Origin of the sequence: Zhengella mangrovi, assembly GCF_002727065.1 — a bacterium.
Taxonomy (GTDB): Bacteria; Pseudomonadota; Alphaproteobacteria; order Rhizobiales; family Rhizobiaceae; genus Zhengella; species Zhengella mangrovi.
The window spans coordinates 1-55,203 of sequence record NZ_PDVP01000007.1; the positions used below are offsets into that span (position 1 = coordinate 1).

The window sequence follows — 55,203 nt, forward strand, 5'->3', positions numbered from 1 at the left end:
AGCCCATCGGAAACGTCCCGCCAGCAGAGGCCGAAGCAAACTTCTATGCAGCTATGGAAACCTCAGAAATGGCCGCGTAGCTTATATCAACCAGCCTCCGGCAAACCCGGTGCGGTTCACTCTCCCCTCCGGCGGTCCAGAGAATGGTATCGGAGCATCTCCAAACGGATGGTCCAAAGTCGAGTCTCACACCAAATAGAGCCTGGACCCTCCAAACTGTTGAAGGGAAATCAAGGCTAAGGTCATGGGCTACGTGTTGGCGCCATCCGACGGTGTTTTTTCCTCGATTTGACCGGCTATCAAGTAGTGTTCCGGGAGGTTGACTGGTGCATAGCCTTTTGCCATGCGCTGTACCACCGAATTGTGCAGCGATGAGCCGTCCTCAATCTTTCGCCGCTCACCAAGTGGCAGATAGAGTCCAGCTGATTCGCTCTTTGCTGGAAAGCGCCGCCATTTGAGGCGCTTGGGTACAATTTCAAATGGCCACCAAAATGATGTCAGAGAGTTGTGCGTCGGCCCGGTCGGGTTCGGTTCAACATAATAGTGTTCGCTGCCCGCAAGCGGTTTGCCAAGCGCTAAATGTGCGAAGACGGATTGTCTAACCTCCAAGCCATGCGCCTCTGCCTCCCTTGTCATCCATATCAATGGGTACTTTGCAAGTTGGCTTTCCTTTTCGGCATAGCCCCCACCTACATCTGAGTGGTCACCTGCAAACCATACAGTGAGTTGGTCCTGCGGATCCTCTCCCTCTTGGAAAGGATCGGGCTTGAATAGTTGGCCATCTGTCCATTTGTAGAGCCGGAACATGCTACGCCGCTCATCAATCGCAGCAGCTTGACGAAAAACCCGGACACTGGGATTCTTTTTTGTGTATGGCAAATAAGCTAGACTTGGGAGTCGAAAGGCGCCGGAACGGGTGAACACGGACGCGACGGTATCCCAAACGCCGAGGAAGTGTATTGGTACTCGGCGTCCCCCGATTATACGCCTAAAGTGCCAAGCTATTTCCAATTCGTTTTCATAGTTTGCGCGCTTATAGGCCTTAAGAGCATACCGTGTCAGATTTGCTTGATCCGGTTCAATAAGGCCTATGAGATGGATCAGTCCGGCCAAAGCACGTGCAGTGTATGCACCACGGCTGAAGCCAAAAAGGAATATTCGGTCGCCTTCCTGGTAATTATTTACAAGATACTGGTATGCTTCGAGTATGTTTTCATCGAGTCCCCAACCGGTAGCCAACCCAAAAACAGACATCGTTCGCTGAGCGATCGGACTCCAATCACTAACCAGTGAAATTGTCCCGACGCCGGGGTGGTAAAAGACTCTCTGCTTCCGGGAATGATCACATATTCTGTATAACTTGAGAACGTTTGTGAGATCAGCTTTCACCTCATTGCTCGTACCATCGAGAAGCAGCACAAGATTTCTTGGCATATGCTTCTCTCTAAATAGAATTGTGTTTAAGTTTAAAGAAAAAGAGCATGTTAGTCGCTTGTTCCGCTTTTCGGGGATTTAATCGGAGCGTGCCGGCAATTGTTCATCGCGAGCCCGCAAATCGACAAAGGTGAAAAAAACAATTACATTAACTGCTCATGCGTGGACCTATCTTTCCGGAACGGAGCGATAAGATTTCGAGCCCTCCCTTTTGGCCGAAGCCGAGGGCAACGCCCGCTATGCAGTCCACTGCATCAATTTTCTCCTCCGATTGCAATCTCGATCCACGGCTGTGTTCTATTCGCCGGTAGCACGACATTGTAATTATAATTCTCTCTGAGAAGATGGTCGTTCCAGACGGCTGCCTCTTGATGTGCTGAATTGAAGAATAGGGTTATAGGAAGTCTATTGGGGCGTAGCTTCAGAATGCGTGCGATCGATTGAGGCGCGGGATGTTTGTGTCTGGCACCGGTCGTTGAGATCACCCATCGTTTAGATTCTATTAATTGTGCGAACCCCGGACTGGTGTTGCGGTCTGCACCGTGGTGCGGAAGGAAGGCTAGATCAAAGCGTTGGTTCTGGTCTCGGTTATCGACTCGGAGCGCCGTAACGATATCCTCTGCATGCGAATCCGCAGCGACCAAAATCCGAATTTCTCCGTGCTCGAGGACAAATGCGATACTTGAGCCATTCGTCGTGGACTCGTCTTCAGAGTGACTAGAAGACGCTAGCGTTTCGACATCTGGAACACTGCTGTCACCCATGACGACTGCCCCCATTGGCCTAACAGATGTCGTCAAATCATTAATCTCTTGCGTTGGCCAGTCGGAGGCAAGGCGTCGCAACCCTTCGATGGTAGGGCCAAGCAACCTCAATCGAGTGTTGGCGCCGAGAGCGACATCTACAGGTTGTTCCGAGCGCACCACCGCTTTGTTGGCAAATTTGGCGTTCCAAGCCCAGCCACTCTTTGCAATTAAGTTGGCAAAATCGTCTCCTTGTCTGGTTGAGAGGGGAACCGCATTTGGCGCGGCGCAACGTGAGGCGTCGTTGAACCATACTTCTCGTACGATCTCTCTGAGTTGCTCGTCTCGTGCGATCGCCAGTGCTCCCTCGATATGATCTGCATCAATGTGTGTAAGTATGAATAAATCGATCTTACGATCTTTTTCGGGCAGGGTGTTTAGGAAAGCCCTTAGATTCTCGACTGCTTCCCGGCGGCCACCATCGACGAGGATGTTGACGGAACCAAGGTAGTCTCGGCATTGTATGAGTATACAATCGCCGTCTCCAGCGCGCATCACGGCGATCTCAATGCGAAGCGAGTCTTCAACCTCGGGCTGGCCTGACTCAGCAGGCTTGTCAATTTCAACTATTCTGCTGCCCATGCGGCCTCTTATGTTAATGGGAGTTTGACCTCTACGTCGACACCGGCGGCCAATTCGAGCTTCATCAGAGCATCGACGGTCTGCGGGGTCGGGTCGACGATGTCGATGAGCCGCTTGTGAGTGCGGATTTCGAACTGCTCACGGCTCTTCTTGTCGATATGCGGACCGCGGTTCACGGTGAACTTCTCAATCCGAGTCGGCAGCGGAATGGGGCCGCTAACATTCGCGCCGGTACGCTTAGCAGTAGATACGATCTCGCGCGTGGAATCGTCCAGGATGCGGTGATCGTACGCCTTGAGGCGGATGCGGATAGTGTTGGAGGGAGTCCGATTGCCACGCCCACGGTTTCTGGTCTTCCGAGTAGGGTGTGACGACGAGCCGGACATTTGCGGTGAAGATAGCGCCGCCGTTCGGCGCAGCGCTGAAATCTGTTGTGTCTTAGCCAACAGGTTGTCTGCGAGAACGGCGCCTCGAAGAACTAGATGTTTAGTAATCAGTTCTTCAATGTTTTTTTTTTTGAAGCGACTACATTCCGCCAGGCTGCGCGATCCTCAAGTTTAGGGAACCCGAGATAAGTTGCGGACTGGCCGCCTATGTAGGAAGAGTGCAGCATATTATTGACAGCACTTACGTCGGAGGCGAGCGTAGGGTCTGAAGGGCCAGACCGCGCAATATCGACCAAAATGTTGAAATGATCGTTGAGGAGGCGCAAGGTTTCACCAAAAATAGGTCTTCGCAAAGCACTGATTTTTATCGCGGAACGGATCAAGTGGAAGAAGCTTGCTTTATCTTCGTGTTTCGTGCCTGCCTGAGCCATGTTGATAAAAGCCTTGAGCAGCGCAATGTCCGCAACTTGATCGTCCGCCATTTTGAGCGCTGCCAATACGGCTGAACTATACCCGCTCAACAACTGTCGATGGATGAGGATGGCATGGCCTGCTGCGACAGTTGTAATAAGTTTATGTGTACGGTTTCCCGCACCTGAAGGGAACTCCGATTCCAGGAGTCGCTTGGCAACCAGAAACGAGGCGGCTGGATTGCCGTGCTCGTTGAAGCCCCAAAAAGCGCCGGGGAGACCCGTATCCAGTATCGCGCGCGGAACGAAGCGTTGATTTGGACCGCTGTTGTCACGATCGAGGTACACAGTTGCGCCGTTTACTACATAGGCAGCAGGACCGTCATTATTCCTGACAACTGCATAGTAGCGGAAGGGGACCTCCTTGAACTCGGCTTCCGCCTCGATCAATAGGACTGCCCCCTCGTTTCGAACGCTAACCTTAGCTTCATAGGGTGCCCATACTTGAAAGTCAGGTGGCACCACAGTTTCGCTTGTAGGCGGACTCCACCCAAGTGTAGCGCCTATGTGATTTAAGCAGTCAACATAGGCCGTGTCTGCGCCTTCTTCGACTAGTAAATCGGCGAATGCCCCACTCGGCGCTGCGATACGGAGGCTCAGTTTACCTCTGAGCCAAACAGGCAACTTCCGATCTATTTCCAGGAGGCCTTCATGACGCTGGCCCTCAGGGGTGTATGCGACGACGAAAAGCGGAGGAGGTGGAAGATGTGGGCCGGCGTTTGGCATATGAGTGTGATGGGCCATTTCATCCTCCCGTATCTATAGTGTGATCTTCGGGTAAAAAATCTGTTTACGTATTTTTTTACTTCCTGGATCGAAACAAAAATCGTGACTCTTGCGGCTTAGCCGAAATTCGAAAGGCGCCGTTTCGGTTTCAGATGAGATCTGAGTCCCGCTTCCGTCCGCAACGGCATGGCAAATGTTTGCACTAGGTGGCACAATTTTATCGACATCGACCACGGACTGCGGATTGTCCGTCACCAGAATTGAGTCGGAATGAAGTCTTAGCGGTCCTTCCGTGGATCCGCCAGGAAGACGTTGGTGTTTCAGCCAACGATTTACCAAGGCTGCTGAGCTCTCAGTAATCTCCGCAGCGAGAATTGGATGCCCCCTGTCGCAATTATGATCATATCGAGCGCCGAACCCGCTAAGCGCGGCTAGAAAAGCGCGCGTCCCAACCGCATGACCTCTGCACCCAGCGTTGAGAAGCGATGGCTCCGGACGGTCGACCCAATAGGCTCTCTTGCCGGAGCTGGCGGAATAAAACACCAATGCATTGTCGCAAAAGCTGTATGATAAGCCAATACCATCAAAATCAACCGAGCTGTCCCCAAGTGTTCGGCAGGCGTCAATGAAGCAGTACACTGGAAATCCATCAGTGATCACATTGATTAGGTTTAGGGCTCGCGACCAGTCGAGGCCGTTTTGAGCTTGTTCATATCCGCGGGCAGCCCCGTCAACGTATAGATTTATAACTTTCCCATTTTTAGCGCGTTCGCAACCATGCCCGACCCAATGGAGCACGCCGGCCCCTTCGTCGACTTTTATGCGCTCAGCCCAATCGAGTAGTGCATTTTTACAGTTGTCGAAAGTTGGACGTGCAACTTTAAGAGAGCTTCCCGTACCGTCGGAAACGACCACCGTGCCTTGACTATCGGAAGCGAGGACAGTGATGGTCGAGAGGGCATAAGGCTCCGAGAACTGTTTTGGTTCATACCAAAACGCTGCCAACTCATCGGTAAATTTACCGGCTTCGACGAGATTATCGAATGATATATATGCTCCCACTACTATGATGAGCACGTGAACCGGTTTCTGGTCGGTTTGTAGATCGCGATTTACGACAGTGGTCATGAACAGTCTTGAACGTAACAGTTTGATAAACGGGCACCATTGATGAGCCGCAATGGTAGATATTATTGCGCTACTGAAGGTTGCGCGCAATGTGATTTCTCCTCCCGCGGCAATTCGACTTAAAAGTGCCGCAGAAAATGCGCGGTTGCAACAAAAAGGTGAAGACCTACGCTTCATTCTCGCTAAGATCTCGTGCGCTTTTGGGCTGAAACAACGTTTGAGATTCAAATTGGTAGAGGCTCTACTTCGAATGACAGTTGTCGACGGGAATTGAGTGCCAGAATCAAGACACGCGCGCTCCGCAATGAATTTTGGCCCTACTTTTCGGAGTTTCGGCGCATCAAAAACAACAAGATACCAATAGATGCGCCATTGATGGCCCGTGAATTGCAAGTTGAATGGATTGGCGAATGCCATTTCTATAGCACGGAAATTTGAGTTCAGATGAAATATGCCGGAGCGAAAAATTACGAGTTTCACCATGTTCGCAGACGTTGCATGCAATCGACCGATGAACACTTCGTCGCCAACGACGTCCAAAGGCTCCACAGTCGTCCGTCTTTGATAAATAAGCACGTAGGCTCCGAGAACTGCTTCGAAGTAGCTATTTCACGCAGTAATATGACCCGAACGCACTTTAAGGAGCGAATCGAACCGCTCAAACAATGCAAGACAAATCCTCTCAGAAAACCTGCAGCAGTCAACGATGTTCCGCTTGAACTCGACATTCGCCAGTGGACAACGAAATATGGGGGCATCTGTTAAGAATTTCGATGTTTTGTTTGTATTCCACGCAGAGGCATAAATGCCATATTCGAACATCTGCAGTTATTCGCTGAAGTAAAGTAAGTCGGACATTCAGCTTTCGCTCATCTTCGAAATGGTGTAGCGGAAATATTGGGGAGCCGCTGAATATTTGCTTCTGCTGTTGCCATATGCGTTTCAATGGATGTTCCCTTTTCAAATATCCACCCCTCGGCTCGGGCGATCTGCCCCAGGTCTGCCGTGGCGAGCTTGACGTAGCGTTGCCATTCCTGGCTCTTCCAGCCGCCCTCGTGCGCCAGCCGCACTACGTCCTGCGTCTGCGCGTAGAACCAGGTAGCCCAGGAGTGGCGGAAGATGTGCGGCGTGATGCGGGCGCCGTCCAGGCCGGCCGCTTCCACCGCCCGGCGCACCGCATATTTGATCTGCCCGCCGTAGCTGTCCGACATAGGGAAGTGGGAACCGTCCTTGCGTCGGAAGACCGGCCCGGGCTTGCCGACGGTGTCCAGCGTCGAGAGCGCAGCCGTTGTGCGTGAGATCAGCGTCACGCGCCGCTCCTCGCCATTCTTGGTATCCCGGAGGATCGCGAAGCGGCCATCGAGCGACACGTCCCGTCCGTCCAACGCCAGCGTCTCACCGACGCGACTACCCTGTCCAAGGAGGAAGGTCGCGATTACCGCCATGTGCGGATTCGGATCGGCCGCCAGCGCCTCGATGATCCGATTGCCCTCGTCCGGCATGATGAAGACGGTGCGCTTGGCACCGCCCGCTGGAGACTTGAACCGCGGCGGTTGGCAGAGCTCGTCCTGGGCAGAAAGGTTCATGATTGCCTTGACGGGTGTGTAAAGCTGGCGGCGGATCGTTGCGGGCGCTGCCTTTGGAAAGAGTATGGTCGCCGCCCGGCGCATTTCCGCGTTGCGGATGTCGGCTACCGGCGTGTCGCCGAAATACAGGATCAGGCGATCGACGAACCGCGCTTGCGGCTTGTGGTCGAGGTAAAGCGCGGCCGCTTGTGCGAAGGTGATCCCAGTTTCCGGATCGATGGTCGCCGCTGTGAGCTCGGCGATGATGCCGGTCAGCGCCCGTTTCGCCGCAGCCTTGTCACTTTCGCCAGTGCTTCGTTCGACGCGCTTACCGTCGATCGTCCCGCGCGCGATCCAGAATGGTGAGTTCTGCCTTTTGACGAGCTTGAGCATTTGTCCTCCGGGGCGAACAGTTTTTCGAGATCGGCCGGCGTAAAGAAGATCGCGCGACCAACTGCACGGTAGCAGCCGATGCGCCGAGCCTTGGCGCGCAATTCCCGCTCAGAGATCTGCACACCGATTTTCCCCATTGTTTCCACAACCGCAGCGGGGGTGAGGTAGTCGATCAGGACGCGGGACATCATCTTCCCTCAAGTTCGCTCATCATTGCTCGCAGGAACCGAAGCACGCGGGGCCGGTCGATCTTTGCGGCGGCGCGCAGGTATGCGCGGTAGGTGGTCAGGTTGCCGAGCTTCCGCTGCGCCTGGCGGAGACGGCTGTTCTCTAGATCCAGCACCATCTTCTCGGTAATCGGCGCTCCGCTCTCGGCCTCGATGCGTCGGGCGATGACGGCGGGTGTCTCGCCCTGGTCGAGTAGGGCCATGACGGCTTCGGTGCGCGACGGGTAGCCGAGGCAGGGTTTCCGAGCGCTCATAACGTCACCCCGCCGCCAGTAGCCGCACGGCATCCGGCAGGTCCTCGGGTTCGCCATATTGTTCAAGCAGGGCATCTTGCTTGCCCCGAAGCTCGTTGAGGAACTCCAGAATGTCGCGCTCCAGTTCGGCGATCATCGAGGGATCGCGCGGTATGCGTCGGCAGTGCATCTGCATGCGCTCGGGCAGCCGCGGGTCGAACGACACGAAATCGCACCAGGTGCGGCCCGCGCAGGCCATCTGCCACTGCATCTGTTTCATGTACCTGACGTCGATGTTTGCGCCGAGCAGGGTGTCGATATGCGTTGCTGTGTTGGGGCACTTGATCTCGACGAGCCCTTCATCGCCCACAAATCCATCCGGGCTGGCGCCGCTCCCGCCAATAGTGGGATGCAGCACAAAGCCAATTTCCTCGACCATCACGTCATTCATGAAGCTGTAGGCGGCTCGCGCTTCCGGCTCCATGTCGGTTCCCCACTGCATGGCGCCATTGGCGATGGTATCGCGCGGCGTTCCGGTCAGTCTTTCGGCCAGCAGTTCGGCCATGTAATTGGCGCGACTTGCCCCCCATCCAGTTCTTGTCCTTGCTGTTGCGTCCGCGATGCGGGATGCGGTCACCTTGCCAAGGCGGGCCTGTACCCATTCCTCGCTGCGCTGTTCGATGCTCGCAAGATGGTCAGTCATCGTTGCCGCCTTCCTGCGCCTGCTTGCGCTTCTTGGCCTGCAAGGATGCGACGGCACGGCGGAACATAATCGCCGGCATGGCCGGGATGCTTTCGATCTTCATGTATCCGCAGAAGGCCGCAATATCAGTGCCTGTTTCCTCGATCATAGTGCGCAGCACTTCGGCCTCGCCTTCGGAGATCGGGCCGGTATCCTCTGCCTTCTTCCCGTCATCATCCGGCGCGGCGGACAGACCGAGCGCAGCCTTGAGCGTGTACCGCTGAAGATAGGTGACGGTAGATCCGATGGCCTGGATGCTGTTCTTATTCCCGCTCTCGTCACGGCCGGCCATGAGGGTGTTTTCCTCGAAGTGGCCCATGCGGTGCGAAATGATGCAGGTCACGGAAATCGGTGCATTCGGCTCGGTCACGGTGCGGAACCGATAGGAAAGGCCGAACTTCGACAGGATCGGATTAACTACGCTGGCAATGGTCGCAAGGTCTTCGTAGTCGTAATTCGTGCGGCCCTTGTTCGTGGTGAAGTCGACCTTCCGGCTTTTCGTGATGGCCGGGATTTCAGCCTTGGCATTTGCCATTGCGTCATCGAATGCCCTACGAGCCTCATTCGCCTCGTAGCGCTCCTGCAGGAGTAGAAGCTTTTCAAGCGTCTCCGGGCTGGCATTCGTCTGCAAGGCGCGGTCGATCATCGCCATGGGCGTAACCGGGGCCAGTGCCTTCGGTTCTTCCATGGGGATCAATTCGGCCTGCTTTTCAGCGGTCGCGTTCATGGTCATTCCTTGTTGTCGGTCAGGTTGAGGTAGAGCCGGCGCGCGGTGCGCCGCGCATGCGGGCCGATGTCGCGTTGCATCTGCCGCTCGAGGTAGTTGAGCGCATGAGCGCGGGGCATGAAGAGGACTGCTTGGGCTATGGCCCTGGCGTCCAGTTCGTCCCATGCAAAGCTCGTCTGCGCCGTATCGGAGAGTGCGGCGCTCACGCCGCCACCTCGGAAACCTGTTCATCAGCCCATTCGCGGGCGTCGTAGAGCTCATCGGAAAGCGCTTCCCAAAGGCGCTCCTTGAAGCCGTCGAGCGCGGCGGGTGTAGCGTCGTGGTCACCGAGCGAGCAGGCGACAGAAACGGCATCCAGCAGGGTCGGCACGAAGGCGTCGAAGATTTCCTCGGCGTACCGGATGGCAAGCTGGGCGCTTTCGGCCTGGTCGAAGTTGCCGTTCACGGTGAGCGGCTGGATGTTGGCCTTCACGCGCGAAAGGCGGGCTTGGGTCCAGTCGATTGCGTTGGTCAGCTTCTGGCGATCGGCGGTCATGCGCTTGTCTCCCGTGTTCATGGGAATATAGTACAAAGCGTACTATTGATGGTCAAGTACAAAACGTACGATACCTGAATCCGTGATCTTTGCGAAAAAGTCCGGTGCTTGGCCGGGCGGAATCACTAGGTGAGTAGGGGGAAGCTATTCGCCTTTGTCGGCAGGGCCGGGCAACGGTGAAAAACGTCAGCCGAGGAGTCCGGCGCCGGTCATTTCAAGAAGCCAAAGGATCTCGCAACTCGCTCAATCTGGGTGCAGTGCGCTGTTTTCTGGCTTTGGGTAAATTGCTCTGTTTCGCGGACCGTTCCGCTAACAAATAGGTTCATGTTCGACATGAATTCCATATCGTCTGCTGCGACATTCGTTTCGATAAAAGCAGCAATTGCGCTTTGATCGAACGAAAACCCACAGGCTTCCTCTGAGCCAATCACAGTCCCCAAATTTTGCGCGACATCGAGGCTGCCGGCTGACGAGGGAAATGCCATCAGTACTCCTAGGACTGTGAAAGCTAGGTGAGTTCTGCAATTCACCTTCTATCCCCGCGGCTTAATCCAGTCGATTGGAGCTGCCCACTCAACCACAACGTCCAGAATGTCCGCATATTGTGCATTCACGCTCTGCAGCGTCCAGAAGCCAGGCCGAGATCCCGGTCTGATGATTTTGACGAACACCCTGCCGTCAGCAAGCTGAACAACAGCGCGTTGGTTCACCATGACGTCGGGTGGTAAGTGCCGAGAATAGTAGATCAGTGATCCATCCTCGATGGCCGGGAACATCGAAACGCCATCAACAACCACGGCAATTGTTCCTGGTCGAGCCTCAGGCGGCATCGGAGCCTCATCCCAATCGTCGTTATCGATGGCCTCTACTTGTTGGCCAGCTCCTACCTTTCCTTTGAGGGGGATGGTCCGCCGTTCTGCCGATGCTGCTTCGCCCTCCCCATAAAGTATCCAGCCAGCACTCACACCGAACGCATCAGCATAAACCTGTGCCATCTTCTTTGAGATCGGCCGGTTGCCGTTCTCGTTGCTCGTGATGGTGTTCTGGTTGATCCCGCGAACGCGGCGTGCCGCATCCGCAGGGGATTCATACCCGGCGGATGCTCTTGCTCGCCTCAATCTGTCCTTCGGCTCTTCCATGGGAAAACGCATAGCGTACGTTAATCGTTCATTGCGTACGATTTTTGTTTGACCGTGATTAGTACGTATTGTACGAATGATGCGATGAGCACGCCGCGCGACATTGAAGATCTGATTTCCAAATGGCCTTCGATTGGCGATTTCGCATCCGCCATCGGGTGCGGATACGAGGCGGCGCGACAAATGCGTATGCGCAACTCCATCGCGCCGAAGCACTGGACGAATGTAGTCAGCGCTTGCGCGGAAAATGGCGTTGATGGGGTCTCACTTGAATGGCTCGCAGACAATCGAGCTGTATCTGCAAAGGAGCCCGCCGAATGAAACGCCGCAGGCTCTCCGACGATACCACCACCGCGCGCGAGTTCCGCGACACGATGGAAGGGTGGGGCGATGAACGCCTGCCGCGGGCGAACCGTGCCGCCTTTCTGACCGATGGTGCGGCTCGGATCGGCTGCGGTGTCGTCATCCTCGGATTGATGTTGCTAGGTCTCAACGCTTTGCGCGCTGCGCTGGTTGGCTTGGGGCTAGTGCAATGATTTTCGACGGCCGCACACGACCTCCCAGTGCGGACGAAGCCGGTGGCGCTTTCTCCTTCCAAGCGTCACCGGCACTTCTTGCCTTTTCCGGGCCCACCTGTCCGGTGCCCGGTCGGGCGATGCGGCGGAGTGGAAGTCACCTGAACTCTGACCTGTTCGGCTCCCTTCTTCGCCGCATCGTTCCCAAGAGAAAACGGCTCAGGCCAAGTCCTGTTGTCGTTTGCGGCTCTGACCAGCCGCGCATTCCCTTCGGTCCGTCTGACCACGATCCGAAGCACTGTACCGAGTTTAACGAAAGTCATCCGTAGCGGCTCCTTCCAACCGTGGTTTCAGCAAACCACGGAAAGGTTGTCCGCGTGAGCAAACGTTTTGACGGATTGGACAAAATGAGTGTCGCAGTAATCAAACAGGCCAAGTGCATGGCTGAGTTCATTTTGCAGCGGGAACACCGCGGCCCAGGGGACACGATCGACGCGGCGATGCACCGCGTGGAACGGGCTCACGGCATTCCAGCAACTTGGCTTCACAGACTGCGATATCGCGAAATCAAGGACATGCCTGCCAGCACCTATGTCGCGCTGACCAAGGCATACGAGGCAGCATGCGCGCGGGCGGAGCGTGCATACGAATTGGAACGGGCAAAGCATGAGACTGATACGGCGGTGGTGCGGATGGCTGATCTTGTGGCTGGAAAGAAATAGGAGGCGCCGAAATGGCTGAAACCATCGCGGCTGGCCAGATCCGCGCCCTTGTCGAGCGCGTTGAGCGCATCGAGTCCGATGTGCGTGAGCTCAACGCCGACAAGTCCGAAATCTACAAGGAAGCCAAGTCGATGGGCTTCGACGTCGCGACATTGAAACGTGTCGTCCAGCGGCGCCGCAAAGACCCGACCGAGGCGGACGAGCAAGACGCCATCTTCGACATCTATTGGAGTGCTCTAACCGGTCGTCAAGGCGCCGAGCCTCGCGTGCGCGTGCACGTGCACGCGCACGAGGAAGTGCCCCAAGCTGCAGCCGAGCCGGATCCGGTCCCGGTGTTCTCGGCCAATCCCAAGCCGCTGCGCGAACACTGCCTGTCTCCAGAGAACTGCGCCGGATACGGCTCGCGGCATTGCCACCGGTGTCTCACGGCTGCGGCTGTCAGTGAGAAGGCGAACCCGGAGACAATCGATGGCTGATCTTTTTTCGCCCCACATGACCATGGAAGCGCAGATGCAACCGATCAAGGACACCTTCCTTGGTATGGCGCACATCGCAGGCACCGGTCCAAAACAAAGTACGTGCCGGGAATGCGCTTATTGGTTCCCGACCGATGCCACCAGGAACCGCGGGAAGTATCTGTATTCCGGCGATGGCGAGCAAATGCATCTGCAGCCGGCTCGGTGCAACAAGCCGATCGCCAACAAGGCCGATAGGCGCGTTCCGCCTTGTGCCAAGGCGTGCAGGCTATTCGAGCCGAATGAAGACGCTCCTGCGCTCGTCCGAGAATATCTGAGGAGCCGCAAGAATGGCTAAGCCTGTTCCTAGATCACAGTTGGCGTTGCTGCGCTGCCCGGAGCACTGACCATGATCCTGCCGCCATTTTCCAACGACAGACCACCACCGCCATTAGCGGATATCGTGGACGCGCTCGACACGCTCATTCGCGAGCAACGTACCTGGCTGCATGATTTTGGCCCGGGCGCAGCGAGGAACAAGCGCCATGGCGCCATGTCGGTCGAACAGCACCAGCACAAGCTGAACGCGCTCCTGTGGGCGCGCCGGGGCTATGCAACAGCATTGGAACGAAAGGCGGCGGCCGAATGACCCGCGTTCGCCGCACACCGGAAGGGCTCTTGCAACAGGCTGTGGTCGAATTCCTCGACCTGGCTCTGCCGGCGGGCTTTCGCGCGTTCCATATTCCCAACGAGGGGAAGCGGTCGAAGATCGCTGGCGCCATCGCCAGGAAGGAAGGCTTGCGGGCAGGGGTGCCGGATCTGTGCATCGTCCGGCATGGCGGATGGTGTGCATTCATCGAATTGAAGCACGGGCAGAAGAAGCCGACTGAAGAGCAGGTCGAATTCCTGGACTGGTGCGCCGAGCATGCCATCCCTGCGGCTGTCTGCCGGTCAGTGGAAGGCGTGCGCGACCAATGCCGCGAATGGGGCATTCCGCTCAAGGGAGTGGCGCGATGAAACTCTCCGCCGCTGTCATCGACGCCATGGTCGCATCCGGATGCACAGCCGAGCAGATTGCCGCGGCCGTCAAGGCATCGCTCATCGAAAATGAGGAGCGGGCGGCCGAGAAGCGTGAAGCGAGCAGGGTAGGGAACCGGGAGCGCCAGGCTCGTTACCGCGCGAGAAAAAACGCAGAAAAATCAACCGCCCGTAACGCAAATAACGCCGTTATGCAGCGTGACACGCGTGACACCCCTTCCTCCCCGGAGGTTTCCCCCCACACCCCCCTTCCTAACCCCTCTAACCCCATACCCCCTTCGCCCCCTAAAGGGGGCTCTTCCCCCACGGGATCGGGTCAGTTCGCCGATTTCTGGAGCATCTACCCGCACAAGGTCGGCAAGCGGGACGCCGAAAAGGCGTTCGTCAGGGCGCTTGGCCGTGCACCGTTCGAAACGATCATGGACGGGCTTCGCCGGTACGCTTCGAAAACCGATGACCGACCGTGGTGCAACCCGTCCACGTTCCTCAACCAGGACCGATGGGAAGACGCGCCGGCCGATGCTGCACCAAGGCACCAAGGCCGACCGCCGCCACGTCGTGAATCGCCCGACAGTTTCCGCGCCGCCCTCAAACGACACGCAGGCATGACCGATGAACCAGCTCACGACACCACGAGACACGACCACTCCGGCTACGGAGGCGCAGATCTCGCAGGCTCTGGCCCTGTTATCGACCTCCTTGCCGTATCGGGACGAGGGCGACGGTGAACTGCGCACACGGGCGTATCTCTCAGCCCTCCACGGAGTCACGCGCTATGGCTTGAGCCTCGCCACGCAGGCGGCGCTCAAGGGCGAGCACGGATCGAAATTCTTTCCATCCACGGCAGAAATGCGCGGGCTGTACGATACCGCCATGCGACCGGTCCACGAGCAGCAGAAAGCGGAACGCCGCGCTGCAGCCGACGCGCATGAACGTGAGACATATCAGTGGGCCATCAACGCGCCTCGCGCCTCAACCGATCAGATCACCCAGCGGTTCCGCGATGACAATCGCCGTTCGGAGCGTGTCCTCGAGGACACGCCGCTTGGCCGTTCCATCGCCAAAGCGCGTACCGCGCTCCTTGGCCGCCAGATCATCGCGGAAGGCGTCTCCATGGAAGGTTTCAAGCGCGGCGCAAAAGAACACCAATGGGGTGAGGGCGCGTCCTATTCGCCCCTCCTGAAAACTGTCTATCGGTGAGGTGATAAATTGCCCTGGTATGCCATTCGCATTTCTCCCGGTGCCGCTCGGCAGAACATGCGCTACCGTGGCCATGTTGGCCCGCGTGGCGGGTTTCGCCTTGAGCGGTATTCGGACGAGACAGAACGCACAGCGATTGAGGCGGCTTTGGACGATGCCGGCATCGAGCACTATCTGCCGACCGAAAAGCGGGAGATCCGGCAGCGCGCCCATACCAACAAGTTCAAGGACGTTCGCCATCCGTTGATCCCGGGCTACTGCTTCGTTCGCAACCCGCCAGACTTCATGTGTTTCGACAGCATCCCAGGCGTGATTGGTGTCCTTGGTATCCGCGGCGAACCATCCATCATTCACCCCCAGGCCATCGCCATGCTCAAGAATGCCGAGGCTGAAAATGCGGAGCTGCTCGAAAAGCAAAAGCAGAAGCGCCACGAAGCCCAGAAAAAGCTGACGCGGGCGAGGGCGTCACAGCTCTACCCCGTCGGCTCAAGGATCAAGGTACAGTCGGATCTGCTCGGGATCGTCGATGCCCGTATTACCAGCGTGACGGGACGGAAGACCGTCAAGGCCGTGGCCGAGTTCCTCAATGGACTGGTCGACATAGAGGTCAGGATTGACCAGATAAGCGACGTCGCCTAGATTCAACCCTCAATGGTGATTTGTGCGCGGTGGATTCGTCCCGGCACGTTGCGGAGCTTCACCGTCCGCGTAAGGCGAATTGCGCCTGAAGTTTCCTTCCAACATCCTGGGTCAAGCCAATGGCGCTCACCGCAAAGCAGCGCCGCTTTGTCGACGAGTATCTGGTTGATCTCAACGCGACACAGGCGGCCATCAGGGCCGGCTACAGCGCGAAGACGGCTGCCGCTGTCGGTCACGAGAACCTTAAGAAACCTGATATCGCTGCCGCCGTCCAGGAACGACAGGCGAAGGCAGCCGAACGCGCGCAGATCACCGTCGACAATGTCATCGCCGGGCTTGCCCTTGAGGCGCGGCGAGAAGGCGAGGGCACGTCGCACGCGGCTCGCGTTTCCGCATGGGCGGCGCTCGGCAAGCACCTCGGCATGTTCAAGGACAAGGTAGAGGTGTCCGGACCCGATGGCGGGCCAATCGAGGTGTCGGATGCACGCAAACGCATCGCTGGCCGAATTGCTAAGCTCTCTGCCGGAAGCCGACAGGGCGGCAGTTCTGGCGGATCTGACGACGGATGAAGCTGAAGCTCTCGAGTACGATTGGCGGTTCTGGGCGCGAAAGAACCAGCTTGCTCCGGAGGGTGATTGGCACACGTGGTTGGCGTTGGCAGGTCGCGGCTTCGGCAAGACAGAAGCCGGAGCGCAATGGGTACGCGACAGGGTGAGCTCAGGTGCGCGGTCGATCGCGCTGGTGGCCGAGACGCAGAAAGACCTCGAGGAGGTCATGGTCGCGCGCATCCTGGCAATTCATCCACCAGATGAAGCGCCGAAAGTCCGCTACAAGCCGGTTCGCCTGCAATGGCCGAATGGCGCCCAGGCACTGGGTTACAATGGAACCGAGCCGGATCAGCTACGCGGGCCCGAGTTCGACACAGCCTGGGTCGACGAGCTCGCCAAGTACCGCTACGCCCGCGAAACATGGGACATGCTTCAGTTCACGATGCGCGCAGGGACTGACCCGCGCGTATTCGTGACGACAACACCAAGGCCGATTCCGGTCATCCGCGAGATCGCTGCCGATCCAAAGACGGTTATCACGCGAGGATCGACCTACGATAACGCCGCGAACCTTCCGGCGCAGTTCCTGGACAAGCTCAGGAAGAGGTACGAGGGGACGCGGCTAGGCCGGCAGGAACTTCACGCCGAGGTCCTCGATGATTTGCCCGGCGCTCTCTGGACGCGGGCGATGTTCGACGACCACCGCGTTGCCAGAACGCCGGACATGCAGCGCATCGTGGTCGCGATCGATCCGTCCGGAACCGCTGGCGCATCGGATGATGGCGACAGCATCGGCATTGTGGTCGCCGGCAAGGGCATTGATGGGCGCGGATACGTTCTCGCGGACAGGTCCTGCAAACTGAGCCCGGATGGCTGGGGCAGGCGGGCTGTCGCGGCCTATCACGAGTTCGATGCAGACCGGATCATTGCGGAGCGGAACTTCGGCGGTGCCATGGTTGAGCACGTCATCAAGACGGTCGATCGAATTGTCTCCTACAAGGAGGTGACGGCCAGCCGCGGGAAGGTAGTTCGCGCCGAGCCGGTCGCAGCGCTCTACGAGCAGGGGCGCGTTTCTCACGTTGGCGCGTTCGATGCGCTCGAGGATCAGTGCTGCATGATGGGACCGGAAGGTTTCATCGGCGAGGGATCACCGGACAGGCTCGATGCGATGGTCTGGGCTCTAACCGACCTGGTCGTCGAGGGATCCTCTTACTCGCTCAATGCTGTCTACTAAGGACCAGCGATGACCTCATTGGCACGCATGATGGACGGCTTGCGCAGCTTCACATCCGGTCTGGGCACCAGCCGCGACAAGCTCTCGACGGTCGCTTATGCGCAAAACCTGATGTCCGATGCCGAATTACTGGCGGCCTACGAGACCTCGTGGCTGGTCAGCAAGGCCATCGATATTCCGGCACAGGACGCAACACGCGAATGGCGCTCCTGGCAGGCGTCAGAAGATGAAGTCGAAAAGCTGGAGGCCGAAGAAAAGCGCCTGGCGCTTCGCCAGAAAACCAAGGAAGCGTTGACCCTTGCGCGCATTTGGGGCGGTGCCGCTCTCCTGATCGGTGATGGAACGGATGGAGCTGAGCCGCTCAACTTGAACCGCGTCCGGCTTGGTGGTCTCAAGTACGTCCAGGCGTTGACGCGTTTCGACCTGTCCGAGGGGGATATCGAGGACGATATAGAAAGCGAGTATTTCGGGAGGCCGCGTTTCTATCGACTCAACCTGAAAGGCATGCAGCCGGAAATCCATCCCTCGCGCTTGGTCATTTTCCGCGGGGCGCACCGGGCGCGCATCGGCGCCCTGTCGCGAGTCCATAGTTGGGGCGACAGCATCGTCAATCGCATCTACGAGGCGGCCACCGCTGCGGATAGCACGCACAAGAATATCGCGAGCCTAATCTTCGAGGCCAAGGTCGATGTCGTGCGGGTGCCCGACCTGATGAGGCATCTTCAGACCATGGATGGTGAGCAGCGCCTTCGCGACCGTTTCTCGTTTGCAGCGATGGCCAAGGGGATCAACGGCACGCTGATCCTGGATAAGGAAGAAGAATACCAGAGCAAGTCGGCATCCTTCACAAACCTGCCGGAGGTCATGCAGACCATGCTCCAGATCGTCTCTGGCGCTGCCGATATTCCGGTCACGAGGTTCCTCGGACAAACGCCGTCCGGCCTCTCATCTACTGGTGAGAGCGATCTGCGTAACTACTACGATAACGTGAAGGACAAGCAGGAGAACGAGATCGGGCCGGCGATGACCATGCTCGATGAGTGCCTGGTCCGCTCGGCGCTTGGCGCACGGCCGCCAGAGATCCACTATACCTGGGCTTCTCTCTGGCAGATGTCGGAGAAAGACCGTGCGGAAATCCGCGAGCGGCTCGCCAACTCGATATCCAAGCTGGCCGACACCGGGATCTATCCAGGAGAAATTCTTGAAGCGATGCACACGGCTGCATCGGTGGACGCAGGCCTGTATCCCGGCCTTGAGGCAGCGCTCGATGAATTCGCTGCGGAAGCTGAGGGCTTGAGCGAGGATGATGATGGATTACTCGCTGGCAGACCTGACGCCGAAATCGAAACAGAGACAGGGCAGAGTGATCCTGCCAGGGATTGAGGAAAGCAACGGCGCGCGGCGCGCCTACCAGGCCGAGCTTCGCAAAATGCTTGTCGGCATCCGCGCGGAGACGGCACCGATTGTTGAGCGATACGCCCGTGATCGCGCTTTCCGCGATGCAGATGAGTTCTGGTTCAACAGCCTCGCAGCGATGGCCGCCAAGTTGGCTTTTCATGCCGAGAAGATGGTCTACAAGATCATCGGGCTGGAGGCGAAGAGGCACACCGAAACTTTCGTGCGCCACGCGCGCCGGGTTCTTGGCATCGACCTGACTGCCCTGATTCATCAGGAGGATTTGGCTGATCTTGTTCGGTCCATAAACGGCCGGAACGCATCGCTGATCCGCTCACTTTCAGACGACGCGAAAAAGCGGGTCGAGCAAGCGGTCTATGAGAGCTGGACGAGCGGGCAGACCGCGAAGGAGTTGCAGGGGCGCTTGAAGAGGGAGTTCGGCGTTTTGGATCGAAGGGCAAAGCTGATCGCCCGCGACCAGATGGCCAAGATGAACGCGGACTTCAATCAGCGTCGACATGTGCAGGCTGGCATCACGAGCTACATCTGGACCACCAGCCACGACGAGCGAGTTCGGACACTGCATCGCAGCCTGGATGGCAGGCAGTACAAGTACGGAAAGCCGACAGGCGCCGAGGGCGGGATGCCGCCGGGCAAGCCAATCGTGTGCAGGTGCATCGCGCGGGCTGTTGTGGAGTTCTAGAGCCCGAGCAGTTTCTTGACATCGACGGGCATGTCGGTGTCGCTCCAGAACGGGTTTTCACCGCGCTCCAGAGCATCGGCGATGGCCTTCTTTTCCGGCGGGGCGGTGTGCTCGAACGTCATGTCGTGGAGCAGCGAGATCGCTTCGTCCTGGCGCTGGAGATGCTCCTTCATCTCTTCGACCTTGATCGTCAGATCTAGGATCAAGGTCTTGAGTTCGCTGAACTGATCGGGGGTCATCGTGGCCTGCTCAAATTGTGCCGAACGGCGCGCGGCAATCGTGCGCGCGGTTATCAAGCCTAAGACGTGGCGCAAGGAAGTGCAATTCGTCGCGTCCAGCCTGGTCCAGGACGCGAAGGCGGTCATCATCCGCCGGAGGCCAGTGAAATGACCCAGAAATTTGTCGATGCCGCAGAAGTCGCCGGCACGCGGATCACCAAGGATGGCTACCTGGTTGGCCATGCGCGGACCGCGCGCACCGGCATTCAGACCTATGCCGGATGGGAACTTGGCAAGCCCGAGCTCGAGCGCGTTAATGTCTATCGCCCGGAACGCAGCGTGTTTGCCAAGGACAGTCTGGCCTCGTTCGCGGGCAAGCCGATCACCGACAACCATCCTGACGAGATCGTGAACGCCGAAAACTGGAGCGACTATGCGCGTGGCCAGATTGGCGAGGAGGTCGCCCGCGATGGCGAGGCGGTTCGGATTTCCCTGGCGCTGATGGACAAGGGGCTCATCGACAAGGTTCAGGCCGGCAAGCGCGAGCTTTCGGTCGGATACCGTGCCGAACTTGAGTGGGTCGATGGCGTAGCGCCGGACGGAACACCATTCCAGGCAATTCAGAAGAACATCTTTGTCGATCACGTCGCAGTGGTCGATCGGGGCCGCGCAGGCCCGGATTTCCGCATCGGTGACGGTGCGGGTGACGGCGGGAGAGACCGCACGAACTGGGGCGCGACCCCATTCTGCCATGCAGATCAGAAAGGAGCCGACATGTCGGACAATCTGCGCACTGTGATGGTGGACGGTCTCAAGGTCAAAACGACCGACGAGGGGGCCGCCGCTATTGAGAAACTGACCAAGGCTCTTGCCGACGCCGAAACTGCGAAGGCCGATGCCATCGCGGCCAAGGATCGCGAGATCGCTTCCAAGGATGGCGAACTGGCCAAGAAGGACGCCGAGATCGACGCCCTGAAGGGCAAGGTTCTCGACGATGAAGCCATCGACAAGCGGGTGGCGGATCGTGCCGCCCTCATCGACACGGCCCGCAAGGTCGCCAAGGACGTCAAGACCGATGGCCTGACCGACGCGGAAATCCGCCGCGTCGCCGTGGCTGCCGTCAAGGGCGAAGGTGCCATCAAGGACAAGGCCGACGCCTATGTGGATGCCATGTTTGACATCCTCGCCGAAGAGGGCAGCAAGGACACTGTTCGCGATGCGCTCAAGGGCAATGGCTTTGAAGCCCCTGCCGACGCCATTGCGGCTCGTGATGCTGCGCTCGAAAAGCGCATCAACGACCTCAAAACCGCATGGAAAGGTGAATAACCATGGCCGTTCAGACCACGTATTCTGACAAGATGGCGGCGGCCTTCAATGGCATGATCGCCAACGAGGAGCCGAGCGTCCTGATCTCTCGCACCGTCGAGACTTCGGGCGGCGTCGGCTTCGGTATCCCTGTCATCCAGGGCTCTACCGACGATGGCTGCGACGAGGTTGCGGCCTCGACCGACGCTGTGATCGGCATCACCTGCCGCGACCAGTCCGTGAACCCGGCTGCCGCTGACACCTTCGGCGAAGGCGCATCTGCCCTGCTGATGCGTTCTGGCGTCATCTGGGTGACCGTAACGGATGCTGGCGGCGTTGCCGCTGGAGATCCGGTCTGGGTCAAGGTTGCCGATGGCACCTTCTCGAACGCCGATGTCGGCACTGACGGCTCGCTGAAGCTGGCGGGTTGCCGCTGGGAAAGCTCGGCCGCCAACGGCGGCCTGGCGAAAATCCGTGTCAATCTCGACGTGCCCGCTGTGGCCGGCGCATCGTAAGGGGTAACCTCCAATGAACATGCACACTCAGTTCAATGATGCGATGCAGGCCAATCTCGGCTTTGTCGTCAAGCAGACCGCTCACATCGAGGCCGGCGTCTACGAGATCAAGTATCCCGATCTCGACTATGCGTCGCTGATCCCGGTCGATACGTCCGCGAACCCGTGGGTGACGAGCGTCACCTACTATTCGATGGATAAGGTCGGTGCGGCCAAGTGGATCAATGGCAATGGTAAGGATGTGCCGGTCGTCGGAACGTCCATGCAGCAGCACGAGACCGCCGTCTACACGGCCGGCATCGGCTATGACTACGGTTTCGAAGAGGTCAACCAGGCGCGCATGCTCGGCATGGCGCTTGAGGCCGAAAAGGCATCTGCCGCCCGCCGCGCCTATGAGCAGATGGTCTATGACATCGCGTTCACGGGCGATACCGAGAAGGGATGGAAGGGGCTGTTCAACTCAGCAGCTGTTACCGCCGCCTCGGTCGCCGCTGATGGCACCGGGTCTGCCACCGGATGGTCTACCAAGACCCCGGCTCAGATCCTTCGTGACGTGAACGACATGATCACGGGCATCCACACTGCGACCAAGACGAGCGGCCTGGCGGATACCCTTCTTCTGCCCTATACGTCGTTCAACGCGATCGCGTCTACGGCGCGCTCGGACAACTCCGACACGACCATTCTGGAGTTCCTCCAGCGTGCCAACGTGTTCACGGCCAACTCGGGGCGCCCGCTGACCATCCGAGGTCATCGTGGCCTGGAAACGGCCGGCGCGGCGAATGCCAAGCGCATGGTGGCCTACCGCCGCGATCCCTCGGTCCTGAAGCTGCACATTCCGATGCCGCACCAGTTCCTTCCGGTGCAGGTCGATGGCCTCCAGTTCACCGTTCCCGGCGTCTTCCGCCTGGGCGGCCTGGATATCCGTCTCCCCAAGGAAGTGCTGTACCGCGACGGCATCTGATCGAAAAGCGGGGCGGGTTTGCGCCCGTCCCGCACTCTGGAGGCTTCGCAATGGCGAATATCACCAATCACTACGAAAGCCCGCTGTCGATTGGCGGCGTGGAAATCCGGCCAGGCGCGACCGCTCGCGTTGAAAGCTGGGGCAAGATCAAGGATGCCGGCGTCTATCCGGCATGGCTGCGCGCTGGCGTGATCTCGGTTGAGGATGCCGACGCCCCCGCGGCTGCGTCCGTCGAAGATGACTTCCCTGCGCCGGAGCCGGAAGCAGATGAGCCGGAAGACAATGACGACCGTGACCAGATCATCGCCGATCTGGAAGAATTGGGCTTCAAGGTGGATAAGCGCCGATCGACGTTCGCCCTCAAGGCTGAACTCGATGCGGCAATCGAGGGCAAGGGCTGATGGCCTACAGCGCGCCGGATGCGGCAGCCCTCAAGGCTCGATATCCTGAATTCGGTTCGGTCGCTGACGCGCTGGTGACAGCCATGCTTGCCGATGCGTTCGTCGATGTCGATGCGACTTGGATTGAGGGCGACAGGGCGCGCGCGCAGATCGCTCTTGTGGCGCACTGGCTGGCAGCGGAGGGTGAGCCGCAGCGTTCTGCAACGATCGCTGCTGGCGGAACCTGGAACCCGAATTCTGCTCCGATGAAGCGGCGCCAGGTTGGCGACGTAATGACGGAATTCCAGAACGCCTCCGAGCGGTTTGGCTCGCAGTCCAATGCCGCTATGTCGAAGGAGGCATACGAAACATCGCCTTACGGACGCGAGTTTCTGAAGCTGCGCGCCCGGTCATTCCCGGCGATGATTGCCGTCTGATGCCGGCAACGCTGTCCGTTGTCCGCAAGACCTTCATCAAGGTTCCGTCGCACATTCGTGGGCCGAAGCATGTCAAGGTCGGGTTCCCGGCAGGCAAGGCCGGCGGGGACGTTGTGGCCCGGGCGATCTGGAACCACTACGGTACGCGCGGGGGCGGATGGGGCGGCCCGATACCGGCGCGCCCGTTTCTGTCGAACGCGATGCGCGACAACCGCAAGAAGTACGTTCAGGCAATGCTGGCCAGCGCATCGAAGCTGATGAGATCCAAGACCACTCTTGGCGCTGTGATGCCGAAACTCGGCATCCTGGCGCAGGGCGACATCCAGTCGGAAATCACAACGCTGAGCTCGCCGCCGAACAGCCCGGTAACGGTCGCACGCAAGGGCTCGAGCAATCCGCTGATCGATAGCGGCGAGATGCGTGGCGCGGTCACCTGGAAGGTCGAAGAATGATCGATGTTGCCCAGGCGATCGATGACGAAAGTGTCACGGTCACGCTCAAGACAAAGGCCGCCGGGTCTTACGACGCCGATGGCAAGTGGGTCGCCGGCGCTGACAGCGATCCGCTGACGATCTTCGCGGCCGTCTTCCCGATCGGGCAGAACGGAAAAAATCTGGAGGATATGCCGGAAGGCATCAGGGCCGAGGTTGATCGGATGATGTGGACGCGCGCCGCCATTTCCGTCGAAGACCGGGTGACTTTCGCCGGCAGAACGTGGCGGGTCATGCACGTCTGGGACCGCTCGACAGAAGGCGGCTTTTACCGCGGGGCGCTCGGAGGCGTGAAGTGACCAACGATGCCGTCCATTCCGCCCTTGTGCGATGGCTTGCCGGCATCACTGGTGTGATGGTCATTCGAGCGCATCAGTCTGGAGCACGGCCAGACCTGCCGTACCTGATGGTGGACCTGACGGACGTGGCGCCGTTGCGCAATCACGAGACGGCAATCGACTACCGGGGTACGGGAACGCCGAATGACGAGGGCGAAAACGAGATCGGTGCATCGCCGGTCCTGCCGACCGAATGGCGGTTCATAGTGAGTGCCTACGGCGACCAGCCGACAGATTTGCTGCGCCCGGTCCGATCCGCTCACATCCTTGGCCAGAAGACCGAGACGCTGCGCCCGGTCGTCATTGCCGAGATCGGCCGCGTCCAGGACGTGCCGGAGTGGATCGAGAACGAATGGGAGCAGCGCGCGGTCTGCTCCATCTTCGTGCACGGCCTGATCCGCGACGAATTCGTCATCGACGTGATCGACGAACAAACGCCTGAAATCTCCCAGGCAAACTGACTGCAATTGAAACCCTAGAAAGGAGCCACCCATGGCGGTGATCCCTTATTCGCGCGTAGTGGACGTGACCGTCACTCGCGCTGATAATTTTGTGGCGCGCCGGGGCTTTGGCGTGGCCCTTTTCCTCCAGTCAACGGCGAAGGCCGGCAAGGTCGATGCGTCGAACCGGACGAAGCTCTACGCCTCCATCGAAGAGGTCGCGGCTGACTGGGCGACGACCGATGAGGCTTACAAGGCCGCGCAGATCGCGTTCTCACAGAACCCGCGCCCAGTTGCCTTCAAGGTTGGCTACTACGATACCTCGACGGCGACCGATGCCGCCGGCATGACCTCGGAACTCAACGCCGTGCGCGATGCCGATCCGAACTGGTATTTCCTGACCGTCGAAGCCGATCTTCGCGATGACGCCACGCTGGTCCCGGCGATTGCCGCATGGGCGGAGGCGCGGACCTGCATCGCGATCATCGACAGCAACGACGCCAACATGAAGTACCCGGACGACGAGACGAATATCGCCTACACGCTCAAGCAAACTGGCTACGAGCGCACGGCGATCTTCTATCACGAGACCGTGGCTGAATACCCGTCCGTGGCGCTGGCGGCCGTGATCGGCACCTTCGTCCTCGATGACGACGAGAGCGCATACACCCCGGCCTTCAAAACGCTGGCTGGCATCACGCGCTCCAACATCACCAGCGCCGCGCTTCAGGCGGTTACCGGCTTCGTCCCGCAGCTTGGTCAGGACAAGGCGCAGGGCAACCTCGCGTCCGTCTATGTGGACATCGGCGGCCAGAACCACGTCCAGTTCGGTTCGGTCCTGGAGCAGAACACCTTCATCGATGAGGTGCATTTCGGCGACTGGCTGAAGGCCCGCACCGAGGAAGAGTTGTTCAACATCCTCAAGAACAACAAGCGCGTGTCCTTCGATGACCGCGGCATGGCGCTGTTGGCGTCTGGTGTCGAGGTCGTCATGAACCGGGCAATTGCTGCCGGCGCCATTGCCGCGGACTTCGATGATGTCACAGGCGAGTATTCGCCCGAGTACACGATGATCGTGCCGCGCGCCACGTCGGTCCCGGCCTCGCAGCGCAACGCCCGCGTGTCGCCGCCGATCCGCGTTTCCTTCCGCTATGCCGGCGCCGTGCACTACGCGCAGGCCGATTACACCATCACGAGCTAAGGAGCCTGACAGATGGCTGACATTACCACCTATTCTGCCAAGTCCGTCCAGGTCTCGCTCGACGGTCGCGACGTGCGCGGCCTGTGGGATGGCGACGATGTTGTGATGGTCGAGCGCAGTTCCGACCGCGGCACACCGGTTGTCGGCGCTGATGGCTCGACGATTTTCTCGACCAGTGCGGATGAAAGCGCGGTCATCACGCTCAAACTCCAGCACACCAGCCCGGCTCACGCCTATCTGAGGTCGCTGGAGCGGGCAATGACGGCCGGCCGGACTCGCAAGTTCCCGGTTTCGATCCGCGACACGGAAAGCGGGGAGGGCGGCTCGGCGGCCGAGTGCGTGATCCAGTCCGTGCCGTCCGTCAATTCCGGCTCGGCCAATGCGTCGGAGCGGGAGTGGAAGCTGTTCGCTGGTCGCTGGGCCTGGAGCGAGGTCGAGTACGAGGCGTGATCTATGGGAAGAGATCGATATACCCGTATTTGATCTCTTTCGCATAGCAGCGCAGTGCGACAACCGGCGAGCCAGTTGAATATTCGTCCATCGGCGAAAGGCTGACGAGTCGGGCATCACGAGAACTTCCCTTCGCGATGTTCCCCACGTTCCCGCTCAATGACCAGGTGAAGCCTTCCTTTTTTTTCGCCTTGCAGTCGAACTTCGCGGACAGCAGGTCAACGATTGGCGATGACACGGCGATGGTCGCGACCATGTAATCGCGGTCAACCGAAAGCCCCTTCATTTCGACATCAATCCCGGACGGAACCGCCATCTCGAAATCGGCTGCCGCGGCAGGCGTTGCGGTCGCTATGGCGATGAGAAAAGCGAAAAATCGCGTCAACAGGAACCTCCATGGCTGAAAAGACAATCGGCGCAGAAACCTACCGCACCCAACCGCTGCCAGCAAAGCGGGCCTTCGCCTTGTATGTGGATCTCATGCGCATGTTGTCCGATGGGGCTAACAGGTTCGTTCCACATGTTGCAGACCTCACGGGCGAGGATGCCGGTCCGATCGCTGAAGTGCTCAGCCTGGCAGCTATTGGCGACATGCTCCGCAACACGCCAACCATGACGCTAATTGATCTCCTGGAACGGATCGTGTCGGCCGCAGAAGTGCAGCGTCCCTCCGGCTACGCGCAGGTCAACATTGACGAGGAATTCACCGGCCGTCTCCCTGACGTGATCCCCCTTGCCGAATGGGTCCTGAAGGAGCAGTTCGGCGATTTTTTTCCCGTAAGCGCTCTGGCTATCGGCCTCCGCAAGGTCGTTCAGGTCTTAGCCAGCGCGAAATAGAGCGCATAGCGCCGAACGTCGATTTTTTCCTTTACCGCCCGGCCATGGCGCAGCCACCGCTCTGCTCATGGTTCGATTGCGAGAAACTGACCATCAACCAGCTTTTCGACATGCATGAAGTCCTCGATCTGAGGGCTGCGCAGCACGACAAAGCCATGGAAGAGGCGAGGCGCAGAAAATGACAATCGCTGAAGAACTCGTCGGCATCCTCGGCTTTCAGATCAAGGGCGAGGAAAACCTCAAGAAGTTCAAGCGCGGCATGGATGACGCTGCTGGGTCTGCCGAAAAGAGCACCCGCCGGACCCAGGCATTAACCCGCGGCGCGGCTGCGGCCGTGGCGGCGGGGGCAACTGCGGTGGTCGTCGCAACGAAATCGGCCGCCGACTTTGAGGAGACCCTTTTCGGCATCAAGAAGAAGAGCGGCGCCACAACCGAGGAAATGGCCAAGATCAAGAACGAAATTCTTGAACTCGGGCGCATCCTGCCTGCCACGCATGAAGACATCGCGGCTGCCTACGAGCGCGGTGCGGCCGCCGGCATATCATTTGATAAGCTGCGCGAGTTCGCGATCCTTTCGGTAAAGGTCAGTGACGCCTGGGACATGATGCCGGATAAGGTTGGCAACTCTTTTGCCGGGTTTGAGAAGGGCATGGGCATCCCGCTCGACAAGATGGAGAAGTTTGCAGACCTCATCAATTACCTGGCAGACAGCGGCATTTCCGACGAAAAAGATATCGTCAACTTCCTGGATCGCGTCGGGGCGTCAGCGAAAAACTTTGGGCTAGCACCGGAAGAGACCGCGGCGCTCGGTGCATCGCTCGTAAACCTCAAGATGCCGGCAGAAGTTGCCGCCAGGGCGATGGATACGCTGTTTGGAAAGCTGGCAGCGCCAGAGAACCTTTCCGACAAGTCTTATTCTGCGCTGGAGAAGATCGTCGGCGACCCGAAGGAGTTTAAGAAACTTCTCGGGCAAGACGCCCTTGGCGGCATCATGGAATTCCTCGGCAAGCTAGAAAAGATGTCCGGGCAGGAAAGGATATCCGCGCTCGGCGCCCTGATGGGCGAGGGGTTCGATGATGAAGTTGCCCGCCTGGTTGGCGGCGTCGGTGAACTGAGACGAAACCTTGATCTCATCAAGAACACGAAGGCCTTCGATGGAGCGATTTCGGCGCTTTCTGCCGAAAGAATGAAAATGTTCAACTCTCAGCTCAAGACCACAAAGAACCTTTTGAGCGAGACGACGAAGCTGCTCGGCGGCCTAACCCTTCCGACTGCAAACACTGGCCTGACGACGCTGAATGACAACATGCGGCGCGATACCGCCATTTGGGAAGGGCACAAGAAGCCGTGCCGAGGCTTCATGGCTGCCCTTCTGTGGGAGGCGATGCATTCGCGTGAGGAAAAAATGCGATTAGCCAGGGAGAACGGCTTTGTCGCAACGGGCGACAGCATTGGGACCGAAGCGCGAACCAATGCTCAGAAAGCCTACGAAATCCTCGGCCGTCGCCCGTCTCGGGTTCATACCCCGACGCCACGACCCGCACCGCATACTTGGATAGGTTCGTCCGCGCGCGAGGCCGAAGCGGCATCAATGAGGGCACTGCGGTCTGATCCAAACGGGATTGCAGATGCTATCGACGCGGCGCTGTCGCATGGCGCGGATGCTGCGGCGCGCAGCCTTGCAGATGGTGGCCGCCAGGCGGGGGATGCGGCGACGGCGGCAATGCAGGGGCAGGCCAACGCCATTGGCAATGCAATCGGGACTGCCGCCGCCGCGGCGATCTCCCAGGCTGGGGCAAACATCGCGTCCCAGGTGCGCTCCGCGGCGAACTCCGCGCGATCGTCCGGGCCTTCAAGCACCAACTCCGCGCCGTCGCAGTCGCGTGTCGCAGCTGAGCCCGCGTTCTGATGCCGATCCTGTTTTCCCGCGCCATCGGCCCAATCCCGGTTTCAGTCATTGAGACCGAGGCGCACGACAGCACAATCGAGATCACGAAGATCCCGATCGAGGATGGATCGTCCATCACCGATCACGCCTATCGCAACCCGAACCGCGTCACCCTTGACGTGACATCGGACGCAGCCGTCGCAACCTATGGCGCGCTGAAGGCATTGCAGGAAAGCCGTGAGCCGTTCGTGTTGATCACGGGCCTGTATGTCTACCGGAACATGCTGATCAAGGCGCTGTCGCCGGAGCGAAATTCATCGTTCTCATCGGTCTTTCGAGGCAAGGTGGTATTGCAGGAGGCAATCCTCGTTGGCACGACCTACGTGGCCGGCGCAGGCGCGAGCGGCATGGGGGCGCCCGGAGGGGTAATGAGCACGAGGGCCGCGGCGCCTGCCTTTGCCCGATCTGCTGGCCTGGAGGCGGCACGACGCGCAACGGCGATGGTCGCGCGCGGCGATAATCGAACCACGATCGTTGGCATCAACGCGGCATTCGCGGGGCTGTTATGATGCGCCAATTCACCATCATCGATGCCGCCGACCAGCGGTTTGACACGCTTATCAACGGCAAGCGGGTTTCGATCCGGCTTCGTTACAATGTCTCGACCGATCGATGGACGATGGACCTGGCCGTATCGTCAACACCAGTTCTAGAAGGGCGAAAGATTGTTCCTGGCGTCGATCTCCTCGGCGCGTTCGATCTCGGGCTCGGCATCATCTTTGTTTCCGGTGAGGCGGCGCCCCGGTACAGTGACCTGATCAATGGAACCGCGATCCTCTATCACGCCGACGACGCTGATGTGGCAGCCCTGAACGCGGCATGACGCAATATCTTCGCAAGGTCATTGCCGACTTCGGCGGCCTGGTTATCAACCAGCAGGGCGGGGACCAACTCAAGATCGGGTTCTCGATCTCCAAGGATGTCTCGTCGGCCACGAACGATGCGACGATTGAATTGTGGAACCTGACCGAGGGCCACCGCAACGTGGTTGGCAAGGAGTTCGATCACATTACGCTCGAGGCCGGCTACGAGAAGGCCAACAATATCGGCATTATCTTCGACGGTGATATTCGCGACGTGGAGCACCGCCGCGAAGGACCGGACATCATCACGAAGATCTCCTGCGGTGATGGCGATAAGGCGCTGCGCAAGGCCACAATTTCCAAGAGCTTCCCGAAAGACACACCGGTCAAGGATGTGATCGAGGAAGTGCAGAAGCAGCTTGAGAAATACGGCGTGCAGCGTGGCGAATGGAAGGGCGTTGATGATCTGCCAAAGCTGAAGCGACCGCTTGCACTATGCGGTGCCTGTCTGCGCGACATGAACATGATTGGCCGGTCGCACAACATCTATTGGTCCATCCAGAACGGGGCGACCGAAGTCATTCCAAGCGACGACGCGCTCGATCAAATCGTTTTCCTGTCACCGAAAACCGGCCTGATCGGCGTGCCGACCATCACCGACAACGGCGTAAAGTTCGAGGCGCTTCTCAACCCGGAAATACGGCCGAACCGAAAAGTGCAGATCGAAAGCCAGACGCTGGAGATGAACGGGGAGGGCGGCATCTACCGCGTCTCATCCGTCACCTATTCCGGTGACAACCGAGACGGCGATTTCAAGGTTGCCGGTCACGGCGAGGCTTACTCTGGCGGCAAGGTAGACGAAGGCAAGAAATGACCGGCTATCTTGGCAAGACGACCAACCGCAGCGGCGACATCCTGCGAACCTATCCGCGTGTCGAGCGGGAAAACACCTGGGGGCCGCTCAACGGCGAGGTTGTCGACTTCGACCCAGCCAAGCAGACCGCAACGGTTCGCCCGCTCTACAAGCCGATCCACGACGGCAAGAAGGTGGATATGCCTGACCTGTTGGAGGTGCCTGTGCGCTTTGCTCGCGCGGGCCACGGCGCCATGACATGGCCAATTCAGAAGGGCGAGAAAGTCAAGCTGATCCCGATGTTTCGCAGCACCGAGGAATATCACACCGGAGGCGACGACGAAGCCGGGAATTGGGCGCGATCCCATGATCTCTCCGACATGGAGGCTCACCTGGCCGGCGGCGAAAGCCTGAAGGACCCAATCCAGAACTTTGACGACGCTAACAGCCATTGGCGCTTCAACGAGCCGGGATCCTACGGCATTCGGGGCAGCAAGGATGGCAAGGTCGCCATCGAGGGGAACCAGGGCAACATCTACAAGCTCCTCGCTGATGTGGTCGAGTTGCTGTCGAATGACACGCTGGTCATCAAGTACGGTTCATCGGCCGGCAGCGGGCACCAGCTTGAGTTCAAGGAGCAGTACGCTGAGATCGCCGCGAAACTGCGGGCCATGCAGTTATGACCTTCTTCGCTCCATCGATCGATCCATCGACCAATGATCTGCACCTGGCCGCCGATGGCAATTTAGCGATGGTCACGGGTGCCGACGCAGTTGGCCAGCACGGTCGCCAGCGCATCAACACGTTTGAGGGCGAGTGGTTTCTCGACACGACGGCGGGGCTGCCGTGGCTGTCGGATATCCTGGGCCAGGCCTATGACCCGGAGTTGGCCGAAGCCATCGTCAAGGCCGAAATCCTGGACACTGCCGGCGTGACCGGCCTTTCCGCCTTCTCGATTTCCTTCAACAAGACCACGCGCGGCGTTCTGATCAAGGACATCGACGTGCTGACCACTGAAGGCGAGGTGACGCTGTGAGCGATTATGGCGTGAAGCCGACCGGATGGGCGCGCAAACCGTTGTCGGTGATCCTGGCAGAGACCGAAGCCGCGATGATTACCGAGTTCGGCCCTGACGTGATCCAGACCGCGCAGAGCCCGCTCGGGCAGATCAACGGGCTGTTCGCCAACCTGGCCGCGCAGGTCGAAGAACTGGCCGAGGATGTATACCACTCCTATGACCCGGATCAGGCTGAAGGATTGCGCCTCGATGCCCTGGCGCGCATTCGGCAGATCGCCCGCAACGGCCGCGGCGACCCGGCGATGCGTAAGGCGATCACCAATGAGGGCGTAGCCCGTGTCGATCTCGCCGACATCCTGGCGGCGGTTCGATCGGTCGATGGCGTCACCTATGCGGCCGTTTACACGAACGAGACCAATCTGCGCGATGACAACGGGCTTGACCCGGGATCGGTCGCCATCGTCGTGATCGGCGGGGACGATGAAGCCATCGCCTACGAGTTCCGCCAATTCATCGCCCCTGGCACCATCATGTTCGGCACAACCTATATCAGCACGACGCGAGATGGCTTGTGCCGCAGCATCGCCATCGTCCGCCCGATCGTAGTCCCGGTCGATCTTTCGATCTCGGTTCGGGTGCGCAAGGACATCAACGGGTGTCCCCCTCCGGCAACCGCTGACATTGGCGCCGCCTTCCTCGCCGATTGGGCGGAGAACAACGCCAATGGCAAGGACGTGAACGCTTACAACATCCGCGCGCTCGTGGAGGGCCGGTTCAGCAACGTGGAAGTCGTTTCTGTCTTGTCGTCGCGGGACAACAATCCGGAGACGGCATCGAGCGCCATCGCGTTCATCGAGATCTCCGAAATCTCCCAAGTCGAGATCACCGTCCTATGATCGCTGACTTCGAAATGGTCGAGCGCGAAGTGAACCGCGTGCTGACGCAGTACCGGGAAAGCCCGAAGCTGCTGCACATGATCCGGACCTACCTGCGCCACCTGGAGGCAATCGCCCAGCGCATCGAGGTCATCCCGGATGCATTCCATCTCAACACAGCCGTTGGCGACCAGTTGACCATCATCGGGAAGCGGATGGGCTGGCCGCGCTGCCACTGCGTCTGCAAGACGCAGCCGGTGTTCGGGTTCGAGTGCTACGGCGTCACGTCGCCCTACCAGATCGCAGGGTTCTGCGAAGAGAACTCGGACTGGATCGACTGCGCGCCGTCCGGCTATTCAGAACTTTGCATAAACGACGATGAGCTTTACCGAAAATTCTTGAAGGTTCGCGCCTACCAGGTGGATCGCCGCGTGGACATCGACGCTCTGGAATCCGCGGTGCAAATATTCTGGGGTGACACGGCGCGGGTTCTGTTCACCGACTTCCGAACCGTTGTCGTGGCGCCTGGTCGCGATTTGACCGTGGCCGAGCGGAACGTCCTCCAGCTTTACCCGCGGGTGCTGCCGATCGCCGTTGGCACCGTGGTTCGCTTTCACTTCGATCCGATGACCCGCGTGTTCGGGTTCGGCGATGGCTGGGGCGGCTTTTGCGATGATGTCTGGCCGGATGGCACGACGCTTGGCGACGAGTACGGCAACCAGATCACCGACAGCAATTGGACTTCCTTCCTGGTCGAAGGCGTCCAGCGCGATTCCCCGTGGATGTGCATGGAAGACGTGCGCCCATACGACTGCGCTTGAAGGAGCAAACCTAGATGGCTGATTTCAATCCTTCCTTCGCGGACGGCGGAGAACGTCGTGCGCCAACCAGCACGGAACGCAATCTCGGGATGGCGTGCGGGCCGGCTGACTATCGCCTGTTCAATTACCTCTTCAACCTCATGCAGGGGCAGGTCGAGGCCACTGCAAATGAGGCCGGCGTAACCTCGAACAGCGATGGCGACAAGACGGTCTTGCTTCGCGCCATTCAGGCACTCATTGCCGCGGCGACCGGCGAAGGCGACACTTCCGGATTCATCTTGTTCACGCAAGCCAGATCACGCCTTCCGATCTTCCCGGACACGCAAACCGCGAATGGCCGGGTCGGCGTGACGAGCCCGACCACCGGGGTTGTTCGCATCCCGGCCGGCATCACGTTCTTGCACCGCGGCATCTTCCCGGTTGTCACCACGCTTCAGGATTTTGCGACCGCCGCCTCGAAGGTCTACCATCTGCGCTGGCGCTACAACGGCGGGACGCCAGAGTACATTCTGGCCGACACCGTGGCGGGCGGCGCCTACAACCCCTCTTCGCTCGACGAAGACGACATCGCGTTCGACAGCACCTACGACGACATGCTTATCGCCCGCGTCGTCACCAACTCGAGCAACGTCCCTACGATTACCGATCTCGCGAACAAGGCGTTCTTCTCGCTTCTCGATATCGTTTCCAAGGTTGATGGCGTCTCGACGCTCAACTGGGCTCGCCTGCCGGCGCATCTGAAGGGTGACCCGGATTTCTCCGACATGACGCGATACGAGACGACGGCGTCGGTCACAGGTTCGTGGGCCGCGTCTTCGCGCAAGATCGTCGCGGGGAAGGGGCTAACGGGCGGCGGCGACCTGACCGAAGACCGCACGCTCACCATGCGCATCAATACGCTGGATGCCCTATCGGGAGCGGTCGATGACGGCGATCAGATTGCGCTCGATGATCTCTCCGCGAACAAGTCGGTTCGGATTTCCGTGGCCACCCTGCGTGCTGCGCTCCGGCTCAACCCGCCGGGGCTCAATGATATCGGCTCGTACCGGACGTGGACGCCGTATCCAACGGTCACGAGCTACGCGGTCGGCGACACGATAGCTGGCTCGACATTTGGCGCCGGCATACCCGGCACATGGCGGGTTCATGGGAAGTTCCAATACATGAACGGCGCATCTGGCGGGACGACCGACTGGCCCACCTACCTGCTTCAGCGGATCACCTGACGCGAGGATAGCAAATGACAAGCGTTCGCATTGGCGATCTGCCTCCCGCCGTGGAGGCAGATGACGCCGACCTATTGCCGGTTTCCCGCGAAGGCATGGCGATGAAATTGCAGTTCGCGGCCATCGTCGCGTTCGTCATCGCTGCCATCGACGCCGAAGCCACTGATCTCGTCGCCGTCTATGAGGAAGCCCTGACATGAGCTTGCAAACCGTTCTTTCCGCCGCCTTTGTCCGCGTCGGCCAGGAGGATAAGGCCCTCCGCACGCTGATCAACGGCAACGCCTCCGATCTTTCGGCGCTGACGACGACCGCCAAGAACAATCTGGTCGCGGCCTTGAACGAAGTCCGCGCGGCTGCCGTTGCGTCCGAGATTCTGGACACGGCGCCGAACACTTCGACGACGAAAACCTATTCGGCGAGCAAGATTACGTCATTGATTGACGCGGCGATCGCGTCGCTCGTCGCCGCATCGCCGGCAACGCTGGACACGCTCAATGAACTGGCCGCGGCGCTTGGTGACGATCCTAATTTCGCCACGACGATGACCAACGCCCTGGCGTCCAAGGCCCCGCTGGCTTCCCCGGCGTTCTCTGGCAACCCGACCGTGCCGACACAGACGGCCGGCAACAATTCAACCCGGATCGCAAGCACGGCTTTCGTGACGGCGGCCGTGGCGGCTCATGCGGCCGATATCGGCGACCCTAATCACTCTTTCCTGACCGACTACACGACGGCGCTCGCGTAAGCCTCTAGGGGATTTCCATCATGACTTTGCAAGCAAAGCTGACCGAGTTCGCCACTCGGGTCGGGCAGGATATGAAAGAGGCGCTGACAGGCTATGTCTCGCCGAACCGGATGCCGATCGGCCGGCGCAATGGTCTTATCCCTAACCCGAACTTCGAAACGGGCAACCTTACCGGCTGGAAGCCGTGGACCAACATCCCGAATATTTCGGTTCTCTCTTACAATAGCGCCGGGGTTCCAGCGAATGCACCGTCTCGCTTTGTTGGAAAGATGACCGACGCAGCCGGGACAGTTGTCGCGATGTTCTCGCACGATGTCCCCTATACTGCGACCTACGGAGGCGTACCTGTTCTCCCTGGCGAAAAATATCGAGCGACTATCACCTACGCGAAAGGATCGACAGGGACCGCTCCGACCGTTCGCCTATATGCCTATTTTACGTCAAAAAGCGGGGTGACTTCATCGGCCATCAAGTATCTCTCCGCGCCAACGACGACTTGGAACACGGAAACGCTCGACTTTGAAATTCCAGCCGATGTGATCCGTTTTCAGCTGTATATTTACAAGATTGGCGACGGGGATGCGGATTTCTATTTCACCAATATCGACGCATGGCCGATCACCGATGCTGCCTTTCTTCGCGACAAGACGGAATTGCCGCAGGGGCTACTCATCAACAGCAAGAGGACGGTTGGAAGCCTTCAGAAAAGCGCAACATTTTTCGATCCGATGGACGATGCGGATCGCTGGGAGGTTTATATCGGCGCCGCGCCGAATTGCTATGCGTCAACGCTTTCCCTGTCTGGCGGGAGCATTTTCCAGACGACCGCATACACTTGGCTTATTGCCAAGGAGCGCGTTCTTTTTGATCCATCAAAGCTTTATCGGATCACGTTCCGCGTCCTGCGGTACGGGGCAGCTGGTGGCGTTGGCGGGGTTTATGCTGGCCTTACCGGATACAAGGCAGATGGGACGACCAAGGTCGCGACCAATGGGTTAAATACAGGATCGAGCGCGCACTATTGCTCGGCCCTCAACGTTTCCCAAGCCGGGATGGCAACGGGTTGGGTTGAATTTGTCGGATACATCAAAGGCCATGCCACGACTGGAACGTCTGCGGCATCCCCCGATCCTGCAAATCCCGGCCAGATGCACACCGATGTCAGGTATATCTCGCCGATCGTGGCGCTCAATTATTCGACCGGCACTGACGACATGCGCGTCGATGCGGTCACGATTGAGGAACTCGTCGATGGTGTTTTTGTAAAGAGCAACGGCTCCGGCTGGACGCCGCACGCAAATAGTAGTCGGACGGCCCAGTATAATACGCTCTACACTGACTATGGATATATTCAGTTTGGCCCAGCAAATTCGGCCTATGCTCACATCTATACAGATGTAACAACAGGATTTTATTTCAATAAGGATGCTTATGTACTTGGGAGTAAAATTCGCCATACCGGAAACACACCGGATGGATCAACGGCACTTGCTGAGGCTGGAACGGACCTCACGAATTTTCGGGCTTGGACGGCTTACCAACTCCACCAAGCGGTAAAAGGCTACGGCCAGAACGTCGTCAAAGGGCCGCCGAAACTACTCGCCCTTGATCCGACTATCGATATCTCGGGCGCCGCGGATGTTTCGGGCAAGGTGCAGGCGGTTATCAATTCTGTCTCCAATACCGCTCTGATCTTGCCGCCAGGCACGCTCACCATGGGCAACGTCAACATGAAGCCCGGAGTCCACCTGGAAGGCGCCGGCGAATATCAGACGATCCTCCGGCCGGTCGCCAATAATGACAAGGTGCTCCAATACACTGCCGGCGCGACGGTCAATGATATCGGGCTGCGCAAGCTGGGCTTCGACGTCAACGGCAAGACGAATGTCACGGCGATCCATCTGGACGGGACCGACAACGCCAAGCGCATCTCGGGCCTCAACCTCAAGGACTTGCGGATCAGCGGCGCCTTCGTTCGTGGCGTTTACATGCGCTATTGCGTCAACTCCGGGCTCCAGAACATCTACCAAATCCTTGTCCACGATGCCTTCCAGTTGGTCGAAAGCGCGGACAGCAACCTCGATGACTGCGAGGCCCAGCTTGGCGATGGCTACGGGTTCCTGATCCAGGGCGGCGCAGGCGCCTTCGATGAAGGCGTCCGCATGACCAAGTGCATCACGAACGGACAGGCTTACGGCCTGTCCGTGTCCGGCCAGGGCTGGGGCAATGCCGCGGCGTGCTCGTTCACGACGGCGGCGAATGGCCCGCTGGTCCTCGCTGGTGCCGAAAATTGGGATTTTTCGGCCTGCGAGTTCTCGACGGCTGGCGGAACGCCGGCGGCCCCGGCGGCCCAGATGGACTCGGCTTGCCTCGATATCGGGTTTGCAAGCTGCAAGTTCATCTTGAGCACCTTCGGCCTGATCCTTGGCGGCTATCGGCACAACGTCGTCGGTTGCCGGTTCAAGGCGAACAGCAACGTCGATCTACAGCTTACGAACGCCAGCCTTTGCACGGCGCATGCCAACACGATGGACTCGGAAGGATCTACCTATTCGATCTCAGAGTCTGGATCGTCCGACGCCAATTCGTTCGTGGGCAACGTCGAGAATGGCCTCGAAAACATCATCGGTGCCAACTCGAATTCGCAGGGTCGAATCCAATACTGAGAAAGGGCGTGAAGCCATGCAGATGACCACGATCAACGATCGGACTGTCCAATTCGACAACGCCGAGGAAATCCAGATTTTCTGCAACGGGAAAGAGCACACGCTCGCCCCTGGGCAGGCGATCTTTTTCGAGGACGAGACGTCTTACGAAATCCTGTTCAACCCGGTCGCCGGCAATCAGGCCGAGCGGTTCTCGATCAGCGTGACCGGCTGGCAGAAGTGCACCGACGACGGCTTCCTCGTCGTCGGGATCGCCGATCAGCTCGCTGAGTTCCGCAATCAGGTGATCACGGCCAAGAACGCCGAGGCCGAGGCGATCGCGCTCCACCTGATCACGCCTGGATTTTACAAGTCGATGATCTACGACGAGAAATACCGCCAGGCGATGGCATACAAGGCCGACGACAAGGCCGAGGTTAGCCTCCTCGCCAGCGAGGCCGAGATCGACGGGATGACCGTTTCGGAAAAGGTCGACCAGGTGATCGCGAAACGCGATGCTTTCGAGGCTGCCGGCATCGCCATGAATGATGCGCTTACGTATCTGAAAAAGGATCTCGACGCGGCCAAGACGATTGAGGAGATCCGCGTCGTCAAGAACGCGTTTGCCTGGCCGGAAGGCTTGCCGTCGCTGGCCGGCTGATCAAAAACAAGCAACTAAAAGGACAATCCCATGACCGACCGCGATTTCGCGCGGGCGAAGGCTGCTGCGCGCTCGGATCCGTTCTTCGTCTACCGGCCACTTCTCGATCTCCTCGGCAAGTCCGAAGGGACGGACAAGGGCGACGGCTACAACGAGACACTCGCCTACGGAGCCTTCACCGGCGGAAACGTCAACCTGGTCAGCATGACGCTTTCGCAGGTCGATGCGCTTCAGACAAAGATGCTCAAGCATCCCGGCAACAAGCTGAACTCATCGGCCGCCGGTCGCTACCAGATCGTCCGGACGACGCTGCGCGCGATCCGGAAGACGCTGGGGCTGGGCGGTGATCTCATATTCGATCGGCGGATGCAGGATCGCATGGCCTGCTATCTCCTCGGCGTCCGCGGCATCGACAAGTGGCTGGCTGGCCGGCTGAGCACGGCTACGCTGCTCAGCAACCTTGCGCACGAATGGGCCAGCCTGCCGCTGCCGAACGGGAAGGGCGCCTACGGCGGGCAGCATGCGGCTGTCACCGTTGCCGAGGTCACCGCTGCACTTGCCGAGGTTCGCAAGCGCCATCTCGGCCAGGCGCCGGCGCGCGAAGTGGTGCCGCCGGAAGTCGAGAAGGAGGTCAAGAAGAAGACCGGTCTGTGGGGCTGGCTGACCGGCCTGGGCGGCGGCCTTGGCACTGGCGTGGCCGGCCTGATTGGCATGGACTGGAAGACCGTGGCGATCATTGCCGGCGCGGCAGTCGTTCTCCTGGTCGTCATCGTGATCCTGCGCTCGCAGATTGCCGGCGCGGTGCGCGAGATCGGCGATGCAGTGGAGGGCAAGTAGTGCCGACGCTGTTCATCGTTCTGGCGATTTTCGCGGGCTGCTGCGCCTGCCTCGTGGGATGGAACGCGCAGACGGCAGATAGGGCCATGTGGGCGTTCGTCCTCGGCGTCGTCACCATTCTGCTGTTCGCGTTGGCGATCGTCTCCGCGTTCGTGGGGATGCCGTCTTGAGCGTCCTCAATCTCATCCCAGGCGTTTCCACGCTCAAGCTGGCCGGTGTCGGAATTGCAGCTTTGGCCATCGGCGGCGCGGCTGTCATGGCCTGGGCTGTCTTCAGGTACGGGCCTGACCAATACGATGCCGGCGGACGTGAGAAGGCGGCCGAGCTCGACGCAGCAACCATCAACGCAGCAAAGGATCTCGCCAATGCAGCCGAAGCAAATCGCCTTGCTCGTCGCGTGTGCCTGGACACTGGCGGCGTGTTCGACTTCGCAGCAGGTCAGTGCCAGCGCTGATCAGCAGCGCGACACGGCCCGGCGCATCGTCGGTACATCGCTGATCGGGGCTCGTGGCGCCACGCCGATTGACCAGGAGAAGATCGACGACACAGCCGCGGGGCTGTGCGGGGCAAGGGTCTGGACAGCTTCGGAGTGCAAGCGCCATGGGAGCAAGTGAAATGGGCGAAGTGCTCAAGGAATGGTGGGGCGTTATCGCGGCGTTCGTCGCGGCAGCGGCATGGTTCTTCCGCCTCGAGGCGCGCGGCATAGCAAACGAGAAGGAAATCCGGCGTCTGTGGCAGCAGCGGAAGGAAGACCTGGCCAACGCTGCTCAGTCGCGGGAAGAGACCGCTGCGATGCTCCGTGAGATCCGGCACGACATCAAGACGCTGATCTCACGGAACGGCGGCCAATAGATAGGAAATGACCGGCTTTCCATAGCGTCAGGCCATAAGTATCCAAAGTCTATTCAGTCGGCAGCTTTGGTTTTTCGGACCTGTTGAAATGGACGACATTGGGGTTTGATATTTTCTGCTCTTCCAGCATCGCATCCAGTTGGTCGAAGAGCTTCCCAATATCTGTCAAAGAATCTCAGTTTCACCATCCTCGCATCGACGAAAAACAACCAGTCGAGCGCTAAGCTCGTCCTGGATTGCAACGCGGGAGGACTCTGAGCCTGTGCTGCTTTTCAACACAATGAACCAGCCTTTTGCCATTGCAATTCCTCCCGCGCCAAACGCCGTAGTCAGATTACGGGCCTCTGCCTAGAACTCCTCCCAACCCTCCTCTTTCAGGGCGGTGTTTCCGACAATGCGCGGCGCGGCGCGGCGCGCAGGCTCGCGGACCGGTTCGGCCTTGCGTTCGCCGCCAGCGCGCCTCGTCTCTCCGCCAAGTCTAAACTGGCCAATCATTTGCGAAAGCGCGTCGACCTCGCCGGCCAGGCTGTGGCTCGCCGCCGTCGCCTCTTCGGCCATCGACGCGTTCTGCTGGGTGTTGGTTTCGATGTCAGCGATCGCACGGTTTATCTCGTTCAGCGAGAGCGCCTGTTCCTTCACCGCCGTGACGATCGAGGATACGTTGATATCGACGTTCTTGACTTCGGAAACGATGGTTTCCAACGTGCGCCCGGTTTCACCCACCAATTCAGCACCGGTCGTCACAAGAGCATTGGAATTGTCGATGAGCTTCTTGATCTCCTTGGCTTGGGCGGCCGAACGCTGCGCGAGTTCACGGACTTCAGAGGCGACCACAGAGAAACCCTTGCCGGCTTCGCCGGCCCGTGCCGCCTCGACACTGGCATTCAGCGCCAGCAGGTTGGTCTGGAAGGCGACCTCGTCGATAATCGCAACGATATTGCCGATGTTCTGCGACGCAACCTCGATGTCGCCCATGGCCGCAACTGCCTTGCGGACCACTTCGCCGGCTTTCTCGGCCGCTACGCCAGTGTTGCGCACGATGCGACCTGCCTCTTCAGCATTCTCGGCCGCGGACGAGACCGATTTGGTGACCTCTTCAACGGCGGCGGCTGTTTGCTCAACTGCTGCAGCTTGGCGCTCCGTACGCTGCGAAAGGTTATCGGAGGCAGTGAGCAACTCATGGGACGCGCCGTTGATCATGTCCCCATTGGCCGCGACCGCTTGGAGTGCAGTACTCAGTTTGGCGACCGAATGGTTGAAGTCATGCCGCAATCCTTCGAAATCGGGGTGGAAATCCACATCGATCGTCGAGGTCAGGTCTCCGTCGGCCAAGGTGCGCAGGGCATCGCCGAGCTTCTCGATCGCGTCTGTCGTCGCCTCGGCCTGTGCCAGCACCTGTGCGTCTGCTTGCTGGCGGATGCGGGCATGTTCCTCGCGCTCCGCTGCGATCTGCTGCTGCCGTTCCAGATTGTCGGCGGAAGCCTGCTTGAACACGCGCACCGAATGGGCCAGCGCACCGATCTCGTCGCTGCGGTCGAGGAACGGAACCTCGCCCTCATCGCTGCCGGCGGCGAGCCGTGTCGTGTAAGTTGAAATCCTGTTGAGGGGCCGGATAACGCGCCTGAAAAGTCCAACGAGCAGCAAAGAGAGGATCACCGAAGCGGAGACCACAACTAGCAGCTCGAGGTTTGTGAGCCTGTCCATTTCCGCCAAAACCGAAGATTGGATCTGGCGTTCTTCTGCGGTGGCGTTGTCGACGATTTCAGCGACGACAGCGCGATGAGCCTCAAAGGCTGCGGAGAGGCGGTCAAGCGACGCCTTGATGGCGTCAGGATCCTTTGGCCCCGTCGCCATAAGCATCGGGAAAAATGTGCCTTCAGCTTCGGCCCAGAACGGTTCCAGAGACTTCGGGGAGTCATCAAGGAGATGGGCCTTGATATGCGGGCTAATTCGCGAGGCGCGCCAATAGTCTAGCCGTTCCAGGTATTCGGCCTTGTGCCCCTTGAACTCTTCAAGATTTGCTCCAGCTGTCTCCGGCTCAGCTGCAGCAGCCAAGACATGGACGTAGGCCTCGATTGCGTATGAAGGCGGCGGCAGGACATCGGCCACGAGGTCCTTGTTTTCGATGATCTGCTTGAAATTATCACTACCGATCTGACCTCGGATTTCAGCATACAGACCAATCGCGACCAGAGATCCGGCCGCGGCAAAGATGACAATCGATGCCAGGATGGCACTTGTGCGAATATTCAGAAATCGACCGAGCGACTTCAGGGCACTGTTGTTTGGAATTGTTTCAGACATGATCCTTTGCCCCATGACAGCAACCTGCCTTCAGGTCGCAGATATCCATTCGGACGGCTTGCAAGCCGTCCGCGCTAATGTTGCGGCGTTTCCAGAAAAGTGGGGATCATCCCCATATTGCCCGTGGGGCCTATCGCACGCCCCTTGATATCATCTCGTCAAAAGTCACACTCAATTTTTAATCTTTTCTTACGGAATCCAGCCCGACTGCATTTTTGTGGCGTGCATTCCCTTGCCTTGTTATCTATCCATCACCGAACGACTGGGAAATGCGTCATGGCAGGTGACGGTAAGATCTTTCGGCTGGCGCCACATGCAGGAATGGAAAGCCACCGTGACTGGGAGGCTTCGATCCTGAAGCCGATGGCATGTTGGGTGAGGGCCGCGAGTGACCTCATCGCTCGGAGCTATGTTCAATCGGCAACTGTTAGAGCGACCAGGTCTGACGGCGATGGGGCAAGAAAGGTTAGCCCATGGCAGCAGGCGGAAATAACATCATGCGAAGAAGACCAAGCACCACCATTTGAGATCGCTTGGAACTACGTTTTCACGGAAGATGGACAGCGGCTCCAAATCGTTGAACCTAGGTAGGTGACGAAGGTGCTGAAGCTGAGAAGAGCTTGAGCGCAAGCGGTAGGTGAGCTAACAATTGTTCGTCACGGCTTGACCACCCCTTTAGGCGCTGTGACGGACCGGGGCAGCGCACACACAACGCTCCGGACCACCCGAGCCCGCTACCGAAAGGTGGCGGGCTTTTTGGTTCTTGGTGGTAGCCTGTACGGTAGTTTTGCGCATTCGCGCCATGGAATGCAAAGAGGTCGATCGCCTGCCTCGCCGGCAGAAGACACCACAGGTAGCTGGCTCACCCGGTGCTCGGACAAAGGGTCCAACAATGCATGAACGCCTGTACCTGGCATGCGAATAGTCAACTCACTTCGTGACGCGCGCAGAAACGATATCAGTCAGATGCGCCAGCTGAGAAGATTCGCAATAACCTTCGTTCCAGTCGACCACTCATCCGTCGCATCCGCTCGCTTGGCAAGTGATCGAAGGGACCCAGCGGATTGTGACTGGTCTTGATCACGAATGCTGAACCTGCTTGCTGCCACGGTGCCCGCATCGAGACCCGTTTCATCCAACGGGCGAGAGAAAGTGATGCTTCCGTCCGTGCATTCTTTCATGACGGCATGGCGTGCAGCCAGCTCGTCCGCGATTGCGGCACGATAGGGCTGAGGGCCAGAGCGGCCCTCAACAATGAAAAACCATCCTTTAGCCATGGGATTCTCTCCTAAGACGCCAGGCGGACGGTCACCAGCTTGTCCTTGATCTCCTTGAAGATCGCTTCCAGCTGGTCGTGGTTCGGGCTGTCAAAGAAGTGGTCGCTGCCGCTGGCACAACTCTGCAGCAGGGTGCCGGTCGCGACGTTCGGCTCCTCCAGGCGGATCGTGAAGATTTCGATGCCGTCGTTCTTCGCATTCGTGCAGGCAGTCAGCGTTTGCGCATTCATCGCCTTTGTCGTGGCATCGACAGTTCCGGACACGTTCGGATCAAGTCGATTGTCGACCAGGTAGCCAGTGCTGGTATAGCCAGATTTCAGGTCGTTGTTGAGGACGCCATAGGAATTGGTGCCGTCGGTGAGCACGACCATGATCTTGCGCGATCCGTGGTTCGAGGCGGAACCCTCACTGAAAGGCTCGCGGTCGGACAGGGTCCGCCAGCCCCACATCACGCCTTCGGTGATGTTGGTGGATCCATTCGCTTTCAGGGCATTGACCTTGCTTTTGACCTTGTTCAGATCACTGGTCAGTGGCTGCAGTGGTTCGGTCTCACAGCCGTATCCGGGCCCCTTGGGATCAGATTCGTTGGAATAGAAGATCGAAGGTGAGGTATCGAGATTCACGACAAGCGTCGGGTCTTTAACCCATTGGCCAGCAACCTTGATGACACCGTAGCGCGCCAGCTTGGTCGAGACTGGATCGGTGAACTTCACCGACGACTTTATGTAGTTGTTCGGGTACTTCGGGAACCCGTTGTACCAGGTGTCATCTGGCTCATCGATGGCGAAGGTCGGTTCGAAAAGTGACATTGCCTCGCTGGATTTCGCTTCGCGGTCGGTCAGCGCATAGTCAATGCCAGGCGTATCCATCCGCGTTTCGACGCAGCCAGGCCACTTGAAGCCAAGCGCTTCATACAGCTCGAAACGGCTCAGACCGGCGGGAAGATCCATCTGCGGGTACTTGAGCAATCCCTTCGTGTCGAGCCAGTCAGCCCCCGTACCGTCGATCACTTTGCCCTTCTCGTCGAACTGGGGGCCATACTGCGGGCCCACGTTGACGAAGGTCGCATAGGGAACAACGCCGACCTTGAGCGCGCTCTTGGTGGTCACCTGGATCGACAGGGCGTCGATCATGGTGTTCACTGCGGCCTTCATGGCGGCCAGCTTCGCGCCCTCCATGGACCCTGTGGTATCGAGCACCAACGACAATTCATATTGGGCCGGGCTGTACTCGGCCACTGACTGGCCGACGATCTTCCAAGTCTCGTTGCCGATAATAGAACCGAAGGCCAGCTTCTTTTCCGTGGTTGCCGAAACGGCAACCGAGTAGCCCGTCCGATTGACAGTGACGCTTTCAATTTCGCCACGGTAGTTTGACCGGACGTATTCGTCGGCGATCTTATAGGCCATATCGTTGGAAATCTTGATGCCTTCGCGCGCAACAGCCAACGAAGCGGAATCCAATGCATTTTGAAGCTTGGCCTTTTCCGTCGTCAGGCCCGAGTACTCAAGCCCTATTCCGACGCCCAGAATTAGCGGAACGGCCGACAAGGCCGACATAATCGCAAAGTTGCCCGAACGATCCTGCAGAAACTTCTTCACTGCCCCTGAACCCCATGCAAATTCTTGCCACTCGAAAACACGCTACAAGGAAAGTCTCGCGGGCCTCTGAATCAGATCTCTAAAATTGAATACTTTCGCAAAAAAAGCCCGCCACTGCGAGGGGGGGCGGGCGTGTGGCGGGCGTAGAGGATACAACTAGGTGCTAGGAACCTCAGCAGTATCGACTAAAGTAGTGTGTGACGCAAGGTGATGGCCCGTTGGGCTATGGGCGAAGCGGCGTGTTCATTCGATCAAGAGAGGGTGCTTGCGCGTTCAACTGTGCCATACGATGTCAGCAAACATCCGACAGAAATGTCGCGATAACTGCGGGATCGATTCAAAAGTGCCCCCTACGTCAACCAATCTGCAACCTTCATTTGCAATGTTTTTCGACGGCTTGGGAGATCTCTGTTGAGCCAACCAGTGCAGCAATGGCAGTTGGGGCGAAGTGCAGTATGGGGCGGTTACTCAAGCAATTTCTATCAGACCGATCCGGCAATTTCGCGATGATGTTCGGATTGATGTCGATCCCGCTGATCGGGGGGATTGGCATGATGATCGATTTCTTCCAGGTCGACCGGATCCGCACGGAACTGCAGCAGGCGGCCGACGCCGCAGCGGTCGGTTCGGTCGCAATCCCTTCGCCGGCCTTCTTCGCCGCCGGGTCGATGATGAACGACGGCACCATCAAGGACGGTGTCGACGATGCCGAAAAACTGTTCGAGGCAGAAGTCTCCGGCGATGCCAGAACGGCCGTGACAAAGGTCGATCCATCGGTCACGAAAAACGGGCGGGACATCACCGCGGTCGTCAACTTTGAAGCGACGGTCCCGACCGAGTTCATGAAGATCCTCGGCGTCAAGAGCGTTGACATCTCCGGCTCCGCTTCGGCGATGAACTCGACGCCGGCCTTCACGGATTTCTATCTCCTGCTCGACAATACGCCGTCGATGGGTCTCGGCGCGACGCAGGCCGACATTGACATGATGGTCAAGAACACGCCGGACAAGTGCGCGTTCGCCTGCCATGAGACCAGCAACGCTACCGACTACTACGCGCTGGCGAAATTGCTGAAGGTCACCATGCGTATCGACGTCGTCGCCCAGGCCACCGCCAAGATGATGGACAAAGCCGATTCGACGGAAAGCTACCCAGACCAGTATCGAATGGCGCTCTACCATTTTGGCGAAAAGGCCGAAACGGCCGGCCTCCAGAGGCTGGTCAAGCTGACGGGCGATCTCAACCAGATCCGGACGAAGGCCTCCACCTCCGTCGATCTGATGACCGTGCCGTACCAGAACTACAACTTCGACCAGGACACTGATTTTAATGCTGCCCTGAAAGCAATGGACAAGGAAATCTCCGCGGCCGGGACCGGGGCGACATCGATATCCCGCCTGAAGTACCTTATGTTCGTGTCCGATGGGGTAGCGGACTACTACAACAACACGTCGTGCCAGAAGACCACGACGAGCGGCCGCTGCCAGGAGCCGATCAACACGGCCTATTGCGACACGCTGAAGAACCGAGGCGTCAAGATCGCCATCCTCTACACGTCCTATTACCCGCTTCCGACGAACGACTGGTACAATACCTGGATCAAGCCGTTCGAAAGCGAGATCGGCGCCCGGATGGAAAGCTGTGCGTCCCCGGGCCTGTTCTTCGAGGTAAGCCCGACCGAGGGGATTGCCGAGGCCATGAATGCTCTCTTCGAGAAGATGATCTCGCAGCCGAAGATCATCAACTAGGACATACCCGATCCGGTTGACTGCGATGTGATCGAGCTCCACATACGCAGTCTTCGGACGACCAGAGCCCGCTGCCGAAAGGTGGCGGGCTTTCCCCCAATTGTTTAACCGGACCAATACCTACCGCGAGGCGACAACAGCACCCCGCAGTCCCGAGCTCCGCACTCCGAGCATCTGAGCCGCAAAGCCAGCCGGCGCACTGTCAGGCCGGGCCCGTAGATGGACGCGAGATCCTCAGCATCAAACCGTCTACTACCGCGGCACTGGTAGCACCAGGCAATGACATCGATGCGCATGTCGGCCAGTTCGGCCAGCGTGTTCGTCTGTTCCATGCCGGCAGAATAGGGCGGGCTTGGCAGGGGTGGATATGTCCTCCTGGGATGGGGAGCGTCATCAGCATTTACGGCTGTTTCATTTGGCGATACATCCCGCCCCTATCGTGAAAGAAGGCAGCCACAAGGCTCGGGCCGCCTTCCTTTTCCAGTAGGGTCTGGTCAATCTGGATGGAGGTCAGTCGGATCGCATTGGGTGCTGATCGATCAGCTTAGTGCTCTAAGACCCAGCAATCTTTGACCACGCCGTACAATGGATCGCCGAAGGTCTGGTTGTTACAGGCAACCTGATTTCTGGCCGCGACATAGACATACGCGCCCCTAGCCCCGTAGCGAACGCGTCGGGTTCCGCTGAAACGGCAAACATCGTTCTCCTTTGCGCAATGAACCCAGCGGTGCGAGCGCTCGTTTACCCATTTGAAGCAGGCCTTTCGGACACCGTACAAGGGATCGCCAAACGTATTGTTGCTGCAGTGCATTCTGCCGGCGCCGAAATAGTCCATGGCGAAGGTGCCCCTTGCGCCGTATCTCACATCTGTTCCTTGCTCCAAGTAGCAGTATCCGTTCTCGTCCGCGCATTTCACCCATTCCGCGCGCGCCTGATCCGGTGAGGCGAGGAAAGAAATCAGGAAAACAGTTATCGCTGAGAGGAAAATAGTCCCGATGCCGGAACTATAACTGAAAAAACGTTTCATCTGTTTCTCTCCGTTGTTATGAATCAAAACTGAAATGGCATTCTCCGAGATCGAATATTCTGATTTAACAAGATTGGCATATTTGTCCCAGTTTTCCAAGCTTGCATATTTCGTAGATGCATTCCGACCACCTCCAGCAAGTGTCTGGTTTTGCGAGAGTAGCCATGCTTTGGAATCTGCAGGACTATTTTGCCCTTAGCTTGTTGACGGAAGCGATTACCATACCAGTAAGGTTCTGGTTCGAGGTTGCTTATCCGGAAGCTCTTTCGGCGCGAGACACGCCTTCGGTGAAGCGAAGACTTCAATGTGCATGTCGGCCAGCTCTGCTAGCGTGTTCGTCTGTTTCATGCGGAAAGGATAAGACGCGCCTGGCAAGGGTGGATAACCCGCTTGTCCACAGATGCCGATTTTTGTGCACAGATCGGGAACAGGCTCCCCCGATTTTCCCCCACTAGTCCCCCACAAACTCCTTCTTGTTCTTGTATCGTTCCGTTTTTTACGGTGCGTTTCTACGAGGCAAAAGCACAAAAAAACGCTCTGTGATTGCTGTAAGTCAATGAATTTGCTTTGAAAACAATGGTGGGCGCGACAGGGATTGAACCTGTGACCCCTCCCGTGTGAAGGGAGTGCTCTCCCGCTGAGCTACGCGCCCGGTCGGTTGCGGCGCGTGCCGCTGTCCGGTGCCGCGCGGTATAAGGGGGGCACCGGCTTCAAGTCAAGGCGCTTTCGGCGCGGGCGCGCCGGTTTTGTCGCGCGGCGCGCCGGCGGCCTTCAGAAGGCGCCGCGCCAGCACCGGCGTCAGCTCGTCGAAATGTTCGATGATGATGGACGGCGCGAGGCTCGCCAGCGGTTCCGACGAATAGCCGAACTCCACGGCAACGACCGGCAGGCCGGCGGCTTTCGCCGTCGCGATGTCGGTATTGGTGTCGCCGATCATCAGCCCCGTGGCCCTGTCGCCGGCGGCGCGGCGGATCGTTTCGGTAAGGTGGCGGGGATCGGGCTTGCGGAAGGCGAAGGTGTCGGCGCCGGCGATCGCGGCGAAGCGGTGGGCAAGGCCGAGGCCTTCCAGCAGTTGCCGGGCCAGGCGCTCGTACTTGTTGGTGCAGATGGCGAGGGCGAAGCCGGCGTCCTCGAAGCGGCGCATGGCATCGAGCGCGCCGGGGAAGGGCAGCGAGCGGCCGGGCATGCGGCCGGTATAATGGTCGAGGAAGACGGCAAGCAGCCGTTCGCGCTCGGCTTCCGGCAGCGGCTTGCGATTCTGCGCGAAGGCACGTTCGATCATGGCGCGGCCGCCGTGGCCGGCATAGGCGCGCATGGCCGCCTGGTCGACCGGCGGCAGCCCGGCCGTGGCGATGGCGTGATCGAGCGCGTCGAGCAGATCCGGCGCGGTATCGACCAGCGTCCCATCCAGATCGAAGACGATGACGGCTTCCGTTTCCCTGTCAGGCATGTGCTGGCATTCCCCTCGCACGGGTATCGGTGATGGTTCCCTGCCGGCCTGCCTGCCATGGCCGGCGGCGGCCGCTCCAGTCTTTAAACGCGTTTGCTGCCGGGTCAAACGGTTCGCGTTGCCGGGAGGCCCGGTGGCACGGGCGCGCACGGCGTTCGCGCCGGGGGAGAAAGGCTTTGCCTTGATCGGCAAAAATGGTAGGTCAGCGGCGACGAAACCGGGAAGGCGGGAAGCAGGACGCGGATGGATGCGAGGACGCTGAAGATCGAGGCGGCGCGGGTGGCGCTCAGCCATGTCCATTCGGGCATGAAACTGGGCATCGGCACGGGGTCGACGGCGGAGGAGTTCGTGCGCCTTCTGGCGGCCGAGGTGGCCGGCGGCATGGAGATCATCGGCGTGCCGACATCGGAGCGGACCGCCGCGCTGTGCCGCGAACTTGGCGTGCCGCTGACGACGCTGGACGAGATGCCGCACCTCGACCTGACCATCGACGGGGCAGACGAGATCGACCCGGAACTGACGCTCGTCAAGGGCGGCGGCGGGGCGCTGCTGCGCGAGAAGATCGTGGCGGCGGCGTCCGACGCGATGATCGTCATCGCCGACGAGAGCAAGCTGGTCGATCCGCTGGGGCGGTTTCCGCTGCCCATTGAGGTGAACCGCTTCGGCCTCCAGGCGACCAAGCTGGCGGTCGAGACCGCGGCGCGCACGCTCGGGCTCGACGGCGCGATCGCGCTGCGCATGGCCGGCGACCAGGAATTCGTCACCGATGGCGGGCACCTGATCCTCGATGCATCTTTTGGCCGCATTCCCGATCCAAGAGCGCTTTCAACCGCCCTGCATGCCGTGCCCGGCGTGGTGGAGCACGGGCTTTTCATTGACATGGCCAGGCTGGCGGTCGTCGCCAGGGCCGGCGGCGTGGAGGAAATCACGCCGCGAACGAACCAACGGAGCTGATCCAGACATGAAACCTTTTCTCCTTTCCCGCCTCGTTCCGGTTGCCGCTGCCGCGGTTCTCTTCATGGCTCCCGTTTCCGCCGGCGCCCAGGACATCACCGATGCCCACCTGCAGGCCGCCCGGGACGCGATCAACGCGCTGCACGTGACCGACCAGTTCGACGCGGTCCTTCCCGGCACGGCGCAGCAGCTGCAGGGCCAGCTCGTGCAGAAGAACCCCGACATGGCCGACACGATCAACAAGGTCGTCGAGGAAAAAGTGATCGAGATGGTTTCGCGCCGCGCCGACCTGGAGAAGGAAATCGCGCAGGTCTATGCCCGTTCGTTCAGCGAACAGAACCTGAAGGACATTGCCGCCTTCTACCGGACCGAAGCCGGCAAGAAACTGCTCTCCGAGGGTCCGATCGCCACGCGCGAGATGATGAAGGCCGCGGAAATCTGGCAGCAGGGCGTGGCCCGCGACCTGGCGCAGAACGTCGGCGAGGAACTGGCCAAGGATGCGGCCGCGCAGGAGAAGCCGGCCGAAGGCGACCAGAAGGCCCAGTAAGGGCGGCTTCCGGCGCATCACGCAGACATGAACGGCCCGGTCCTTGCAGCCGGGCCTTTTCTTTGCGACATCGCTGACCATGTCCTGCCCAGGCGCATCCGCGCCAGCCATCCCGTGACTTCGAAAGGTATTGCCATGACCGCGTATGACTACGACCTCTTCGTGATCGGCGGAGGATCCGGCGGCGTGCGTGCCGGGCGCCTGGCCGCTTCGCTCGGCAAGCGGGTCGCGATCGCCGAGGAATACCGCTACGGCGGCACCTGCGTCATCCGGGGTTGCGTGCCCAAGAAGCTCTTCGTCTATGCCTCGCAATTCGCCGAGCACTTCGAGGATGCGGCCGGGTTCGGCTGGAGCGTCGGCGAAACGACTTTCGACTGGCCGACGCTGATCGCCAACAAGGACAAGGAGATCGCGCGGCTGGAGGGGCTCTACCGCAAGGGACTCGACAACGCCGGGGCGACCGTTCTCAACTGCCGCGCCGAACTGGTGGACGCACACACGGTCCGGCTCGTCGGCGAGGACCGGACGGTCACGGCGGACCAGATCCTGATCGCCGTCGGCGGGCGCGCCAACCCGCACAATGCGCTGCCCGGCCACGAGCTTTGCATCACGTCGAACGAGGCCTTCCACCTCGAGACCCTGCCGAAGGCGATCGTCATCGAGGGCGGCGGCTATATCGCGGTGGAATTCGCCAACATCTTCCACGGACTTGGGGTCGAGACGACACTGGTCTACCGCGGCAAGGAAATCCTGGGCCGCTTCGACATGGACATGCGCCGCGGCCTGCACGAGGCGATGGAGGCCAAGGGCATCCGGATCGTCTGTCACAACGTGATCCGCGAGGTCGCGCGCCGCGACGGCGGCGGGCTGACAGCGCATCTTTCCGGGGGCGAGACGCTTCAGGCCGACCAAATCATGCTGGCCATCGGCCGGGTGCCGAACACCGAGGGGCTGGGGCTGGACGCGGCAGGGGTGGAGACGGACCACGCCGGCGCCGTCGTCGTCGACGACTACCAGCGCACCAGCGTGGAGAACATCTGGGCGGTGGGCGATGTCACCAACAAGGTGCAACTGACGCCGGTGGCCATCCACGAGGCGATGTGCATCGTCGACACGCTGTACAAGGGACGTCCGACGAAGCCGGACCGCGACACGATTGCCACGGCGGTCTTCTCGCAGCCGGAGATCGGCACGGTGGGGCTGTCGGAAGACGAGGCGATGCACCGGTTCGAGGACCTGGAAATCTACCGCGCTTCCTTCCGGCCGATGCGGCACACGCTGTCCGGGCGGCAGGAGAAGATGATCATGAAGATCGTCGTCGACGGGGTGACCCGCCGGGTCCTGGGCTGCCATATCCTCGGGCCGGATGCCGGCGAACTGGCGCAGGTACTCGGCATCGCGGTCAAGGCGGGGCTGACGAAGGACGATTTCGATCGCACGATGGCGCTTCACCCGTCGGCGGCGGAAGAGCTGGTCACCATGTACCAGCCGAGCTGGCGGGTGAAGAACGGCCAACGGCTCGACTAGAACATTCCCGCCCGTCGTTGCGTTACTCCAATGCTCCATGGCGTTGTTGCTGCGCAATTCCGGACGCGAAACCGGCGTCCACTTTCGCTGGAATTGCCCGGGGGCGGTTGCGTGATTTCCGAATCGCTTCAATGGCCTGCCGGCGAACCTTCATGCCGCCGCGAAACGGTGCCATCTGTGGCGCTGTTCTCCGGTGGACCGGCGAGCCGCGTCTCCCGATCCTGAAAAAAAGCGCTCCGCGAGGGTCCCGCGGAGCGCGTTCATGCCGGGATTCCTACTTCGTGCAGTAGCGCCGTGGCCCGTGGTAGGGCTGGTAGGTGCAGTCCCGCGCCCTGAAGCTGCGATAGGCGCGCGCGCAAGCGCGGTAATTGCAGTAGGGCGGTTCGTCGTCGTCGTAATACCAGCCGGGAACCGGCACCGGGTACACCCAGTAAGGCGGCGGCGGCAGCCGGCGCCAGTGGCGCGGCGGGGGATAGCGCCAATGCCGCCTCGGCAGGCGCCGCCAGTGCCTCGGGGCGCGCTGCCTCAGGTCATAGTTCGGCCGCCTGTGCCAGTGGCGCGAACGCCGGTACGTGTGCCTGAACTCGCTGTTGCGGCCCTGGGCCAGCTGGATATCCGGTTTCGCGGTGGCCTGCTCCGGCAGGATGGTCGCGCCACCGGTTGCCAGTTTCGGGGGAGCGGCCACCGTATCGGCCGACGAGGCGGCCGCGGCCGGACCTGCCATGGTCGCGGCGACTGCGCAGAGCAGACCCACGGCGCCGGGGATGAAAAAGCGGAAAATTCTCTTCATCGTCTCTTCCTAACCTGTTTCATCGTCCGGACGTTTCCGTCCGGACCATCAACGTGGCCCATTGAGGCACCCGAGACCAGTCCCGTAATTGACGGATGTCAATCGGCCGGCCCGGCAGTGCGGTTGCGCCCGCGCCCGGCGACATGCATGCCGGGCAACGCCGCCCCGCACCGGAAGTTCCGGCATGCGGGGCGGGAAACACAACGCCCGGCCTATTTCGTGCACTGGCGGCGCGGACCGCGATAGGGCTGGAACGTGCAGTCGGACGCGCGGAAGGTGCGATAGGCGCGCTTGCAGGCGCGGACATCGCAGGACCGCTTCATCGGCCTGCGCTTGCCGGCCATCGCCGGCTTCCGGTTGTCGTGGCGCGGGGCCATGGATGGCGGCGGCACGGGCGCCCGCCGTCCCATCCGCGGGGTCTGAGGCACCAGCCAGGCGGGCGGCGTCGGCTGCATGCCAAACGGCGGCGGCGGGATGTACTGGGCCGGCAGAACCGCCGGGCCGGATGGCCGGACGGACGTGACTGCGTGCGTCGCGACCGACGCACCGCCCGCGGGGAGCGCCATGGCGGATGGGGCGGCCGCGATGGCCGCCAGGCACGACACGCCGGCGATCGCCGGCAGGATCGTGCGGAGCAGGGTCTTCATGATGTCCTCTCTGTTCCTTTGCCTGGCCGGGATGACGGGGGCAGGAACTCCGGCAGGTCCGGCGAGGCTAGCGGGACGCGGACAAGGGCACCTTGACGGGAATCAATTAAAAGTTGTTGCAATGCTAATTTAAGTTGTGCCACGCCGGGTGACGGATGCACAACCGCGTGCCGGGCCTGTCAGGCCGCGTGCTCCCGGCCGAAGCCGGGTCGTTTACCGGTTCCCAGCCAGGCCAGCACCGGCTGCCAGAGGGAGGTCCGGGCCTCCTCGCGAAAGAAGCCCATGTGGCCGATACGGCCGATCTTCACGTCCGCGGGGCGGATGACGTGGCGGTCGATCGGGGCGCGGGTGAATTTCGCCAGCAGGGCATCCAGCGCACGCTCTGTTGTCCACGGGTCGTCGGTGAAGCCAAGGGCCAGCGTCGGCGTATCCACAAGGGCCATGCGGCGGGCTTCGGGGACGGCGGGATCGGAAAACAGGTAATCCCGCTGGCGGGTGAAGCGTGCCCAGTCGGCCAGGATCGAGGCCGGCACCTGCTGGCCAAGGCCAAGCCAGCCCGGCGCGTGGCCCAGCAGGGCCGACAGCGGGCGGGCGGCCAGGTCCATCCAGGCGGTGAGCTTCCAGCGCTCGTCGGTGTGGCCGCGCCAGCCATGGCCGGACGCCACCAGGACCTGGCGGGCAAAGAGCGGGTGAAGGCCGGAGAGGGAGAGGGCGATGCCACCGATGGACTGGCCGATGGCGGTCATCGGCCGCACCGGATCGATCGCGCGCAGTGCGCGGGCCGCGGCGGCAAAGTCCTGGACCGCCCAGTCCTTCATGTTGAGCCGCGTGGCCCAACCGGCCGGCCTGTTGGAGCCGGCAATGCCGCGATAATCATAGGTCATGACGGCGCGGAAGCCCGAAAGGCAGGCCGTCCGGGCGAAGCGGTCGTA

Annotated in this window: 66 protein-coding genes, 1 tRNA gene and 2 pseudogenes (1 of these 69 only partly in view); 45 read left to right on the plus strand and 24 right to left on the minus strand. The window is 59.8% G+C overall.

Annotation, left to right across the window (positions count from 1 at the left end; translation table 11 throughout):
* Positions 1-249 precede the first annotated feature (249 nt).
* The 13 genes from CSC94_RS12580 to CSC94_RS24240 form a co-directional block, all read right to left on the minus strand.
* Positions 250-1,434: a DUF2235 domain-containing protein gene (locus tag CSC94_RS12580; protein WP_099306706.1), complete on the minus strand. Its 1,185-nt coding sequence runs from the start codon at positions 1,432-1,434 to the stop codon at positions 250-252.
* A 254-nt stretch (positions 1,435-1,688) separates the two neighbouring features.
* On the minus strand, positions 1,689-2,819 hold the full coding sequence (locus CSC94_RS24225) for an MBL fold metallo-hydrolase (protein ID WP_133122883.1): 1,131 nt from the start codon (positions 2,817-2,819) through the stop codon (positions 1,689-1,691).
* A gap of 8 nt (positions 2,820-2,827) precedes the next feature.
* Positions 2,828-3,130, minus strand: coding sequence for a 30S ribosomal protein S10 (gene rpsJ, locus CSC94_RS12585; protein WP_099306898.1), 303 nt, complete (start codon positions 3,128-3,130; stop codon positions 2,828-2,830).
* Between the two features lie 182 nt (positions 3,131-3,312).
* Positions 3,313-4,065, minus strand: a complete 753-nt coding sequence (locus tag CSC94_RS24230) for a hypothetical protein (protein WP_133122884.1) — start codon at positions 4,063-4,065, stop codon at positions 3,313-3,315.
* Between the two features lie 369 nt (positions 4,066-4,434).
* Complete coding sequence (locus CSC94_RS24235) at positions 4,435-6,105, minus strand: hypothetical protein (protein ID WP_133122885.1); 1,671 nt, start codon at positions 6,103-6,105, stop codon at positions 4,435-4,437.
* A gap of 293 nt (positions 6,106-6,398) precedes the next feature.
* Complete coding sequence (locus tag CSC94_RS12595) at positions 6,399-7,487, minus strand: tyrosine-type recombinase/integrase (RefSeq protein WP_099306708.1); 1,089 nt, start codon at positions 7,485-7,487, stop codon at positions 6,399-6,401.
* Positions 7,488-7,674: 187 nt separating this feature from the next.
* Entirely contained in the window at positions 7,675-7,968 is a 294-nt protein-coding gene (locus CSC94_RS12600; protein ID WP_133122886.1) for a hypothetical protein, read from the minus strand.
* Between the two features lie 4 nt (positions 7,969-7,972).
* Positions 7,973-8,650, minus strand: a complete 678-nt coding sequence (locus CSC94_RS12605) for a lambda exonuclease family protein (protein WP_099306710.1) — start codon at positions 8,648-8,650, stop codon at positions 7,973-7,975.
* Positions 8,643-9,416, minus strand: a complete 774-nt coding sequence (locus CSC94_RS12610; protein WP_245408343.1) for an ERF family protein — start codon at positions 9,414-9,416, stop codon at positions 8,643-8,645. The genes CSC94_RS12605 and CSC94_RS12610 overlap by 8 nt, the downstream gene beginning before the upstream one ends.
* A gap of 2 nt (positions 9,417-9,418) precedes the next feature.
* On the minus strand, positions 9,419-9,622 hold the full coding sequence (locus CSC94_RS12615) for a hypothetical protein (protein WP_099306712.1): 204 nt from the start codon (positions 9,620-9,622) through the stop codon (positions 9,419-9,421).
* Complete coding sequence (locus tag CSC94_RS12620; protein ID WP_099306713.1) at positions 9,619-9,951, minus strand: hypothetical protein; 333 nt, start codon at positions 9,949-9,951, stop codon at positions 9,619-9,621. The genes CSC94_RS12615 and CSC94_RS12620 overlap by 4 nt, the downstream gene beginning before the upstream one ends.
* Positions 9,952-10,160: 209 nt before the next feature.
* Positions 10,161-10,436, minus strand: a complete 276-nt coding sequence (locus CSC94_RS12625) for a signal recognition particle (protein ID WP_099306714.1) — start codon at positions 10,434-10,436, stop codon at positions 10,161-10,163.
* A gap of 48 nt (positions 10,437-10,484) precedes the next feature.
* Positions 10,485-11,090, minus strand: a complete 606-nt coding sequence (locus CSC94_RS24240; protein ID WP_133122887.1) for a LexA family transcriptional regulator — start codon at positions 11,088-11,090, stop codon at positions 10,485-10,487.
* An 84-nt stretch (positions 11,091-11,174) separates the two neighbouring features.
* On the opposite strand from CSC94_RS24240, the gene CSC94_RS12635 reads away from it, so the two are divergent.
* From CSC94_RS12635 to CSC94_RS12695, 13 genes are all read left to right on the plus strand, one after another.
* On the plus strand, positions 11,175-11,411 hold the full coding sequence (locus tag CSC94_RS12635; RefSeq protein ID WP_099306716.1) for a hypothetical protein: 237 nt from the start codon (positions 11,175-11,177) through the stop codon (positions 11,409-11,411).
* Positions 11,408-11,626: a hypothetical protein gene (locus tag CSC94_RS12640; protein WP_099306717.1), complete on the plus strand. Its 219-nt coding sequence runs from the start codon at positions 11,408-11,410 to the stop codon at positions 11,624-11,626. Before CSC94_RS12635 ends, CSC94_RS12640 begins: the two co-directional genes overlap by 4 nt.
* A gap of 356 nt (positions 11,627-11,982) precedes the next feature.
* Entirely contained in the window at positions 11,983-12,327 is a 345-nt protein-coding gene (locus tag CSC94_RS12645) for a hypothetical protein (RefSeq protein WP_245408344.1), read from the plus strand.
* An 11-nt stretch (positions 12,328-12,338) separates the two neighbouring features.
* Positions 12,339-12,803, plus strand: coding sequence for a DUF2312 domain-containing protein (locus CSC94_RS12650; protein ID WP_099306718.1), 465 nt, complete (start codon positions 12,339-12,341; stop codon positions 12,801-12,803).
* On the plus strand, positions 12,796-13,140 hold the full coding sequence (locus tag CSC94_RS12655; protein WP_099306719.1) for a hypothetical protein: 345 nt from the start codon (positions 12,796-12,798) through the stop codon (positions 13,138-13,140). Before CSC94_RS12650 ends, CSC94_RS12655 begins: the two co-directional genes overlap by 8 nt.
* A 51-nt stretch (positions 13,141-13,191) precedes the next feature.
* Positions 13,192-13,431: a hypothetical protein gene (locus CSC94_RS12660; RefSeq protein WP_133122888.1), complete on the plus strand. Its 240-nt coding sequence runs from the start codon at positions 13,192-13,194 to the stop codon at positions 13,429-13,431.
* Complete coding sequence (locus tag CSC94_RS12665; protein ID WP_099306721.1) at positions 13,428-13,799, plus strand: VRR-NUC domain-containing protein; 372 nt, start codon at positions 13,428-13,430, stop codon at positions 13,797-13,799. Before CSC94_RS12660 ends, CSC94_RS12665 begins: the two co-directional genes overlap by 4 nt.
* A 633-nt stretch (positions 13,800-14,432) precedes the next feature.
* On the plus strand, positions 14,433-15,020 hold the full coding sequence (locus tag CSC94_RS12670) for a hypothetical protein (protein WP_099306722.1): 588 nt from the start codon (positions 14,433-14,435) through the stop codon (positions 15,018-15,020).
* A gap of 9 nt (positions 15,021-15,029) precedes the next feature.
* Positions 15,030-15,659: a transcription termination/antitermination protein NusG gene (gene nusG / locus CSC94_RS12675; protein ID WP_133122889.1), complete on the plus strand. Its 630-nt coding sequence runs from the start codon at positions 15,030-15,032 to the stop codon at positions 15,657-15,659.
* 119 nt (positions 15,660-15,778) lie between these two features.
* Complete coding sequence (locus CSC94_RS12680; protein ID WP_099306900.1) at positions 15,779-16,228, plus strand: terminase small subunit; 450 nt, start codon at positions 15,779-15,781, stop codon at positions 16,226-16,228.
* Positions 16,140-17,441 carry a DNA-packaging protein gene (locus CSC94_RS12685; protein ID WP_099306901.1) on the plus strand — a complete coding sequence of 434 codons (1,302 nt, stop codon included), beginning with the start codon at positions 16,140-16,142 and terminating at the stop codon, positions 17,439-17,441. The genes CSC94_RS12680 and CSC94_RS12685 overlap by 89 nt, the downstream gene beginning before the upstream one ends.
* A gap of 9 nt (positions 17,442-17,450) precedes the next feature.
* A complete protein-coding gene (locus tag CSC94_RS12690) occupies positions 17,451-18,824 on the plus strand; it encodes a DUF1073 domain-containing protein (RefSeq protein WP_099306724.1) in 1,374 nt (457 codons plus the stop codon).
* Positions 18,745-19,539, plus strand: coding sequence for a phage head morphogenesis protein (locus CSC94_RS12695; protein WP_099306725.1), 795 nt, complete (start codon positions 18,745-18,747; stop codon positions 19,537-19,539). The genes CSC94_RS12690 and CSC94_RS12695 overlap by 80 nt, the downstream gene beginning before the upstream one ends.
* Here CSC94_RS12695 and CSC94_RS12700 read toward each other — a convergent pair.
* Positions 19,536-19,907: a hypothetical protein gene (locus tag CSC94_RS12700; protein WP_133122890.1), complete on the minus strand. Its 372-nt coding sequence runs from the start codon at positions 19,905-19,907 to the stop codon at positions 19,536-19,538. The genes CSC94_RS12695 and CSC94_RS12700 overlap by 4 nt on opposite strands.
* 18 nt (positions 19,908-19,925) lie before the next feature.
* On the opposite strand from CSC94_RS12700, the gene CSC94_RS12705 reads away from it, so the two are divergent.
* The 10 genes from CSC94_RS12705 to CSC94_RS12750 are packed head-to-tail and all read left to right on the plus strand — an operon-like array spanning position 19,926 to position 26,278.
* Positions 19,926-21,083 carry a DUF2213 domain-containing protein gene (locus CSC94_RS12705; protein WP_099306727.1) on the plus strand — a complete coding sequence of 386 codons (1,158 nt, stop codon included), beginning with the start codon at positions 19,926-19,928 and terminating at the stop codon, positions 21,081-21,083.
* Positions 21,084-21,085: 2 nt separating this feature from the next.
* Complete coding sequence (locus tag CSC94_RS12710) at positions 21,086-21,577, plus strand: structural cement protein Gp24 (protein WP_099306728.1); 492 nt, start codon at positions 21,086-21,088, stop codon at positions 21,575-21,577.
* A 13-nt stretch (positions 21,578-21,590) separates the two neighbouring features.
* Positions 21,591-22,541, plus strand: coding sequence for a DUF2184 domain-containing protein (locus CSC94_RS12715; protein ID WP_205853304.1), 951 nt, complete (start codon positions 21,591-21,593; stop codon positions 22,539-22,541).
* Positions 22,542-22,591: 50 nt separating this feature from the next.
* Positions 22,592-22,942, plus strand: coding sequence for a hypothetical protein (locus tag CSC94_RS12720; protein ID WP_099306729.1), 351 nt, complete (start codon positions 22,592-22,594; stop codon positions 22,940-22,942).
* Complete coding sequence (locus tag CSC94_RS12725; RefSeq protein WP_099306730.1) at positions 22,942-23,358, plus strand: DUF4054 domain-containing protein; 417 nt, start codon at positions 22,942-22,944, stop codon at positions 23,356-23,358. Before CSC94_RS12720 ends, CSC94_RS12725 begins: the two co-directional genes overlap by 1 nt.
* Entirely contained in the window at positions 23,358-23,810 is a 453-nt protein-coding gene (locus tag CSC94_RS12730) for a hypothetical protein (RefSeq protein ID WP_099306731.1), read from the plus strand. Before CSC94_RS12725 ends, CSC94_RS12730 begins: the two co-directional genes overlap by 1 nt.
* Positions 23,807-24,148, plus strand: a complete 342-nt coding sequence (locus CSC94_RS12735; RefSeq protein ID WP_099306732.1) for a hypothetical protein — start codon at positions 23,807-23,809, stop codon at positions 24,146-24,148. The genes CSC94_RS12730 and CSC94_RS12735 overlap by 4 nt, the downstream gene beginning before the upstream one ends.
* Entirely contained in the window at positions 24,145-24,648 is a 504-nt protein-coding gene (locus CSC94_RS12740) for a phage neck terminator protein (RefSeq protein WP_133122891.1), read from the plus strand. Before CSC94_RS12735 ends, CSC94_RS12740 begins: the two co-directional genes overlap by 4 nt.
* Positions 24,649-24,679: 31 nt before the next feature.
* The gene (locus tag CSC94_RS12745) at positions 24,680-25,828 is read left to right on the plus strand and encodes a DUF3383 family protein (protein WP_099306734.1); all 1,149 of its coding nucleotides are present in this window, start codon (positions 24,680-24,682) and stop codon (positions 25,826-25,828) included.
* Positions 25,829-25,840: 12 nt separating this feature from the next.
* Positions 25,841-26,278 (plus strand): phage structural protein, encoded by a 438-nt coding sequence (locus CSC94_RS12750; protein ID WP_099306735.1) that lies wholly within the window; start codon positions 25,841-25,843, stop codon positions 26,276-26,278.
* 1 nt (position 26,279) lies between these two features.
* On the opposite strand, the gene CSC94_RS12755 is transcribed toward CSC94_RS12750, so the two are convergent.
* Entirely contained in the window at positions 26,280-26,663 is a 384-nt protein-coding gene (locus CSC94_RS12755) for a hypothetical protein (RefSeq protein WP_099306736.1), read from the minus strand.
* An 11-nt stretch (positions 26,664-26,674) separates the two neighbouring features.
* On the opposite strand from CSC94_RS12755, the gene CSC94_RS12760 reads away from it, so the two are divergent.
* The 18 genes from CSC94_RS12760 to CSC94_RS12840 all read left to right on the plus strand — a co-directional run bounded on the left by CSC94_RS12760 (position 26,675) and on the right by CSC94_RS12840 (position 40,399).
* Positions 26,675-27,115 (plus strand): phage tail assembly chaperone, encoded by a 441-nt coding sequence (locus CSC94_RS12760; protein ID WP_099306737.1) that lies wholly within the window; start codon positions 26,675-26,677, stop codon positions 27,113-27,115.
* Between the two features lie 178 nt (positions 27,116-27,293).
* Positions 27,294-29,024: a phage tail tape measure protein gene (locus tag CSC94_RS12765; RefSeq protein ID WP_099306738.1), complete on the plus strand. Its 1,731-nt coding sequence runs from the start codon at positions 27,294-27,296 to the stop codon at positions 29,022-29,024.
* A complete protein-coding gene (locus tag CSC94_RS12770) occupies positions 29,024-29,572 on the plus strand; it encodes a phage baseplate protein (RefSeq protein WP_099306739.1) in 549 nt (182 codons plus the stop codon). The genes CSC94_RS12765 and CSC94_RS12770 overlap by 1 nt, the downstream gene beginning before the upstream one ends.
* Entirely contained in the window at positions 29,572-29,886 is a 315-nt protein-coding gene (locus tag CSC94_RS12775) for a phage baseplate plug family protein (RefSeq protein WP_099306740.1), read from the plus strand. Before CSC94_RS12770 ends, CSC94_RS12775 begins: the two co-directional genes overlap by 1 nt.
* Complete coding sequence (locus CSC94_RS12780) at positions 29,883-30,740, plus strand: phage protein (protein WP_099306741.1); 858 nt, start codon at positions 29,883-29,885, stop codon at positions 30,738-30,740. The genes CSC94_RS12775 and CSC94_RS12780 overlap by 4 nt, the downstream gene beginning before the upstream one ends.
* Positions 30,737-31,402 carry a Gp138 family membrane-puncturing spike protein gene (locus tag CSC94_RS12785; protein ID WP_099306742.1) on the plus strand — a complete coding sequence of 222 codons (666 nt, stop codon included), beginning with the start codon at positions 30,737-30,739 and terminating at the stop codon, positions 31,400-31,402. Before CSC94_RS12780 ends, CSC94_RS12785 begins: the two co-directional genes overlap by 4 nt.
* The gene (locus CSC94_RS12790; RefSeq protein ID WP_099306743.1) at positions 31,399-31,755 is read left to right on the plus strand and encodes a contractile injection system sheath initiator; all 357 of its coding nucleotides are present in this window, start codon (positions 31,399-31,401) and stop codon (positions 31,753-31,755) included. The genes CSC94_RS12785 and CSC94_RS12790 overlap by 4 nt, the downstream gene beginning before the upstream one ends.
* Positions 31,752-32,633, plus strand: a complete 882-nt coding sequence (locus CSC94_RS12795; RefSeq protein ID WP_099306744.1) for a hypothetical protein — start codon at positions 31,752-31,754, stop codon at positions 32,631-32,633. Before CSC94_RS12790 ends, CSC94_RS12795 begins: the two co-directional genes overlap by 4 nt.
* Entirely contained in the window at positions 32,630-33,433 is an 804-nt protein-coding gene (locus tag CSC94_RS12800; protein ID WP_099306745.1) for a baseplate wedge 1 family protein, read from the plus strand. Before CSC94_RS12795 ends, CSC94_RS12800 begins: the two co-directional genes overlap by 4 nt.
* A 14-nt stretch (positions 33,434-33,447) precedes the next feature.
* Positions 33,448-34,659, plus strand: coding sequence for a hypothetical protein (locus CSC94_RS12805; protein WP_099306746.1), 1,212 nt, complete (start codon positions 33,448-33,450; stop codon positions 34,657-34,659).
* 14 nt (positions 34,660-34,673) lie between these two features.
* On the plus strand, positions 34,674-34,859 hold the full coding sequence (locus tag CSC94_RS12810) for a hypothetical protein (protein WP_099306747.1): 186 nt from the start codon (positions 34,674-34,676) through the stop codon (positions 34,857-34,859).
* Entirely contained in the window at positions 34,856-35,404 is a 549-nt protein-coding gene (locus tag CSC94_RS12815) for a hypothetical protein (RefSeq protein WP_099306748.1), read from the plus strand. Before CSC94_RS12810 ends, CSC94_RS12815 begins: the two co-directional genes overlap by 4 nt.
* Before the next feature lie 20 nt (positions 35,405-35,424).
* The gene (locus CSC94_RS24245; protein ID WP_133122892.1) at positions 35,425-38,070 is read left to right on the plus strand and encodes a carbohydrate binding domain-containing protein; all 2,646 of its coding nucleotides are present in this window, start codon (positions 35,425-35,427) and stop codon (positions 38,068-38,070) included.
* 16 nt (positions 38,071-38,086) lie between these two features.
* Positions 38,087-38,710, plus strand: coding sequence for a hypothetical protein (locus CSC94_RS12825; protein WP_099306750.1), 624 nt, complete (start codon positions 38,087-38,089; stop codon positions 38,708-38,710).
* Between the two features lie 30 nt (positions 38,711-38,740).
* The gene (locus tag CSC94_RS12830) at positions 38,741-39,547 is read left to right on the plus strand and encodes a lysozyme family protein (RefSeq protein ID WP_099306751.1); all 807 of its coding nucleotides are present in this window, start codon (positions 38,741-38,743) and stop codon (positions 39,545-39,547) included.
* The gene (locus tag CSC94_RS24630; protein ID WP_165784420.1) at positions 39,547-39,717 is read left to right on the plus strand and encodes a hypothetical protein; all 171 of its coding nucleotides are present in this window, start codon (positions 39,547-39,549) and stop codon (positions 39,715-39,717) included. Before CSC94_RS12830 ends, CSC94_RS24630 begins: the two co-directional genes overlap by 1 nt.
* Positions 39,714-40,001, plus strand: coding sequence for a hypothetical protein (locus CSC94_RS24635; RefSeq protein WP_165784421.1), 288 nt, complete (start codon positions 39,714-39,716; stop codon positions 39,999-40,001). Before CSC94_RS24630 ends, CSC94_RS24635 begins: the two co-directional genes overlap by 4 nt.
* A 161-nt stretch (positions 40,002-40,162) precedes the next feature.
* Positions 40,163-40,399 carry a hypothetical protein gene (locus CSC94_RS12840; RefSeq protein ID WP_099306753.1) on the plus strand — a complete coding sequence of 79 codons (237 nt, stop codon included), beginning with the start codon at positions 40,163-40,165 and terminating at the stop codon, positions 40,397-40,399.
* A 348-nt stretch (positions 40,400-40,747) separates the two neighbouring features.
* Here CSC94_RS12840 and CSC94_RS12845 read toward each other — a convergent pair whose 3' ends face one another.
* The 3 genes from CSC94_RS12845 to CSC94_RS12850 all read right to left on the minus strand — a co-directional run bounded on the left by CSC94_RS12845 (position 40,748) and on the right by CSC94_RS12850 (position 45,581).
* On the minus strand, positions 40,748-42,703 hold the full coding sequence (locus CSC94_RS12845) for a methyl-accepting chemotaxis protein (protein WP_165784422.1): 1,956 nt from the start codon (positions 42,701-42,703) through the stop codon (positions 40,748-40,750).
* A gap of 962 nt (positions 42,704-43,665) precedes the next feature.
* The gene (locus tag CSC94_RS24250) at positions 43,666-43,980 is read right to left on the minus strand and encodes a hypothetical protein (protein ID WP_133122894.1); all 315 of its coding nucleotides are present in this window, start codon (positions 43,978-43,980) and stop codon (positions 43,666-43,668) included.
* Between the two features lie 11 nt (positions 43,981-43,991).
* A complete protein-coding gene (locus tag CSC94_RS12850; RefSeq protein WP_099306755.1) occupies positions 43,992-45,581 on the minus strand; it encodes a pilus assembly protein in 1,590 nt (529 codons plus the stop codon).
* A gap of 455 nt (positions 45,582-46,036) precedes the next feature.
* Between CSC94_RS12850 and CSC94_RS12855 the strand changes: the two genes are divergently transcribed.
* Complete coding sequence (locus tag CSC94_RS12855; protein ID WP_099306756.1) at positions 46,037-47,329, plus strand: TadE/TadG family type IV pilus assembly protein; 1,293 nt, start codon at positions 46,037-46,039, stop codon at positions 47,327-47,329.
* A gap of 544 nt (positions 47,330-47,873) precedes the next feature.
* Here the strand turns inward: CSC94_RS12855 and CSC94_RS12860 are convergent.
* The 3 genes from CSC94_RS12860 to CSC94_RS12870 all read right to left on the minus strand — a co-directional run bounded on the left by CSC94_RS12860 (position 47,874) and on the right by CSC94_RS12870 (position 49,806).
* Positions 47,874-48,455, minus strand: coding sequence for a hypothetical protein (locus CSC94_RS12860; RefSeq protein ID WP_133122895.1), 582 nt, complete (start codon positions 48,453-48,455; stop codon positions 47,874-47,876).
* Between the two features lie 478 nt (positions 48,456-48,933).
* Positions 48,934-49,008 (minus strand) — tRNA-Val (locus CSC94_RS12865).
* Between the two features lie 63 nt (positions 49,009-49,071).
* Positions 49,072-49,806: an HAD family hydrolase gene (locus CSC94_RS12870; RefSeq protein ID WP_099306758.1), complete on the minus strand. Its 735-nt coding sequence runs from the start codon at positions 49,804-49,806 to the stop codon at positions 49,072-49,074.
* Positions 49,807-50,049: 243 nt separating this feature from the next.
* Here CSC94_RS12870 and rpiA point away from each other — a divergent pair, with 243 nt between their 5' ends.
* From rpiA to gor, 3 genes are all read left to right on the plus strand, one after another.
* Positions 50,050-50,760, plus strand: a complete 711-nt coding sequence (gene rpiA / locus CSC94_RS12875) for a ribose-5-phosphate isomerase RpiA (RefSeq protein ID WP_099306759.1) — start codon at positions 50,050-50,052, stop codon at positions 50,758-50,760.
* 7 nt (positions 50,761-50,767) lie between these two features.
* Positions 50,768-51,307, plus strand: coding sequence for a DUF2059 domain-containing protein (locus CSC94_RS12880; protein ID WP_099306760.1), 540 nt, complete (start codon positions 50,768-50,770; stop codon positions 51,305-51,307).
* Between the two features lie 135 nt (positions 51,308-51,442).
* Positions 51,443-52,834 (plus strand): glutathione-disulfide reductase, encoded by a 1,392-nt coding sequence (gene gor, locus CSC94_RS12885; protein WP_099306903.1) that lies wholly within the window; start codon positions 51,443-51,445, stop codon positions 52,832-52,834.
* A 274-nt stretch (positions 52,835-53,108) separates the two neighbouring features.
* On the opposite strand, the pseudogene CSC94_RS25275 reads toward gor, so the two are convergent.
* The 3 genes and pseudogenes from CSC94_RS25275 to CSC94_RS12900 all read right to left on the minus strand — a co-directional run.
* A pseudogene (locus CSC94_RS25275) lies at positions 53,109-53,213 on the minus strand (BA14K family protein); the annotation flags it as partial.
* A gap of 623 nt (positions 53,214-53,836) precedes the next feature.
* Positions 53,837-53,938, minus strand: a pseudogene (locus CSC94_RS25280) (BA14K family protein); the annotation flags it as partial.
* Positions 53,939-54,450: 512 nt separating this feature from the next.
* Positions 54,451-55,203 carry the 3' portion of an alpha/beta hydrolase family protein gene (locus CSC94_RS12900; RefSeq protein ID WP_099306763.1) on the minus strand. It continues 204 nt past the right edge of the window, so only the last 753 of its 957 coding nucleotides appear in the window; its start codon lies off the right edge, out of view — the gene reads right to left on this strand; the stop codon is at positions 54,451-54,453.

Bases quoted from the DNA above. Each gene is read 5' to 3' on its own strand.
- rpiA (WP_099306759.1), top strand. From the start codon at position 50,050: ATGGATGCGAGGACGCTGAAGATCGAGGCGGCGCGGGTGGCGCTCAGC.
- CSC94_RS12730 (WP_099306731.1), top strand. From the start codon at position 23,358: ATGCCGGCAACGCTGTCCGTTGTCCGCAAGACCTTCATCAAGGTTCCG.
- CSC94_RS12705 (WP_099306727.1), top strand. From the start codon at position 19,926: ATGACCCAGAAATTTGTCGATGCCGCAGAAGTCGCCGGCACGCGGATC.
- CSC94_RS12870 (WP_099306758.1), bottom strand. From the start codon at position 49,806: ATGCCTGACAGGGAAACGGAAGCCGTCATCGTCTTCGATCTGGATGGG.
- CSC94_RS12750 (WP_099306735.1), top strand. From the start codon at position 25,841: ATGGCTGACATTACCACCTATTCTGCCAAGTCCGTCCAGGTCTCGCTC.
- CSC94_RS12680 (WP_099306900.1), top strand. From the start codon at position 15,779: ATGGCGCTCACCGCAAAGCAGCGCCGCTTTGTCGACGAGTATCTGGTT.
- CSC94_RS12780 (WP_099306741.1), top strand. From the start codon at position 29,883: ATGACGCAATATCTTCGCAAGGTCATTGCCGACTTCGGCGGCCTGGTT.
- CSC94_RS12735 (WP_099306732.1), top strand. From the start codon at position 23,807: ATGATCGATGTTGCCCAGGCGATCGATGACGAAAGTGTCACGGTCACG.
- CSC94_RS12610 (WP_245408343.1), bottom strand. From the start codon at position 9,416: ATGAACGCGACCGCTGAAAAGCAGGCCGAATTGATCCCCATGGAAGAA.
- CSC94_RS12770 (WP_099306739.1), top strand. From the start codon at position 29,024: ATGCCGATCCTGTTTTCCCGCGCCATCGGCCCAATCCCGGTTTCAGTC.
- CSC94_RS12805 (WP_099306746.1), top strand. From the start codon at position 33,448: ATGGCTGATTTCAATCCTTCCTTCGCGGACGGCGGAGAACGTCGTGCG.
- CSC94_RS12855 (WP_099306756.1), top strand. From the start codon at position 46,037: ATGGGGCGGTTACTCAAGCAATTTCTATCAGACCGATCCGGCAATTTC.
- CSC94_RS12825 (WP_099306750.1), top strand. From the start codon at position 38,087: ATGCAGATGACCACGATCAACGATCGGACTGTCCAATTCGACAACGCC.
- CSC94_RS12785 (WP_099306742.1), top strand. From the start codon at position 30,737: ATGACCGGCTATCTTGGCAAGACGACCAACCGCAGCGGCGACATCCTG.
- CSC94_RS12600 (WP_133122886.1), bottom strand. From the start codon at position 7,968: ATGAGCGCTCGGAAACCCTGCCTCGGCTACCCGTCGCGCACCGAAGCC.
- CSC94_RS12760 (WP_099306737.1), top strand. From the start codon at position 26,675: ATGGCTGAAAAGACAATCGGCGCAGAAACCTACCGCACCCAACCGCTG.
- CSC94_RS12725 (WP_099306730.1), top strand. From the start codon at position 22,942: ATGGCCTACAGCGCGCCGGATGCGGCAGCCCTCAAGGCTCGATATCCT.
- CSC94_RS12635 (WP_099306716.1), top strand. From the start codon at position 11,175: ATGAGCACGCCGCGCGACATTGAAGATCTGATTTCCAAATGGCCTTCG.
- CSC94_RS12655 (WP_099306719.1), top strand. From the start codon at position 12,796: ATGGCTGATCTTTTTTCGCCCCACATGACCATGGAAGCGCAGATGCAA.
- CSC94_RS12840 (WP_099306753.1), top strand. From the start codon at position 40,163: ATGGGCGAAGTGCTCAAGGAATGGTGGGGCGTTATCGCGGCGTTCGTC.
- CSC94_RS12810 (WP_099306747.1), top strand. From the start codon at position 34,674: ATGACAAGCGTTCGCATTGGCGATCTGCCTCCCGCCGTGGAGGCAGAT.
- CSC94_RS12765 (WP_099306738.1), top strand. From the start codon at position 27,294: ATGACAATCGCTGAAGAACTCGTCGGCATCCTCGGCTTTCAGATCAAG.
- CSC94_RS12745 (WP_099306734.1), top strand. From the start codon at position 24,680: ATGGCGGTGATCCCTTATTCGCGCGTAGTGGACGTGACCGTCACTCGC.
- CSC94_RS12800 (WP_099306745.1), top strand. From the start codon at position 32,630: ATGATCGCTGACTTCGAAATGGTCGAGCGCGAAGTGAACCGCGTGCTG.
- gor (WP_099306903.1), top strand. From the start codon at position 51,443: ATGACCGCGTATGACTACGACCTCTTCGTGATCGGCGGAGGATCCGGC.
- CSC94_RS12720 (WP_099306729.1), top strand. From the start codon at position 22,592: ATGGCGAATATCACCAATCACTACGAAAGCCCGCTGTCGATTGGCGGC.
- CSC94_RS12670 (WP_099306722.1), top strand. From the start codon at position 14,433: ATGAACCAGCTCACGACACCACGAGACACGACCACTCCGGCTACGGAG.
- CSC94_RS12660 (WP_133122888.1), top strand. From the start codon at position 13,192: ATGATCCTGCCGCCATTTTCCAACGACAGACCACCACCGCCATTAGCG.
- CSC94_RS12700 (WP_133122890.1), bottom strand. From the start codon at position 19,907: ATGATGACCGCCTTCGCGTCCTGGACCAGGCTGGACGCGACGAATTGC.
- CSC94_RS12695 (WP_099306725.1), top strand. From the start codon at position 18,745: ATGATGATGGATTACTCGCTGGCAGACCTGACGCCGAAATCGAAACAG.
- CSC94_RS12605 (WP_099306710.1), bottom strand. From the start codon at position 8,650: ATGACTGACCATCTTGCGAGCATCGAACAGCGCAGCGAGGAATGGGTA.
- CSC94_RS12775 (WP_099306740.1), top strand. From the start codon at position 29,572: ATGCGCCAATTCACCATCATCGATGCCGCCGACCAGCGGTTTGACACG.
- CSC94_RS24250 (WP_133122894.1), bottom strand. From the start codon at position 43,980: ATGGCTAAAGGATGGTTTTTCATTGTTGAGGGCCGCTCTGGCCCTCAG.
- CSC94_RS12790 (WP_099306743.1), top strand. From the start codon at position 31,399: ATGACCTTCTTCGCTCCATCGATCGATCCATCGACCAATGATCTGCAC.
- CSC94_RS12625 (WP_099306714.1), bottom strand. From the start codon at position 10,436: ATGGCATTTCCCTCGTCAGCCGGCAGCCTCGATGTCGCGCAAAATTTG.
- CSC94_RS12690 (WP_099306724.1), top strand. From the start codon at position 17,451: ATGACCTCATTGGCACGCATGATGGACGGCTTGCGCAGCTTCACATCC.
- CSC94_RS12685 (WP_099306901.1), top strand. From the start codon at position 16,140: ATGCACGCAAACGCATCGCTGGCCGAATTGCTAAGCTCTCTGCCGGAA.
- CSC94_RS12640 (WP_099306717.1), top strand. From the start codon at position 11,408: ATGAAACGCCGCAGGCTCTCCGACGATACCACCACCGCGCGCGAGTTC.
- CSC94_RS12665 (WP_099306721.1), top strand. From the start codon at position 13,428: ATGACCCGCGTTCGCCGCACACCGGAAGGGCTCTTGCAACAGGCTGTG.
- CSC94_RS12620 (WP_099306713.1), bottom strand. From the start codon at position 9,951: ATGACCGCCGATCGCCAGAAGCTGACCAACGCAATCGACTGGACCCAA.
- CSC94_RS12710 (WP_099306728.1), top strand. From the start codon at position 21,086: ATGGCCGTTCAGACCACGTATTCTGACAAGATGGCGGCGGCCTTCAAT.
- CSC94_RS24240 (WP_133122887.1), bottom strand. From the start codon at position 11,090: ATGGAAGAGCCGAAGGACAGATTGAGGCGAGCAAGAGCATCCGCCGGG.
- CSC94_RS12845 (WP_165784422.1), bottom strand. From the start codon at position 42,703: ATGTCTGAAACAATTCCAAACAACAGTGCCCTGAAGTCGCTCGGTCGA.
- CSC94_RS12715 (WP_205853304.1), top strand. From the start codon at position 21,591: ATGAACATGCACACTCAGTTCAATGATGCGATGCAGGCCAATCTCGGC.
- CSC94_RS24225 (WP_133122883.1), bottom strand. From the start codon at position 2,819: ATGGGCAGCAGAATAGTTGAAATTGACAAGCCTGCTGAGTCAGGCCAG.
- CSC94_RS24245 (WP_133122892.1), top strand. From the start codon at position 35,425: ATGACTTTGCAAGCAAAGCTGACCGAGTTCGCCACTCGGGTCGGGCAG.
- CSC94_RS12580 (WP_099306706.1), bottom strand. From the start codon at position 1,434: ATGCCAAGAAATCTTGTGCTGCTTCTCGATGGTACGAGCAATGAGGTG.
- CSC94_RS12650 (WP_099306718.1), top strand. From the start codon at position 12,339: ATGGCTGAAACCATCGCGGCTGGCCAGATCCGCGCCCTTGTCGAGCGC.
- CSC94_RS12595 (WP_099306708.1), bottom strand. From the start codon at position 7,487: ATGCTCAAGCTCGTCAAAAGGCAGAACTCACCATTCTGGATCGCGCGC.
- CSC94_RS12830 (WP_099306751.1), top strand. From the start codon at position 38,741: ATGACCGACCGCGATTTCGCGCGGGCGAAGGCTGCTGCGCGCTCGGAT.
- CSC94_RS12815 (WP_099306748.1), top strand. From the start codon at position 34,856: ATGAGCTTGCAAACCGTTCTTTCCGCCGCCTTTGTCCGCGTCGGCCAG.
- CSC94_RS12880 (WP_099306760.1), top strand. From the start codon at position 50,768: ATGAAACCTTTTCTCCTTTCCCGCCTCGTTCCGGTTGCCGCTGCCGCG.